The following is a 57,671-nucleotide window of genomic DNA, read 5'->3' as shown; positions in this document are numbered from 1 at the left end:
ACCTAGTTTGGTAACAGAACTTGGTTGATTGCACAGTCTTAATTATCTAAACCTCATTGTGGCGGCAGCTCCCGGATTTCGATTTTTCATCGAAATCAATCGGGACTACAGCGGAAAGGAGGGCTACCATATCCAATTAGCAGAACAGTACCTTTCCAAAATCCTTTTAATTTGCTTTCTGCTTTAGTCTTTCAGCTTTCCGCTTTAATACCTATTTTTGCGACATGAATTTTATTATTACCGCAACGCTTAAGGCTGTTAAAGAACTTTACAACGAAGAAGTAGCCGAAAGTGTCATCAATATACAAGAAACCAGAAAAGAATTTGAGGGGCAGGTTACGATTGTGGTTTTCCCGATTACGAAAATATCTAAAAAATCGCCTGAGCAAACTGCAAATGAGATTGGTGAATATTTGGTTGCCAACGTTGCTGATGTAACTGCATTTAACGTGGTTAAAGGTTTTTTGAACTTAAGCATTGCAGAAAGTTATTTTCTAAACCAATTTAATAATGAAATACTAGCCGATGATTTTGGTTCTTATCCATCGAACGGTAAAAAGGTGATGGTTGAATATTCTTCACCAAATACCAATAAGCCGCTTCATTTGGGTCACGTTCGTAATAATTTATTGGGCTATTCGGTTTCCGAATTGCTTAAGGCTTATGGCTACGATGTTGTTAAGGTGAATTTGGTCAACGATAGAGGAATTCATATTTGTAAATCGATGTTGGCCTGGCAAAAATGGGGCAATGGCGAAACGCCTGAAAGTTCTGGCCTAAAAGGCGACCATTTGGTTGGAAAATACTATGTGATTTTTGATAAGGAATATAAAAAGGAAATTGATGCTTTAAAAGCTGAGGGACAAACCGAAGAAGAAGCCAAAAAAAATGCGCCATTAATTAAAGAAGCGCAGCAAATGCTTTTGAAGTGGGAGCAAGGTGATGAGGAGGTTGTTTCGCTTTGGAAAACCATGAACGAATGGGTTTATGCCGGTTTTAACGTGACTTATAAAAACCTGGGTGTAGATTTTGATAAATTTTACTACGAAAGCAACACCTATTTATTAGGAAAGGATACGGTTGATGAGGGTTTGGCGAAAGGTGTTTTCTTTAAAAAGGAAGATGGCTCGGTTTGGATAGATTTAACTGCTGATGGCTTAGACCAGAAACTGGTTTTACGTGCTGATGGTACTTCCGTGTACATTACACAGGATTTAGGCACCGCTGAAATGAAGTATGACGATTTCCACATGGATGAATCGATTTATGTAGTGGGCAACGAGCAGGATTATCACTTCAAAGTGTTGTTTCTAATCCTGGATAAATTGGGGAAAAGCTGGGCAAAAGGTTTATATCACCTTTCTTATGGCATGGTTGATTTGCCAAACGGGAAAATGAAAAGCCGTGAAGGAACGGTTGTAGATGCGGATGAACTCATTGAGAGCATGGTTGCCACTGCCCGTGAAAAAACTGAAGAGCTAGGTAAAACGAACGATTTTAGTGAGGCCGATAAAGCCGAATTATACCAAAACATCGGTTTAGGCGCTTTAAAATATTTTCTTTTGAAGGTTGAACCGAAAAAACGCTTATTATTTAATCCAGCTGAAAGCATTGACTTTCAGGGTAATACCGGACCGTTTATTCAATATACACATGCAAGAATAAAATCTTTGCTGAGCAAAGCTGAATATGAACCGGCAGTCGGTAGTCCAAATGCCGGGGAAATGTTGCCTGTGGAGTTGGAGATGATTTTACAATTGGCTAAATATCCTTCGGAAATTGCTATTGCAGCTAAAGCTTACAGTCCGGCGAGTTTGGCAAATTATTTATACGAACTAGCGAAATTGTTCAACAAGTTTTACCATGAGGTTCCGCCAATTGTGAAAACTGAAGCCGGGGAGACCAAGCAATTTCGTTTAAACCTTTGTAAGAAAACGGCTGATATTATTTATTCAGGCATGCTGATTTTAGGAATCACTTCTCCGGAGAGGATGTAAGGGGATTGAAGATTTTAGAATAACGATTTTAGATTTATTGAATAAGGAATTAACACATTCAATAACCAATTACCAGGTTTTAATTACTATTGATAAATATTTGCATCTTGGTATATCCTAAAAATTCATTAATCGCGGTTAATGATTAATGAGCTGATTTTGCTTTGCCTTGCCGCTTTTGCAGCAGGTTTTATAGATGCTATTGTAGGTGGCGGTGGGTTATTACAAACTCCTGCCACCTTGTTAGTTTTACCCCATTACCCGGTAGCTACCTTATTAGGAACTACTAAAATTCCTTCTCTTGCCGGTACTACATTAGCGGCGTTTAAATATTCTAAACAAGTTAAATTTAACCTAAAAGTATTGTCTGCTTGCGCCAGTTCGGCATTTTGTGCTGCACTGCTTGGTGCGTTCCTGGTGAGCCGTATAGATAATTCGGTGATCAAGCCCATCATTTTAGTAGTGCTGATTCTGGTGGCACTTTATACTTATTTTAATAAACAATTTGGGATCCATCAGGAGAAAAATCATTCGGTAAAAAAGCAGATTTTGATGTCAGCTATTTTTGGATTACTGATCGGCTTTTACGATGGATTGATTGGTCCTGGAACGGGGTCTTTTCTCATTCTGGTTTTTATCGCAGTGCTGGGCTTCGATTTTATCGGTGCCAGTGCTCACGCTAAAATCGTTAATATTGCTACCAATCTGGCGGCAATCATTTATTTCAGCTCTACCGGACATATTCTATTTCAATATGCCATTCCAATGGCCGGGTTTAATTTAAGTGGCGCTTATTTTGGAACCCGATTGGCCTTGCTTAAAGGAAATAAATTTGTGCGGGTATTTTTTTTAATCGTTGTTTTTGGAACGATATTGCGGTTTGCGTATGATATCCTATTTAAATAGCCATGTTTCCTGTCTTCAGTGCCGATAACTTTCATCAACTCTGCAACCTTCTTGCAGAAAAAGACGATGATCTGGCGTTCGTTCTTGAGCGGTATGGATATCCCCCTTTCTGGAGCAGGCCAAATAATTTTGAGTCTTTGGTTCATATTATTCTGGAACAGCAAGTATCGCTCGCTTCAGCTTTAGCAGCTTTAAACAAACTTAAATCAAAAATTGGCGAGATCACGGCAACGAAATTTCTGGGACTTAGTAACGATGAATTGCGGGCCTGTTATTTCAGTCGCCAGAAAACCGTTTATGTTAGAGATCTTGCTGAAAAATTGGTCAGTGGTCATCTGGATCTATCTTCATTGGAAAGTTTTTCTGATCGTGAAATTCGAACTCAACTTAAGCAAGTTAAAGGTATAGGAGATTGGACGGTAGACATTTACCTGATTGTTATTTTGCATCATACAGACGTTTTTTCCACCGGAGATTTGGCTGCTGTTAATGCTTTGAAAAGCTTAAAAAAACTTCCAAAGGGAACTACTAAAGAGGAATTGTTAACTACAATTTTGCATTGGGAACCTTATCGAACGATTGGCTTAATGATATTGTGGCATTACTATCTGGAAGAAAGGAAGCCTTTAAAACGCAGAAATAATTCCTAAAATCGTTAAACCATCGATGCTTGACGCGTTCCGTCCTAGCGACTATTGTCTAGAACTTTGCGTCTTTCAATATCTATATTGAGATCAAGTCGGATTTTATCTCTGCTCGCGGCTTGCCTGGGCTGGCCGCCGAAGGGATTTTACCTTTTTCTTGATAAAAGGTAACTAAAAATCTGCTAGGCCGGATAGCATGGTGTAGATAGCGAAGCAGAAATAGCGAGTTCTAAATAATGAAGGTTTGCAATTTAGAAGTTTGATGGCAAGCATATTTTTCATAAAAAAAGCATCGCTGGTTTAACCAACGATGCTTTAAGCATTTTGTCCTAACGACTAAATACCCAAATCGTCTTTAGCGTATTCGGCTCTTTGAGCGAAATCATTCTTATAGCCTTTTGCTTTATCGATCCATTCAGGAGCCTGATCTTTGATATCATCAATGATAGATTTTCCAGTGATTGGATCTTTTTTGGTTACATATTTAAAGCCTGCATAAACTGCGGCACCTAATATTGCTGTTTTTAATAGTCCCATTTTCTTATCAATTTAATTTAATAATATAACATTAGATCAAGCCAAACAGTTTTAATTACAAAACTTTTAATATTAATTTTCCACTTTGATTTTTAAACTATCTGGTACTACTATCCCACTTACATTTGTAGCGTTGTATTTAATGGTATAAATACCGGCTTTACCAATGGCGTATCCATCCATCAAGTTAAAATTGACGCTGGTGCTATCTCCCTTTTTTAAGCTGGTGTAACTATCAGCAGGTGGCGGCATTACCCGTTTCGCCATTGCACCCTGATAGGGTACTTCTGTATAGTCTTCCAAAGCAACATCCAGGTATTTGCTTGATAATCTTTCAAAAGGGGTATGCCACTTACAAAATTTGGCTACAGTATCTGAATTATTATAAACAGAAAATTTAATGTTGATGGGTTGTCCGAGTTTTGCCACACCAACCAAAGCAAGTTTTCCAATGATTGGATCTGGCATTTTTTCTGTTGCTGCCTCAGGCATGAGGGTGGTGTCATTTTCTCCGCCAGCTTCTTTTTTATCGTCTGATGAGCCGCAAGCAGAAAGCATCGCTGCAAAAAGCATCATTATAGTGGTTATTTTTTTCATCTGTTGCTAAATCTTTATTTACCCTTTTTCAATCCCTGTTTTAGTGGCCACATTCTTTCTTTTTCTGAAAGTAGGGAAGGTCATCGGGCTTTTAGCCGGACGTTCATCTCCCAATAAAACTCCCCATTGTTTAAAAATTTCAGTACGATCGAAGATGATTTTTAGTACCGCAACAATTGGTAATGCCAGGAACATGCCCGAAATACCAGCGATACTTCCGCCAATGAAAACGCCAAGGATAGAAAACAGCGCATTAATTTTTACCTTAGATCCAACAATACGTGGCATCAAAATATTATTATCTAAAAACTGTACCCCAGCAATTACGCCTAATACTGTAATTACAGGCCACAGCTCCTGCGATGAAGCAAGGGTTAACAACACCCCGATTACATTTCCAATCAGTGCTCCCACATAAGGGATTAAATTTAAGATGGCGAAAATTACACCGATTAATAAAGCATGTTCAATACCAATTAACATTAAAATTCCACCTAATAGTATTGTCATATAGGTAATCTGGATCAGCAAGCCAATCAGGTAACTTTTAATAATCGATTCAGTTTCATAAATCGCCTCTTTCACCTTTGGGTGATGATCTGGTTTAAACCACATGAAAATGAAACGTAGCAAGATATCTTTGTAAAAAAGCATTAGGTAAATGTAAATTGGCAACAAACCAATAAATACAAAAATACCGCTTAATGTTACAGCTGCGCCACCCGCCATTGATGTTCCCATATTCATCAGGTCATCACTTTTATCCTGAATAAAAGCCTTTTGTTCTGCAGAATCGTATCTGGTAATCCTGCTGATCCAATCGCTTAGGGAGTTGATATGTTGGGTAACATTGGCTTTAATTTGAGGAAAATCCTTTACAAGAACACCTATTTGGTTAGAGAAAAACCAAACAATTAGCCCAACAAATATGGCGACTAATAAAATGGGCAGAATAATGGAAAATGATTCAGGAACTTTTTTTCTTTTTAAAAAACGGTAGATTGGTAGCAGCATAATGCTGATAAAAAAAGCCATCAATATTGGCATAATGATATCGCGGCCAATCACCAATACGGCAGCGAGTGCAATGAGACCAAGCAGTTCAATTGATCGCTTTACAGTTAGTGGTATAGTATTTATCATAAATGTTGTATTCGAATTTGTGAGATAAACAGCATGTGTTTGAAAATGTTTTAAATTCCCGATTTATACGGGAGTGGGTAAAAATTTCTCGGCTATCTTACCTAAACTGGTATTTAACGTTTTGTAGCTTGGCAAATCATGGTATTATTAAAAATGATATGTCCGTTGTTTAAACAGGTACCGCTTTTTTACTCACTTATTATTGAATTTAGGGATAGTGTGAACTATAGCATTGTAACAATGAAGTAACTTTCAGGCCAATTTTTGAAACTCAAATAAATATATATAACTTGGAATAACCCAAAATTTCAAACCTAGCGTTCGGTTTTCAGAGTATTGATGATACTTGAGTTTCACGAAATGAAACCGTAAAACGGAGTTTACACTATCATCTAGAAACGGACAGTTTCTTCCATGCTGATTTCAAACAACGGTTGCCTAAGCAATTCAGAAACTGGTGGAAAAAACGAATAGCGATTGCTCTTCATGATAGTATGAAACTTAGGTTAAGAAAATTCGCGGGATTACTGCAAATGCAAGGTAAATAAGGTATCAATAAATTTAATTACAACTGTTATTCTTCAAGCTAAAATCTGCCATTCCATTATACCAATATCGACACATGAAGTTTTATATTTTGATCGTATCCGTACTGCTTTTAGTTTCAATTAACACGAATGCACAGTATTTGAAACCGAAACCTGGTTTAATAGAAACACCATTCCAAGAATTACCCCTTGGCGCTATTCAAGCTAAAGGTTGGCTAGAAGAAATGCTCGTGCGTCAAAAAAATGGAGCTACAGGTAACCTAGATAAACTCTATCCATTGATGAACCAACGAAATGGATGGTTAGGAGGGGATGGCGACCAGTGGGAACGTGGTCCATACTGGATTGATGGGCTTTTGCCGCTCGCTTATATTTTGAATGATAAAAAGCTTATCGATAAAGTTAAACCATGGGTAGAATGGTCGCTTAAAAGTCAAACACCCGATGGTTATTTTGGTCCTTCAAAAGATTATCCTGAAGAAACTGGTTTACAACGTGATAACAGCCGTGACTGGTGGCCAAAAATGGTTATGCTGAAGGTGCTTAAACAATATTATTCAGCCACAGGCGATAAACGAGTGATCAAACTGATGACGAATTACTTCAGGTATCAGTTAAACGAACTACCTAAGAAGCCGCTGGATCATTGGACTTATTGGGCAAAGTATAGGGGAGCGGATAATTTGATGGTGGTGTATTGGCTATATAATATTACCGGCGATAAATTTCTTCTGGATTTGGGGGAAATCATCCACAAACAAAGTTTTGATTTTACAAATGCTTTTCTACACACGGATTTATTGCAGAAAATGGGCAGCATCCATACCGTAAACCTGGCTCAGGGAATGAAAGAACCCCTGGTTTATTATCAGGCACATCCAGAAAGTTTGTATGTAGAGGCTGCGAAAAAAGGTTTTAATGATCTTCGTACTTTTAATGGTACAGCCAATGGTTTATATGGTGGCGATGAAGCTTTGCATGGAAACAACCCAACTCAGGGCAACGAATTTTGTGCAGCAGTTGAAATGATGTTTACTTTAGAAAGCTCCCTGCAAATTACCGGAGCAGTAAATTATGCTGATCAGTTAGAAAAGATTGCCTTTAACGCATTACCCACCCAAGCATCAGATGATTATCTAACTCATCAATACTTTCAGCAGGCTAATCAGGTGATGCTTACCCGGCAGATGCGCAATTTTGGTGATAATCATGGCGGTACCGATGTTTGTTTCGGACTATTAACCGGATACCCATGCTGCACTTCGAACATGCACCAAGGCTGGCCGAAGTTTACCCAAAATTTATGGTATGTAACACCTGACGATGGAATTGCAGCATTGGTTTATGCACCAAGTCAGGTAAGCACAAAAGTGGCTGGGAACATTCCAGTAACGATAACCGAAGAAACCTCATATCCTTTTGAGGAGTCTGTTAGGTTTTTGATTAAAACCAAAAGTTCTGTAAAATTTCCCTTTCGTTTAAGGATACCGACGTGGTGCCCTTCGGCCACTATAAAGGTAAATGGTAAAGTTCTGGCAAATTATAAGGCCGATCAGGTAGTAAAAATAGAACAGGAATGGAAGACGGGTGATGTTGTGGAATTGCTTCTGCCGATGCATATTTTTAAAACTAAATGGGCTGAAAACGCTATGGCCGTTGAACGAGGCCCAATCACCTATGCGCTAAAAATTGAGGAGGAATTTAAAAAAATCAAAAATACAGCAGACGCCGACATATTTGGTGATTATACGGAAGTCCACCCAGCATCACCATGGAATTATGGTTTATATGATGTAAATGAAGCTAAAATCAATGATTATTTTAAAGCAGAATTTACCGGGAAAAAAACGCTTTATCCTTGGAATCTGGAAAACGCCCCAATAGTGATTAAAACAAAAGGCAGGAAAATACCATCTTGGAAAATTTATAATGATATGGCAGGCCCGATACCCTACAGTCACATTTATGGTTTAGAAAGTGATAAGCTTGAGGAAACGATTACATTGGTTCCTTATGGTTGCACAACGCTTAGAATTTCGCAATTTCCTCAGGTTGGAAGAAAATAATTAAGTTAGCATAGTTTTTAGTGATTGTAAATATGCTCACTAGAAACAAAGCGTTCATCAATTACTAAGTTTGACATCAGTGCCTGACTTTTTAGTTGAATCTGCAGTGGAGTCAGTTTTAGATGAATGCTTGGCATGACTGGTGTCACCAGTGCTGACATTCGGTGTACCATCCGCATTTTTGCCGGAGCATGCCGAAAATAAGAATATCATAACAATCAAGGAGAAGAATATATGTTTCATCGTTTAGGCTTTAAAGTTTGAATACCAACCACATTTAATAGGAGCGTATAAATTAAATAACAGCGGTTTAATAATAAAGGTTTTATGCTAGGAGGTTTTTGCTGCGATTCATTCAATCGTACGGGAAAGGGTAATTTCAAAAGTTACGTCTCAGCCATAAAAGACAAACCGATGAAAACATTTTATAAGGATTTGATATTTAAGTATAAAGGAGTAGCGAAACCTAATATTTACTCGAAAAGACCATGCTAAAAATTATAGGGATCAATTTGTTTTTGTTCGTTTTATACGGTTTCCTGATCGTTATGAATACTGCCGTGAGCGAGAGGGGATTCAGGATAGCCATCGGCATGGGTTTATGTATTTTTATACAAGTGGTATTGAATATTATTGCCGGGATCGTTTTTTTAATTATGGGCAGGCAAGAATGGGTCAAATCCTTTTTTATAAGCGCAGCAATATTGGCACCGGTAGGTTTTGTTACCTGGCTGATACTCTTAAGCATTTATGGTTAATCACAATCTGTTTTGTCAGGTTCGAGTTGTGAGAAAGGACCCTAAAGCTACCGCATCATGTATAAAGATGATTTAAGAAACAACACAGTCACGAAAAGGCGTTGATGCTGGATGATTTCCAGTTTAATTCGCCGAAAAATGCGTATTGAATGCTTCAGTTATCTCCTTTAATTTTTTTATGCTGAAAGAATGTTTGCCCATTAACCATCTCGAAATTTCATCAGGATTAATATCTACAATCCTGGCAAAATCATTAGCAAGAAGATTTTTTTCTGCCAGTAGGTTTGAGGTTTGATGCGCTACTTCAAGATTTTTGTTTGTTAATTCTTCAATTGCCGGATTTCCACTTTCTTCCAGCCAAATCGACACAAAGTCATTCTCTTCCATTATTTGTTTTTTTATTGAGTTATCCCGGGCATTCCCAAAGATTCGGCAAATTTAGAAAAAGTATCAAATTTTAGTTGATGTTTTGCCATGTTTTAAAATGCAGAAATGATTCAACGTTGCATGGATCATAGCATATTGTTATTACTAATTAATTTTAAAAATCTGATAATCAATATGTTATTTTTAATTGTGGTTTTAAGAAAACCAGTGTTTGGTACTTATGCGTAAATGAGGACATAACAAAAACAAAAACCATGAAAAAAATTTTCTTATCTGCGGTAGCTATAGTAGCTATTGCTTTCGCAACAAATACAACAGTTCAGGCACAATCAACTGAAAAAACCAAAATGGTAGGCGGAGCAGCGATGTATCCATCAAAAGATATTGTGGATAACGCAGTAAATTCTAAAGATCATACCACTTTAGTTGCCGCTGTTAAAGCTGCAGGTTTGGTAGAAACCCTTAAAGGAGCCGGACCATTTACCGTATTCGCTCCAACCAATAGTGCTTTTGATAAATTACCTCAAGGTACAGTGGATAACTTGGTGAAACCAGAAAATAAAGCAACCTTAACTAAAATATTAACCTATCATGTAGTGGCTGGCAATATGGACAGTAAGGCAATTGCTGCGGCAATTAAAGCGGGAAATGGAAAGGCAGAGTTAACAACCGTAGAGGGTGGTAAACTTTGGGCTTCAATGGATGGCAAGAAATTGGTATTAAAAGATGCAAAAGGCGGAATGAGCACCGTAACGATTGCTGATGTAAATCAAAAAAATGGTGTGATCCATGTAATTGATACCGTATTAATGCCTAACTAGTTTGCTATTAGGCATAAAAAACCGCTTTGAACATTCAAAGCGGTTTTTTTATGCAATAATTTTCGGTAGTCTATCCATAAAGCATTTCTAAATGCGGTATCCCGTCTTCCATAAATTCGATTTTGGTATCTTCAAAACCAAGCCCACTATAAAAGGCTTTGGCATAAGTTTGTGCGCCAATACGAATCGGAACATCTCCGAAAAGCGTTTTGCATTCTGCGATTGCTGATTTCATTAATATTTTCCCGGTCCCCGTTCCTCTAACATCAGCATTGGTAATTACCCTGCCAATCGATACTTCGGTAAAGGAAAGTCCGGCAGGAACCAACCTGGCGTATGCCACCAAATTTTCTCCATTCCAAAGCATCAGGTGGTGGCAGTGCTGATCTTTATCATCGGCATCCTGATAAAAACACTCCTGTTCAATGATAAAAACCTCGATGCGAAGTTTCATGATCTGGTAAAGCTCTTCAGGGCTCAGCTGTGTGAAAGATTTGATACTACTCGTGTATTCCATGGATGGGTAATTCTGATAAAATAATTCAGCCAAAGATAGTCATCGAAATGAATGCTGAAAATTACGGGTTCATCATATTGAAATAATCCTGAATGATCTCGTTATTTGCCTTTGCCCGGTCGGCACTTGTACCAAAGGTAAGTTCGGTTTTTCCTTCTTTCAATTGTTCAAAGATGGAGGTTACGAAATCGCTTACCGGCGGGAATTCGTTATGCAGGCCAGCTGCACCTAAATCAGTATTCAAAGCAGGCGGAATCATTTCGATCACTTCAATAGCTGATGATTTTAAACTGTGCCTTAACGATAAGGTAAAGGAACGCATAAAGGCTTTTGTAGCACAATAAACCGGTACCTTTGATAATGGAACAAACGCTAAACCTGAAGTAACATTAATGATGGTTGTGAGAGCACTCAGTTGCGTAAACAATTTTGTTAAATGAACTGGCGCCAAAACGTTTGTAGTCATTTCATCACTTGCCCGATCATAAAAGTCATCATCAGTGATGCTCATCCAGTTTTGAATGCCTGCATTGTTGATCAAAACATTTAAATCGCTGTGATTTTGCGAAACCCAATTAAAAAGTGATAGGCGTTCCTCTTCCTTCGATAAATCACAAGTTTTTGCAATTACTGAAGGATACTGTTCAACAATCTGATTTAACAGTTCTTCGCGTCTGCCACAAATAATCACTTCATTTCCCTCTTTCAAAAATCGTTCGGTAAGTCCTAAACCTATGCCACTGGCACCACCTGTAATTAAAATTTTATTGTTTGATAATTTCATCTTCTGTTATTTTATTTCAATTACAAAATTAAGGATGAATCGTTTTTTATAATGGTGAGTAGTACAGTTTCTAACGCCCGTTGGTAATACTTCACAATTTTTTAATGATTTGATAACCAGACGGAACTTAAATTCATCGTTGTTCAGCTCTACTTTTGCGATTCAGATATTAATGTAAACCATGAACCGTAAAAAACTTTTTGTTGCCTTGCTAATGGGTGCAATGGCCATCAGCGCTTGTAAAAAAACTACAGAACCAATTGACGAATCCGAGCCAATTGTGGCAGAAGATATTGCCAGCTTCAAGGAAACTGCTTCTATTGATTTAGGTGGCGAAACTTCAGCTGAAATTTCGGCCTATGACCCTAGTACAAAGAAACTTTTTGTTGTAAGTAATGAAGGCGGCGCAAAGGTAGAGGTATTAGATTTGACTAATTATCCAACGATTACAAAAGCAAAAACCCTTAGCTATTCAGGAAATGCAGGTATCAATAGTGTTGCGGTAAACAACGGACTTCTGGCAATCGCTTTAGACGGCGCAGATAAACAAGGTAACGGTGATGTGGTGGTTTTAAAAACTTCTGATCTCTCTGAAGTAAAAAAGATTACAGTCGGTGCCATGCCTGATATGGTTACTTTCAGTCCGGATGGCAATTACATTCTTTCGGCGAACGAAGGCGAACCAAATGATGATTATACGATTGATCCGATCGGTACGGTTTCGATCATCAATGTAAAATCTAATTACAGCGTTAAAACCTTGGATTTTTCAGGATTTGAATCTCAGAAAGCTGCCCTGGTAGCTGGCGGTTTCAGAATTTATGGGCCTAAAGCCAGCTTTGCACAAGATATCGAACCAGAATACATCGCGGTAAGCAACGATTCGAAAAAAGCCTATGTTACTTTACAGGAAAACAATGCTGTGGCAGAAGTTGATATTGTTTCAGGTACCATCACCAAAATTAACCCTTTAGGAACGAGAGACATCAGCCTTGCTGAAAATGCTTTCGATGTAAGTGATAAGGATAACAAAATTGCATTGAGTACCTGGCCAATTAAAGCCTTTTATCTTCCTGATGCGATTTCATATTTCACCACGGGCGGCACTTCATATTTAGCTTTGGCAAATGAAGGCGATACCAGGGCCTGGAAAGGTTATGATGAAGAAGCACGTGTAAAGAGTTTAAAATTAGACCCAGCTAAATTTCCAACTGCTGCTAGCTTACAGCTTGATGCAAACCTGGGTAGATTAACCGTTAGCAAGGCTTTCGGCGATACAGATGGTGATGGAGATTACGATGAACTTTTTGCAACCGGAGGAAGAAGTTTGAGTATTCTTAATGCCAACACAGGCGCTTTAGTTGCCAATATCGGAAAAGATTTAGAACAACGTGTTATTGATGCTGGTAAGTATGATGATGAACGATCGGACAATAAGGGTGTGGAAGTAGAAGGCGTAACCGTTGCAGAAGTGAACGGTAGAGCCTTGGCATTTATAGGTTTAGAACGTGTAGATATAATTGCTGTTTATGATGTGACCAATCCGGCTTCTGCAAGGTTTGTACAATTATTTGCCACCGGCGATGCGCCAGAAGGCGTGTTGTTTGTTAAGCCCAAGGATAGTCCGAATGGCAGAAGCCTTTTGGTTGTGGCCAGCGAGGGCGATGGAACAGTAAAGTTCTTTCAACCGAATAGAATATAGAAATAAAGCCTCAGGGTATACTGAGGCTTTATTATTGCAAAACTAATTCAAGCTTCTGTACTCATTTGGTGATACGCCAACATACTGTTTAAATGATCTTGAAAAGTGCTGCGGATATTTAAAACCTAATTCATAAGCGATCTCACTTACTGATTTTCGGGTATCATATATTTTTTCTTTAGCAATATCCATCAGCTTTAACTGAATGTACTCCTGTGCCGATTTGCCGGTGTCTTTTTTAATTAAATCACCAAAATAATTTGCCGATAAGTTGAGCTGTTCAGCACAATAGCCTACACTAGGTAGGCCTATTAATTTCGGTTTATCTGATAGAAGATATGAATCAATCAGGTTTTCAAAACGCTCTAATATGCCCTGGTTTGCCGATTCCCTTGTGATGAATTGCCTGTCGTAAAACCTGATACAGTAATTCAATAATAATTCGATATTGGTTGTAATTAATGTTTTGCTGTGTTTATCAATAGATTGATTTAACTCATACTGAATTTTTAAAAAGCAATCGATCACCAATTGCCTTTCTTTTTCTGAAAGATGCAGCGCTTCATTTACATCGTAAGAAAAAAAAGAATAGTCATGGATATGCTTGCCCAAAGAAGTTCCCTTAATCAATTCCGGATCGAACAATAGTGCCCAGCCTTTCGGCTCGAAAATTTTAACCTTTGGCTGTACACCCAATACTTGCCCGGGCCCAACAAATACTAAAGTTCCTTCCTGGTAATCGTAATGATTTCGGCCGTATTTAAGCTCTCCACAATTGAGCGCTTTCAGGTAGATTGCATATAAACCAAAATTGAATGTTTGTGCCGGCATGGCTTTCGCCTTCGCTAAGTCAATAACCGTAATTAAAGGATGTTGGGTCTCCATACCCCTTATTTTATTGTATTGATCTACACTTTCAATATGTACAATGCTTTCCATAATCATAAACTCTTTTGTCAAACAAAAATAACGATTCCACAGCAGCTCAATATGCAATGTGGTCGAAATCAGTAATAATGGTATGAGATGCAGTAATTGGTATAAACATTTGCTCACCAATCATCACGAACTTTGTTTTATCAATTATCGCACTTCATCACAGGTATGGTCAAGGATGCATATTGAAGGATAAGATCGAGGATGTTAGGTTTATCTAAGTATTAGTAAATAGTTTTTAAAACATAGAAATGAGAAATATCACACTGAATAACGGAATTGAAATGCCAGTTTTAGGATTTGGCGTTTACCAGATTAATGATGCTGCAGCATGCGAAAAAGCTGTGGTCGATGCGATTGAAGCGGGTTACAGGTTAATTGATACGGCATCAGCTTACGGCAATGAAGAAGCTGTTGGTAATGCCATTAAAAAAAGTGGTGTTGCCCGGGAAGAATTATTTATCACCACCAAACTTTGGATCTCGGGTGCGGGCTATGATCAGGCTAAAAAAGCTTTTGAAGTTTCCTTGAATAAGCTACAGCTTGATTATCTCGATTTATACTTAATTCACCAGCCTTATGGCGATGTGTATGGAAGCTGGAGAGCCATGGAAGAGTTATACAAAGATGATAGAATAAAAGCCATTGGTGTGAGCAATTTTCATCCAGACAGAATCATGGATTTGATTGTGCATAATGAAATTATACCCGCCATTAATCAAATAGAAACACATCCATTTAACCAGCAAATAGAAACACAAAAATTCCTGAAGGAAAACAATGTCCAGATTGAAAGCTGGGGGCCATTTGCGGAAGGTAAAAATAATATGTTCAGCAATGAACTTCTAACTTCCATTGGTGCAAAATATAATAAAAGTGTTGCTCAAATTATTCTCCGCTGGTTAGTACAAAGAGGGGTAGTGGTTATTCCAAAATCAGTAAAAAAAGAACGGATTGTGGAGAATATCGATGTTTTCGATTTTGAGTTGGCTACCGAAGATATGGATGCAATTATTGCATTAGATACAAAAGAAAGCGTATTTTTTGATCATCGCGATCCTGCAATTGTGAAATGGCTAGGAACAAGATAATCAGTTTAAATAAATAAAAAAGATGGAAAAAAGAATATTAGGAAACCAAGGCTTAGCGGTTTCGGCATTGGGATTAGGTTGTATGGGCTTAACATTTGGTTACGGACCAGCAACGGATGAAACAGAAGCCGTGAGTTTAATCAGAAATGCCTTTGATTTAGGCATTACATTTTTTGATACCGCTGAAGCCTACAGTCAGGGTGGTAATGAAATTGTTTTAGGAAAAGCAGTGCAGCCATTTAGAGATCAGGTGGTAATTGCCACCAAATTTGGTTTCCAAGATGGCGACGCCACCAAGGGTTTGGATAGTCGCCCGGAAAGGATTCGTCAGGTGGTAGAAAACTCATTAACGCATTTGCAAACCGATTATATCGACTTACTTTATCAACACAGGGTTGATCCGAATATACCGATTGAAGAGGTTGCAGGAACCATCCAGGAATTAATTAACGAAGGAAAAATTAAACATTGGGGCCTTTCAGAAGCTGGAGCAGAAACCATTCGAAAAGCACATGCCGTGCAGCCAGTTGCTGCTTTACAAAGTGAATATTCTATGTTTTTTCGTGATGCTGAAAAAGAGATTATTCCAACCCTGGAAGAATTAGGAATCGGTTTTGTGCCTTTTAGTCCATTGGGAAAAGGATTTTTAACCGGTGCAATCAATGAAACCACACAGTTTGATAAAGACGATTTCAGAAATATCGTGCCTCGTTTTTCAGAAGAAAATAGAAAAGCTAATCAAACATTGGTTAATTTATTAAAAAACATTGCTAATGAAAAAGAGGCTACGCCAGCACAAATTGCACTGGCCTGGTTACTCGCTCAAAAATCATTTATAGCACCCATTCCAGGAACGACTAAACTACACCGATTGAAAGAAAATGTTGGCGGCGCAACTGTGCAGCTTTCTGAGAATGATTTAGCTAAAATCAAGCAATCGCTAACGGAAATCGAAATTGTGGGCGAAAGATATCCTCAGCATTTGCAAAACAGGGTGGGGAAATAATCAGCAAAAAAACGTTATATAAATTAGATGAAGGCAATAAACATCATAACTACAATACTTCTATGTTGCATTTTATCTTCTTGCTCAAATGCACAAAATAAATCTGTTCAGAAAACACCAATGGGCAAGAAAGTTTTAATTGTTTATTTGTCAAGAACGAACAATACTAAAGCCATAGCAGAGATTATTCATCACCAGGTAGGAGGAGATTTGGTAGCCATTGAAATGCAGAAACCTTATCCGGCGGATTATAAAACTACTGTAGCACAGGTTGCAAATGAAAATGAATCAGGCTTTCTTCCTCTACTGAAAACCAACATTGAAAATATCGATCAGTACGATACAGTTTTTGTAGGTTTTCCAACCTGGGGAATGGCGCTTCCACCACCAATTAAAAGTTTTCTCCGCAAGTATAACTTCAAGGGGAAAACCATAGTCCCTTTTAATACCAATGCAGGTTATGGCATTGGAAGTACTTTCGATACCGTAAAATCACTTTGTGCGGGAAGTAAAGTGTTGGAGGGTTTTAGCACGAAAGGTGGAATTGAAAAAGAAGGTGTTTTACTGGCTATTAAAGATGGTGTAAGGAAACAAGCAGAGATGAAAGTGATCGCGTGGCTCCGAAAAATTGGATTAAACAAAAAAGATAATGGATAATAAAGAATTTAAATCAGCACCGGCATCATATTTTACTGGAAAAGCATTTTTGAAAACACTTGTTGCAGCAGATGAAATTACGAATTGCAACATTAGTGAGGTGGTTTTTGAGCAAGGTTGCCGAAACAATTGGCACACACATCCGTCCAACCAGATACTGATTGTTAAAGAGGGTACCTGCTGGTATCAGGAAGAAGGAAAGCCGATACAAAAATTTTCGGCAGGTGAAGCCATTAATATTCTGCCGGGAATAAAACATTGGCATGGGGCATCACCAGATGCACCAATGGTCCACTTTGCCATCAATATCAACACTGAAAATGGCATGGTAAACTGGCTGGAGCCTGTAACCGATGCGCAATATAACGCTGGTTAATTCAGCTAATTTATTTGCTGGGAAAAGCCTTCAATAATGCTTTGGCTTCGGCAGCTGATAATCTGGAAACACTTCCATGCCGGGCATCGTCTGGCATAGAAGTGTTTTTTTCTAATTTCCAGTTAAATAAATCTGTTGATGAAGAAATGCCGTATTGGTCTACCATCGGGTAATCATACAGCAATAGCCAGCCTTTCTTTAAAGGATCTTTCATCACACTTGGTCCTTCGGTAATGGTCGGGGCGATTTGTCCTTTATTCAATGGCCCTTCGTAAATTTTGTAAGGTCCTTCGATATTTTTCGCCGTTGCTACACGAATACCTCGTCTTTCACCAGTTTTTGCACCAAACTCCTCTTCTTTGTGGAAAAGATAGTAAGTACCCTGGTGCGTAATCATTGTTCCATCAATAACCGAGTAGGGCGGGTCGAACATTAATTTGGCAGGGCTGAAAGTTTCCCAGTCCTTAGTTTGGCAATACCATAATCTACTTTCTTTCCAGCCTGCATCTTTAAAAGTAGATGACCAAAAAATGGTGTATTCTTTTGTGTTTTGATCGTAATAAAATTCTGGTGCCCAGATGTTTCCAACAAAATTTCCTGCTTCGTCTTTTACATCTTTCATTAAGTGGATGTATTTTTCAAATTTCCAGTTAATTAAATTCTTTGAGGTGGCATAGGTAACGCTCGGCCCGAAGTTTTTTCTGTTTTCAGGCCCACCACCGCCTCCTGTTGCGATCAATCGCCAGGTTCCATCTGCTCCGCGGTGGATATATTGATCACGCATGAAACGATCCCAAATTGGTTTATTATTATTTAAGGCATCCCAATGGCGTCCATCCTTTGATAGCGCAATATGGAGATTTGCGCTTAACATAGGGTTCGGTAACGGAACTTCTACGGTTTCACCTTTTTCATTAATCTCTATCCTGGTAGGATATCGCTGACGGAAATAGGTTAACATCCATACACTATCAGTTTTAGCGGCTGTTCTTTTTGTAGCAGGTTTTCTGTCTTGTGCGATTGAAAGTTGAATAAACGTAACGAGCAGTAGGGTTAAGGCAAATATTTTTTTCATGGGTAGGAGTCTGATTGGTTAAAATTCAACTTTATAAGCAATGACCGAGTTGGCATTAAATGTAGGTACATAAAGCATCTTGCTTCGTTGATCGTAACAAATATCTGCTGTATTCATCTTGCCCTGAACATCTAAAAGTTTATGTTTGGTGCCATCTTTCTGAATATGATAAACAATTCCGGCCCAACAGGTTACAAGAAAGTCGCCGTTGCCAAGTGGTTCCAAACCATCGCCCGATTTTTCCAATCCTTCTGTTATTATCGTTTTGCTTTTATTTTTATCAAATTTCAGGAGTTGAAAACCTGATAAAACATGAAGTTCATTGTTGATAAATTTCAGTCCATTGGCTGCAGTTACCTGATCGATATAAACGCGGCTCTCTCCCTGCGAAATTTGATGAATTTTATTTGTCCGGGTATCAGAAACGTAAACAATTCCTTTTTTCTCAATGGCAATATCATTGAGGAAAACAGCATCCGGCACTTTCACGGTTTCTGCTATTTTTGCCGTTTTTAGATCAATAGCATGTACCACATCCAAATCGGCAACATACAGTTTGCCGTTATACACCGCCATTCCTTTTGGCGCATTCAGGCCGCTGATCCAGGTAGCATTTTTAATTGTTCCATCTAAATTTAAAATGGCAACACCGCCTTTGCCATCTTTCGCATTTCCCTCTCCGTCGATAAGAGAAACGTAGAGTTCTTTTCTATTTGCCATGTAAACTACCGATTCTGGTACCGGAAGCTGCTCGGTTGATGCCCATTCTTTTTTCAAAGTGATGGTTTGTGCATCAATCCGATTTGAAAGAATCAGACAAATAAATAAAAAAAAATTTTTCATAAGGACTTAGTTAAAGGATGATTAAGCAAATTAGCCAATTTAATAAAGGGATACAAATTGTTGTCGAAATCGACTTGAAGTAAACAAAGGATTTGGTGATAGTTGTGAAAAAGCCAAATGTAGAGATCGGTTAAAGCACTTTAGTATATCGGTATTGCAGCATCATCCAAAAATCCTTTGGATTAAAAACTTGGGGTTACTAAACTCAATATGCTTTTAATTGCACAAATGTTTAAGCTATCTTTGTTTTCCTTAGAGGATTATCTTAGATAAATTGATGAACGAGATTGGAAAATTGCTAAGCAAAATAATTGCTGAAGATCGTGTGAAAACGAGATTGATAGATTTGGTGTCTTATGCCTCTGATGCAGGCTTTTATTACCTCAGGCCAAAAGCAGTTGTGCAACCAATCTCTATTAATGAAGTGATCTCACTGTTTTCGTTTTCACAGCAACATCAAATCCCAATTACGTTTCGAACAGCGGGTACCAGTCTCTCAGGGCAATCTATTTCTGATGGTATTTTGGTGGATTTAAGTCAGTACTGGAATTTGGTTAGGGTAGAAAGCAATGGTGCACAGGTACGGGTACATCCGGGCGTTACGGGTTCGGTAGTCAATTCCGAGCTTAAAAAATTTGGAAAAAAAATTGGCCCTGATCCTGCAAGCATTAACTCAGCCATGATGGGAGGAATTCTGTCAAATAATGCCAGTGGGATGTGCTGTGGTGTGAGTAAGAACTCCTATCATACCTTAAAATTCATCAGGTTTGTGCTTCCTAACGGTAAGCAATATAGCACAGAACAGGCTGTAGATTATCAACGCTTCGAGGATGAATGTCCAGTAATTTTTAGGGGCATCCAATCCTTGAAAAAAGAAATTGCCAATAATAAGGAAATCTTCGAACTGATCAGGCATAAATACAAGACTAAAAATACAGTTGGTTACTCGATAAATGCATTCATAGATTATGAACATCCTCTGGATATTTTAGCGCATGTACTTGTTGGTGCCGAAGGAACGCTGGGTTTTATTGCTGAAGCTGTACTGAATACAGTTGACGATTATCCGCTCAAAACTACAGCGCTGTTGTATTTTCCTAACATTTTTGCGGCTTGCAATGCGATTGTACCTTTAACCATTTCAGGTGCAGAGGCAGTAGAGTTGATGGATCGTGCTTCATTGCGTTCGGTGGAAGACATTAAAGGAGTGCCAGCAATATTGAAATCGTTGCCAGATGAAGCAGCTGTGCTTCTGGTCGAGTATCAGGATCATACCCAGGCCCAGCTGGATGCAAAATCAGCGCAATTTCTCTCTGTTGTTGATCAGCTTGAACTGATGTTTGCACCAGAGTTTACGAATGATCCGGTGGAGCAGGCTTTTTTATGGAAGATCAGGAAAGGAATGTTTCCTTCAGTAGGATCGGTAAGGGCAAGTGGAACCACCGTTATTTTGGAGGATATCGCCGTGCCAGTTGCCGAGTTAGGCAATTCAATTTTAGATTTACACGGTTTATTCGCTAAATACCATTATGATAATGCCATTATTTTTGGTCACGCGAAAGATGGAAACATCCACTTTGTGGTTACCCAGGCATTTGATACTGCTGCGGAAATCAGCAGGTATAATAACTTTTTAAAAGAAGTTGTTGTTTTGGTTACTGAAAAATATAAAGGGGCTTTAAAGGCAGAACACGGAACCGGACGGAATATGGCGCCCTTCGTGGCCACTGAATGGGGCGAGGGAATTTATGAGGTGATGAAATCGCTAAAAAACTTAATCGATCCGCATTATCTTTTAAATCCAGGGGTGATTATAAATGAAGATCAAGGTGCACATATCAAAAACTTAAAAGACTTACCTCAAGTTGAAGAGGAAGTTGATAAATGTATGGAATGTGGCTTTTGTGAATATAAATGCCCAAGTAGAAATATCACTCTAACGCCACGCCGGAGAATCGTTGTGAGAAGAGAACTGCTTAAGTTAAAGCGGAACAACGAAAACGGGAGCTACAAAGAATTGCTTGATGAATATCAATACGACGGCCTGGATACTTGTGCTGTTGACGGCTTATGTGCAACTGCCTGTCCGGTTGATATTAATACAGGGTCTTTGGTGAAACGATTAAGACGAGAAAACCACAGCAAGTTTGCAAACGGACTGGCCTTAACAGTTGCTAAAAACTTTAAGCCGGTTACATCAGTAGTTAAGTTTGGCATTACCGTGGCCTCAGGCATTAATAATGTATTTGGAGCCAATGCAATGACTAACCTTACCAAAGGTTTTAAGAAAGTAATTCCCGGCGTGCCTTTATGGTCAAACCAAATTAAACCCACCAAATCATTTAGCCAGTACCAGCATAAATTAACTGCAGCAAATGCGCCTTCAGTGGTTTATTATCCGACTTGCATCAGCAGAACAATGGGTGGAACGTTGGAAGGACAAAAAAATATCATTGAAACATTTATTGAAGTTTCAAAGAAAGCTGGTATTGATTTTAGAATTCCTGATAATATCTCAGGTACCTGTTGCGGGCAGATTTTTTCTTCAAAAGGTTTTAATGATGCATTTCGCTTTACCGTGAATGATACCATCAGCAAGTTATGGGAATGGAGCGGCAACGGAAAAAGTCCGGTTGTACTGGATATTACCTCATGCACCTATACTTTACAGGAGTGCAGGCCATCGTTAACAGATGAGAATAAAAAGAAATTCGATGCGCTAACCATTATTGACAGTGTGGATTATATTTTGGATTATGTGCTTCCTCATGCTAAAATTCTAAAGAAGAAAGATAAAATTGCACTCCATCCGGTTTGCTCGTTACAAAAAATGGGACTCGAGGGCAAGTTTGTAAAAATTGCGAATCAGTTGGCCAATGAAGTGATGATGCCCCTCCATGCAGGTTGCTGCGGAATGGCTGGCGACCGAGGATTTTTATTTCCCGAATTAACCGCTTCGGCAACGTTACCAGAAGCTAATGAAGTTAAAAAAGAAGACTACGACGGCTACTATTCTTCGGGTAAAACTTGCGAAATCGCCATGTCTGAAGCGGTAGGTAAGAATTATGAATCTATCGTTTACATGCTGGATGAATGTATATAACTACATTTTAGATCTTAATTTGGTGGGTGGATAACCGAATGTTTTCTTAAAAGCAATACTGAAGTTGGATATATTTTGGTAACCCACCATATAACTTATTTCCTGCACCGAAAGGTTTTTATCCAAAAGATAATGCCTGGCTTTATTCATTCTGATTTCTTGTAAATACCCAAAAACAGTATTTCCAAATACAGATTTGAATCCCTCTTTAAGTTTAGTTTGATTGATGCTTGCCTTGCGTGCCAACTCTACGATGGTGAATGGTTTGTTAAGATTTTCTCTAATTAATTGAGCGGCAAATTCAATTCTTTCCGTATCTGAATGAGTTAATTTAAAATTTTCTTTTTCTTCAGCTAATCCATTAAAGCTTAATGCGATCAGTTCGTAAACTTTCGATTCCAGGTAGATCCTTCTTGTAAGTCCTACATAAGGACAGTTCTTTATATCCTGTATCACACAAAACTCTTTCGCACCAATCTTTATTTCATTAGGTGCTAAAACCGTACTGATGTCTTTATGGCATTTGTTCAAGAATCGATCTAGTATTTTGGATTCACCTTCGTACTGTGCCAGTGTCACAAAAGGTAAATGAATATCGAATGTGTTATATTCTATATTCTCTTTAAAACCGATTTTAGCCTGATTATCCTCCGCTGTAAGGAATGTAATGTTTCCAGCCATTGCCGAAACACTATCCCGGGCTGTAGCCTTATTTTTATAATAAATGTGTTGATCGGAAAGGTTGAAGTGCATCTCTAAAAGAGATGAATCCCCTTTTCCATTAACGCTAATGTTATCTCCAAAAAGATAATTGCCATGTAAAATGGATAAATCCTCCCGCACGATGAACTGGTCATAAGTAATTTCCCCCTTTGGAGTAACAAATTTTAAGTGTTCAACAATTCCGTTAGCGGGTTTAGTAACCTCATTTTCTACCTTTTGATCGTATAAAAGGAAATCATCAAAATCGCTACCATCCAGTTTATAGCTCATCTATTAATTTCTAAATTCATAACAAAAAATTCCATTCTCATAAATTCCGGCTAGGCAAATCTACTACTTTTGCGGTTATAATTTATAATCAGTTTAAATAAAGATAAATTGACTAAGAGATACTTATCATTAATTTTCCTTTTTAGTGCGTTTTTTGTTTCAGCAAAAGCTGCTTGTCCTGTTAGCATCTATGTTGATGATTCAAATAAAAATCCACTTTCTGCTATTACCATCATCATTGATCATAAATCGGTTGGAGTAACTAATGCCACTGGGTTAGCAAATATTTTACTAGATGAAGGCGTTTATCAAATTGAGCTAAAAAAAGGCAACTCATCAATTAACCGTACAATTAGGGTAAGCTGTAGTGCCGAAAATTATTTTGCTTTCACTTTGAGCAATCTGGAAATGAAAAGTTTTGAGCTTAAAGAAGTCCAAATCGTTTCTAAAACTACTAAACGCCAGATAGAGACTTCCCCATTTTCGGTTCAGGCAATTGACCTGAGAAAATCGTACGATAAAGGCGGCGATGTGAGTGAGGTTTTGAATAGGGCTTCTGGTGTAAAATTAAGAAGTGACGGGAATCTTGGCGCTCCGGTTCAAATTAACTTAGGCGGCTTGCAAGGTAAAGCTGTAAGGTTATTTAAAGATGGTATCCCGATTGAGTTGTTCGGGCATGGATTCAGCTTAGGCACAATCCCGGTAAACATGCTCGATCGGGTAGAAATTTATAAAGGCGTAATGCCCATATATCTGGCGAGTGATGCTTTAGGTGGTGGAGTAAACCTCGTTACCAGAACTGGTCTAGATCAATACGCTGAAGTATCATATGAAGGGGGCTCTTTTAATACCCATCGGGTAACACTAAATGCATTGTGGCAAGATCGATCTAAAAAGTGGTATCTGGGAACGAATAGTTCATTCAATTATTCGGATAATGATTATAAAGTGAATGCGCCTTTTTACGATTCCCAAACTTCCGTAACCGAATACCGCGATGCCAGAAGATTTCATGATGCAACAAAAAGTTATTACGCAGAAGCTTACGCAGGTTTGCAAAATCGATCCTGGGTTGATGATTTACGTTTAACGTTGATCAATTCAAGCTTTGATAAAGAGCTGCAGCACGATGCAGAAATGAACAAGGTTTACGGGCAGGCGTTTTCGAAAGAACTTAATAATACCGCTTTATTGAACTATAAGAAACGTTTTTTTAACGATAAACTGAATATTAATCTGTTAAGTAGCTTTAGTAGTTTCAAAACAAAATTTGTGGATACGGCTACGGTGCGTTATGGCTGGGATGGACAGATCATTGGCAGTAATCTTCGCCCTGGAGAAATTAATTTGGGAAACAATCAGCAAATCGATTATCAGTTTTTCTTCTCCAGATTGATAGCATCCTATCAACTGTCGGCTAAACATACTATTGACTTCAGCCAAATGCATTATGAGCAACATAGAAAAGGAAGCGACCCACTTGGTGCCATTTCTGCTATTGAAAGGATAGATGTACTTGGCGTACCAGCAGTTTACCAAAAAAATAACCTTGGCCTTGGGCTTCGTTCAAGCTGGCTTGGTGATCACCTGGAAAGTATCGTTGCCTTAAAATATTATCACTTCAATACCAAAGGATACACAACTGATAATTTTGGCTTGGGATGGCAGTCTTCCAGTAGTGGAGAGCAATTGGGTTACCTTGGGGGTTTGCGCTGGAACACTGGTCGCTATATGTTAAAGGTTTCATATGAATATGCGAATCGATTGCCAGATGAATATGAAATTTTTGGTGATGCCAGATTGATTAAGGAGAATATGGACCTTAAGCCTGAAAAAAGTCACAACGTTAATTTAAACGGTCAATACAGCTTTCAGGAAGGTGACCATAGCCTAACGCTTTCAACAGGATTATTCTACAGAAAAGTTAAGGATATTATCTTTCTACAATTGGATATCCCATTTAGCCGCTATATTAATTACGAGCGGGCAGAGGTTAAAGGGTTTGAAGTAGAAGCCAGTTATGCGCCATCTAAACGTTTTGATTTTGGCGCTAATTTAACCTACCAGGATATCCGAAGAGTTGAAATTGAGGAAACGATGTTTAAAAATCTGGAAGGTTCACGCATCCCCAACGTACCATTCTTATTTGGAAATATCTGGTTTAGCACATATTTTAATGAGGTTTTCAAAGCCAACGATAGGTTGGAAGTGAACTGGAACGCAAATTATACGCACCGTTTCTTCCTTAAAGCAATTCCTAAGAATCAAGAACCTGGATTATTTGAGAAGGTGCAGGATTTTCAAACTTCATTGGTAATCCCAAATGATGATCGTTTAGCACAATTTGCCAATAATGTTGGAGTTTACTACCACTTTTCCAAACCAAAAATTACTTTATCTGCCGAGTGCAGGAACATTGGAAATGAGAAGCTTTACGACAACTTTAATGTTCAAAAACCAGGAAGGTCATTATATCTAAAACTAGTTTATCAATTTTTATAATCATATTTTATCTAATCGAAATGAAACGAATCAAATTTCTAAGTACAATGTTTGGTTTATCTGCGCTAATGTTTTTAGGCGCTTGTAGCAAAACCAATGAGCCTGAACCCAATCAGCCAGATACAGATATTCCAGCAAATGAAACCTGGATTATTTATAATGCAAACGCAAATTGGAGTGGTGGTATTTATGCACTAAAAAACAATAAATCTCGTGAGATTAATTTATCTGGTCTACCATTTTTTCAAGTTAGTAGCTCACTAGGTGGCCGTGTATTAGGGAAAACCCTTTACAAAGTAAACAGCGCATCGAATGCACAAGGCATCCTTAAATTAAATTTAAACACCGCAGGTCAGGTTGTGCAGGATAAGTTTTTAGCCTCACTGTCTAACGCGTATATTTCAAATTATTTAGTAGTGAGTGCAACTGAAGGTTATTACTGGGATGATGTAAGAGGTGGACTAAAAGTTCAGAAATTCAACCCCACTACAATGGAGCGTACTGGGGAAATCGATTTTAGCTCATTATCCGAAGGCTTACCAAATGAATCAGCTGGTCAGTTAATTTTGGCCAAAAGAGATGATAAACTTTATGTTGATTTATTATTGGGTACCAAATTAACAGGCAACTGGCAGGTATCACCTCCTAAACAAGAGGTGGCCATTGCAGTTTACGATTTAACCAATAACAAGATTTTGAATGTGACCAAATTTGCGGGTACAACTAATTTAGGTGTATTTATCGACCACGTTTTATACAGCTATGATGAAGTGACCAAAGACTTATATTTTGTTGCAGTAGCAGATATGAAAACACAGCCTACAGCGGCTTCTTCAAAAATCCTACGTATCAAAAACGGCGAAACTCAATTCGATCAGAACTTTTCTATTGATATCAAAAACTATCAGTTTCCAGCTGAATTTAATAGATTATTCGTTCACAACAGTAAAATTTACACCACTATTCCTTCAAGACCAACCTCATATTATGGCGGTGGGCAACATGGCGTAACGTATAGAAGTGACGTATGGTACTGGAATGAAATCGACGCGACAACAAAAAAAGCAACCCGTTTAAATATTCCTGCTGATAGTTTCTACGGAACCTCAAATCCTTTTATGCACAATGGCGAAATCTACTTTTTATCGAACAATACAACTGAAGGTTTCTCTGGCGTTAATCAGTATAATCCAACCACCGGAAAAATCAAAGAAACATTCCGTTTAAAAGAAAGTGGTAGATTAAATGGTTTTAATATCATTGTTGATTAAAAAATCTTCTGCTAATTTTAAAAGGGAGCTTATTTATTTAATAGGCTCCCTTTTTTATATTTATTATGCAGATAATCATTAAAAAAATACATTTGCTATATGTTATTCTTTTTTTATGAGATCTCTTAAATACTTATTGCTCCCATTTATATTATTTTATGGTGTTAAAGTTGCAGCTCAGGTCGAGCAAGATGGGCCTTACATCGTTCGCTCAGGAAAGAACATTATTGCTCATTATGTTCTGAATGATCTAAGCAAAACAGATACTTTAAATGAAAAAAATCCTGTTCAGGTTCGGTTTGCAAAGCATAAAGAATGGGATTTTAGTTTTAAGCTACGTGCTAAAAATGTTATCCAGCCCTCTTCATATAAGGCTGTAGAGAAAATGCTTGTCCTTTCTGATATTGAAGGTGAATTTGAGGCGTTCCGGGCGTTAATGATTGCGAATAAAGTAATAGATGAGAAATATAACTGGATTTTTGGTAAAGGACATTTAGTGATTTGTGGCGATTTATTCGATCGTGGAAAAGATGTTGTTCCTTATTTGTGGTTGCTTTATAAATTGGAAGAAGATGCCATTAAAAAAGGAGGCTTTGTGCATGTGCTCTTGGGTAATCACGACGTGATGAATATGGCGGGAGATTTACGATACTTAGCACCAAAATATCCTGCATCAGCTAAATTGATTGGGATAACATATGAAAAATTAATTGCAGAGGATACTGAAATTGGCAAATGGCTAAGAAGTAAAAATGCAATAGAAAAAATCGGCGATAAGCTTTTTCTCCACGCAGGTATTTCTCCTGAAATTAATGCCACTAACTTATCGTTGAAGGAAATTAATGATAAATGCCGAAGCTATTATGGAATCTCTACCAAAAAACTTGATGCAGAAGGCAAAAAATGGATGAGCAGTGGTGGTCCATTTTGGTATAGAGGTTACTTCGGCGATGATAGAACTCCCATCACTACAGTAGATTCTACTTTGGCAAAATTTGATGTCAGGCAAATTGTAGTTGGCCATACCATTACCGAAGAAAATATTGCTGCTTATTATGGAGATAAAGTTATTGGTGTAGATGTCAACCAACACAAAGGCAACCGTAAGGCGATTATTTTTAATAGTGAAAAGGCATTTGTAGTTGATGATAAAGGAAATCGTACACCGCTTGCTAATTCCGATAAAAAATAATTTGGCATCATAATGCTATTCTAACTAACCAAGCCCCCGCCCAAAAAGCGAGGGCTTTTATTTTATACCAAATTTTCATATCTTGTGATTCAATTAACCTCAAATTATGACCTACATCATCACTATTACTTTATGCATTGCATTTCTCGTTCAGAAAATATTTTCTGCTAAAGCTGCACACGATAGAAAAGACTTGAGAAAGTACAAAGCTGATTTGGTTGTTTTAACTATCGCATTGGTAGGTGGTACAGTATTAATTGTTTTGATGAGACATATGCTTAATAAATAATCAGCCATAATTTTATGATATCAACGTTAGTTCAATGGTATTTCCGGGAGTGATTAATTATCTCTTTTAACTGCACTTTGATTTCGATAGACCACAATTACATTAATCCACAAGTCCTATTTTTGATTACACCAATTGCGAACTGAACGAGATTTTCTGCATTGAAAAGCTTTACAACGCTCAGAGTATGGTTTCAGACTGGTTTTGTACGATTGAAACCAGTAAATATAAAAAAAGCAGGTCCGAGGGCCTGCTTTCCATTAGTTTCTAAATCGTCCCGTTGATTTAATTCTAACTGCACTAAAACTAGCGTTTTACAATTTACATAAAAAGGGTAAAAACACCTTAATTTATATCGATTCTTGTAGAATAATTCATACCTGGATGCTGCCTTGAAATTTGGTTTTTAAAGGCCTCTACATAAATTTATTATCAGCAGCGATGCGAAATTTTGAAAGCAGTTAACCTTAATACACCCTGCTGACTGAAAATATCAACTGATGTCTTACCTTTGCCGCACTAACTGAAATAAATTATTCCATCTTGATCAAACGCGGCAAAAAAGCATTCGCATTAAATATTACTTACTTTTTTCTTGGAGAATACTTCTCCGATGCGCTGCGTACCACTTTAACTGTCCTTTTTCCAATTATATTGTTTTTCTACTTAGGTAACCCGGAAGCTGCGACTGGAATTGGTGTCGGTGCCTTGCTTATTAGCTTAACCGACTTGCCTGATAACCGATTAAACAAACTTAAAAATGCGCTGATTAGCATTGTTGTCTTTTTTCTAACAACATTTTTAGTTTCACAGATTTTGAATTACAAAATCTGGTCTGCACTGATTATTACTTCTCTTGCTTTTCTCTTTTCCATGTTTGCGGTATATGGTCAAAAAATGAGCTTGATTGGAACCATGGCTTTAATCGTTTGCACTTTCGTGATGGGGCTGCATCCGGCCCGGCCGCTTTATTTTAGTGCATACATGTTAATCGGCGGTGTTTGGTATTATTTAGTTAGCGTTATTCAAACACTCATCCGTCCATATCGTTCGTTGAATCATGCCATTTTTGAATGTTTGCTGGCCAGTGCAGCCTTTTTAAAGGCAAAGGCCAAAAATTATGATCCGGAGATTCTATTAGATCATCAGCAAAGAGAGATTATCAAATTACACATTCGGGTAAATCAAAAACATGAATTAATCCGAAGTTTATTGTTAACAGATCGCTATGCCATGAACCCTGACAATAAGAAGGGTCGGGTTTTATTGGAACGGGCTGGCTTATTAATCGACCTATACGAACAACTTAACGCAGTTCATTTCGATTACGAATCCATCCGACAGTCTTTATCTGGAGGTAAAAGTTTAACGCTCATTGCTGATTTGATCCGAATACTAGCCGAAGAAATTGAAGATCTTGGCAGGCATGTTCGAACCATTAAAAATATTGAGTCAAGGTCGAAAATTAATTCATCATTCATTGCTGATCAAAAAAAATTGATTGCAGAGATGAATCACTTAAACACTGAACAACGAGAGTTTATCAGAAGTGTAATTTCTAATATTGATGAAATTGCTCAGATCATTATGGCCATAAGAAAGAGCGAAATTAATGATCAACACCATTTACAGCCCAATGAAACTATTGAATATCCACTGTTTGTGAGTTCAGATCGACTTTCGCTCAAAGATCATTTAGGTTTAAAATCCCCAATATTCAGGTTTTCGCTTCGCATGGCAATTTGCTTCCTGTTCGGTTTCCTGCTCATTAATCAATTAGAAACCAGCAAATATAGCTACTGGCTTTTTTTAACTTTAGTAATCGTAGCGAGACCAAAATTTTCAATCACATGGAAAAGGAATTTTCAGCGGTTAAAGGGAAGTTTAGGTGGAGTTGCCATCGGCCTATTGCTAATCTATCTGATAAAAAGCCCCACGATATTATTGAGCATTTCTGCTATTTGTTTACTTGGTTTTTATGCTTTTAATAGAATTAATTACACCATAAGTGTAATGTTTATTACCCCAGCTGTAATTCTTACTTTAGGTAGTTATCATGGCCATTTTGACCATATTGTTCATGATAGGATAATATTTACAATGATTGGCTGCGGAATTGCAATTCTTGCCACTTACCTTTTTCCGATCTGGGATAGCAAACAAATGCATCAAAAAATCAAGGAAGCTGCAAATGCAAGTTTGAAATATTTTCTGATCACTACAGATAAAAACAAAGAGCCCAATGAAAATATAAATAGGATGGCCAGAAAAAATGCCAATCTGAGCCTCTCTGCTTTATCAGAATCCATTGAATCTGCAAGTCAGGAGCCATGGCAATCGAGCCTGAATCTTCAATATTTGTATGAGGTACAAGTTATAATTTATAAAATCAATGCCATGATTACTTCCATTTATCTGGCAGGCGAAGGGCTTGATATCGATAACGAAAACAACTTAGTCATTCCTATTATAAGGAATCTGAAACTTGAAAAATCCATTCAGCCTGAAGAATCAGTGGATGATTCCCTTCTCAAATTAAATGATGGAAACAAATCTGATCTCCTTAGCCACAAATTAAGTGATATAAAAACACTGTCTGCAATACTTTCTGCCGAATATCATTTGCATCATTAGCCAATCATTCAAGTTAATTTTTACATCTGTATGCTTTTTCCGATAAACAGATCAATCAGGGATTTGTTATCATTACGTATCTAAAAGATAAAAGCTAAAATGGATTTACAAATAAAAAATAAAATTGCTTTCGTAAGCGGATCAACTGCTGGGATAGGATATGCAATTGCCGAAAGTTTATTGAAAGAAGGAGCACAAGTAATTATCAATGGACGATCGAAGGAAACTATAGATAATGCGATTGCAAAATTGAAAAAGGATACAGGAAATGATGCTGTGACTGGAATTGCAGCTGATTTTGCAAAGGCAGAGGAAGTAAACAAACTAATTGAAAGTTTGCCTGATGTAGATATTCTGATTAATAATGCCGGTATTTTCGAGCCGAAAGCCTTCGAAGAGATTAGTAATGAGGATTGGTTTCGTTTTTTTGAAGTTAATGTAATGAGTGGTATCCGCTTATCAAGATCGTTGTTTCCAAAAATGTTAGCTAAAAACTGGGGTAGGATCATTTTCATTTCCAGTGAATCGGCAGTTTTTATACCCGATGAAATGATTCATTACGGAATGACCAAAACTGCCCAACTCGGCGTAAGCAGGGGTTTAGCTGAGTTAAGCAAAGGCACAAATGTAACGGTAAATTCAATTTTGCCAGGACCAACAAAATCAAAAGGTGTTGGAGGTTTTATTGAAGATTTAGCCAAAAAAGGAAATATCAGCATTGCTGAGGTGGAAGAAGATTTCTTTAAAAATATGCGACCAACTTCACTGATTCAACGATTTTTAGATGTTAGCGAAATTGCCAACGCTGTAACTTATTACGTTAGTCCGCTGGCTTCGGGAACAAACGGCGCCGCCATTAGGGTAGAAGGCGGTTTAATTCGTTCAATATTGTAATATCTTAAATTCACAAAATAAAGCACATAAATATGAGTACTGAAAAAGCAATTTTAGCTGGCGGCTGCTTCTGGGGTGTTGAGGAATTGATCCGTCACCAGCCTGGTGTAATTTCAACTGTTGTAGGCTACACCGGTGGTGATGTTCCAAATGCAACTTATCGCAATCACGGCACACATGCTGAAGGAATTGAAATTGAGTTTAATCCTGAAGAATTATCGTATCGCAAACTATTGGAATATTTTTTCCAGATTCATGATCCTACAACAAAAAACCGCCAGGGAAATGACGTCGGGACATCTTACCGTTCAGCTATTTTTTACCTGAATGAGGAGCAGAAAAATACAGCACTTGAGTTAATTCAGGAACTGGAAAATTCTGGCAAGTGGCCGGGCAAATTTGTAACGGAAGTGGTTCCTGCTGGTGATTTTTGGAATGCGGAAGAAGACCATCAGGATTACCTGCAAAAAGTTCCCTATGGTTATACCTGCCATTTCGAACGTCCAGATTGGAAATTAAGTTAAAGTTAAAGGAGTTTGCATTGCAAACTCCTTTTTTTTTCAGCCATTTTTCTCAGCCAAAACGCAGCAGTTATAATCGATTCTTATTGTTAATTTTACGTTGATAAAACCAAATCACATGAAAACAATAAAATTATTAACCAGTTTATTGGTGCTAATGGCTGTATTTAATACAGCAAGGGCACAAACTACTCCTGCTGATGTAGTGAAAGAATGGGAGCGGGCAAAAGCTTACACTAAAGAGTATCTGGATGCTATGCCTGAAAAAGATTACGGGTTGAAACCTACTCCTGAAATGCGATCATTCGCAGAGCAAATGTTGCATTTGGGTGCAGATAATTATGTATTTACGGCTGCTGCCTTAGGAGCTAAATCTCCTGCGGGAATGGATCAGCTTGAGAAAACCAGCGAAAAAACAAAAGCGGTAGTTACTAAAAATGTCTTAGATAGTTATGATTTTGTTATTGCTGCCCTTCAAAAATTAAACGCCGCCCAGTTAAATGAAAAGGTAAAACTATTTGATCGTTTTGAACTTTCAAGAGAAGCTGCTTTCGAAAAAGGTTTCGAACATCAAACCCACCATCGTGGTCAAACCACTGTTTATCTGCGTTTGGCAGGAACTAAACCTCCGCAAGAAAAATTATTCTAATAAAAAACAAAGCCTTTCGAAAGTCGAAAGGCTTTGTTTTTAAGCTTGTGCTGGATTTATTTTTTCAACCTTTTTTTTGTACGACCAATAAAATACAATCGGGTAAACGAAAAGATTAAATAGTGTATTGGTAATCAATCCACCGATAACTACTATCGCTAATGGTTTTGATGCTTCTGATCCAATTCCAGTTGATAATGCTGCTGGCATTAAACCTATTGCAGCCATTAGTGCGGTCATTAAAACCGGCCTGAATCTGCTTGCAATTCCGTCACGCATGGCATCGGTAAATGTCCAGGTTGCATGGTGCTTCAATTCGGCAATATTTGTTTTGAATCTGGTAATCAGAATTACGCCATTTTGAACACAGATTCCAAACAAGGCAATAAAGCCGATCCCCGCCGAAATATTAAAGTTTACCCCGGCAATAAGTAAAGCCAAAATTCCACCAATCATCGCAAATGGCACATTGTTTAATACCAATAAAGCATCCCTGATATTTCCAAAAAGCACAAAAAGAATGAAGAAGATTAACAACAAACTCACTGGAACAGCTTGTGATAATCGGGAAATGGCTCGTTGTTGATTTTCGAAATCTCCTGCCCATTCTAATTTGTACTCTTTTGGAAGTTTTATTTGTGCATTTACTTTTTGTTGCGCTTCGGCAATTACGCTGCCCATATCTCTACCTCGTATGGAGAATTTAATGGCGCCATAACGTTTGTGTTTGTCGCGGTAAATCATACTTGGGCCAGTGATTTTTCTGATGCTCGAAATTTCGCCAAGCTGAACATTTGAACCTGATAAAGTGGGGATGCGAAGTTTGCTAATAGAACTTTCATCATTTCTAAAGTCTTCCGGATAACGGATGATGAGGTCGAATTTTCGCTCGCCTTCATAAATTTGAGTTGCTGCTTTACCACCAATAGCCATTTCAATTACAGCGTTGGCATCAGCTGTGCTGACACCGTAAAGCGCCATTTTTTTCTGATCAAGGTTAATTTGCAATTCTGGCTGACCAAGATTTCTTAGAATGCCTAAATCCTCAATACCATCAACAGTTTTTAAAATCTTCTCAATTTTTTCCTCTTCCTGTTCAATAAATTCGAAGTTTTCGCCGAACATTTTAACTACAATTGAACCTTTAACACCAGAAACAGCTTCTTCAACGTTGTCAGAAATGGGTTGAGAGAAATTTAGACTGATGCCAGGAAAACTTTTGAGCTTTTCCTGCATGCGTTCAATCAGTTGCTCTTTACTTTGTTTCCGTTTCCATTCTTTACGAGGGTAAATATCTACATGGAATTCCATATTATAAAAGCCTGTGGCATCCGTTCCATCATTTGGACGACCAGTTTGCGACATTACCTGCTTCACTTCTTCAAAACTTAAAAAAATCTTTCGCATGTCGTTTGAAAGCTTTTTAGTTTCATCAAGTGAAATACTCAACGGACCGGTTGCCCGCACATAAATCGACCCTTCATCCAGACTGGGTAAAAATTCAGTTCCTAAAAATTTAAAACTGAAAACACCCATTACCAATACGACAATCGATATGAAAAATACTAGCCTTTTTTTGCTGAAACAGCTATCATAGAATTTCAAAGTTGCTTTTGTCATCCATTCTAAAAAGACGTTATGTTTCTCTTTTACATTCTTTTTTAACAACACACTTGCCATTGCCGGTACCAGTGTAAAAGTTAAAATTAAGGCACCGAGAAGCGCAAAACTTAATGTCCAGGCCAGGGGAGAGAACATTTTTCCTTCCACTTTTTCGAAGGTAAATATGGGTAACAAGCCGGTGATGATAATCAGTTTGGCAAAAAGAATTCCTTTCCCGTTTTCCATGGAAGCCTTTTTGATAAAACCCAGCTTGCTCATTTTATTGAAACGATCCATGCCCAGTTTCCTGGCTTTCATATCCAGGGTTACGAAGATTCCTTCCACCATCACGACCGCACCATCTATGATAATTCCGAAATCTATCGCACCCATGGATAACAAATTCGCAGGCATTCCTTTTAGTTTTAAACAGATAAAGGCAAACAAAAGTGCTAATGGAATGATGATCGATACAATTAACGTGGTGCGCCAATCAGCCATGAAAAGGAAAACAATGAGAGTAACGAATAAAATCCCTTCAAGCATATTTCCCATAACCGTGTGAACGGAGTAATTCACTAAATCTTCGCGGTCGTAAAAGGCTTTAATCTTTACATCATCCGGTAAGATGCTGCTATTGATGATAGTTATTTTTTCTTTTAATCGGCTTATTACTTCACTCGGGTTGCCACCTTTCCGCATCACCACAATCCCTTCCACTACATCAGGATCATGATCCCGGCCTACCTGTCCTAGTCTTGGCAATGCTGATTCAGCAACTTCGGCAATGGTTTTAACATATATGGGAGTACCATTTACATTATCTACCACTACATTTCTAATCTCATCAATGTTGTTGAGCACACCAATTCCACGCACTACGTAAGCCTGACCACTTTGAACAATTACATCGCCCCCCACGTTAATATTGCTTTTTGAAACCGCTTCGAAAAGCTCTGTAGCTGTTACGCCATATTGAATGGATTTCTGTGGATCAACGGTAATTTGATAAGTTTTCACTTCGCCACCGAAACTCACGACATCGGCAATACCCGATACCGAAAGTAATTCCCGCTGGATGACCCAGTCCTGTAAGGTTTTAAGTTCACGTACAGATTTTTGATCACTGGTTAAAGTATAGCGGAAAATTTCTCCTGTCGGGCCATATGGTGGCTGTACTTCCGGTTGAATGCCTTCGGGTAAATCGGCTTCATCAAGGTGGTTATTCACCTGAACCCGTGCTTCCGCGTAATCAACATCATCCTCAAAACTTACTTTAACAATAGAAAGTCCGAATAGGGAAGAGGAACGAATGCTGGTGCGTTTTTCTGTTGGGTTCATGGCAATTTCCAGCGGACGGCTAACGAACTTTTCTACCTCTTCAGCACTTCTCCCTGGCCATTGCGTAATAATGGTAATATTGGTATTGGTCACATCAGGAAATGCATCAATGGTGGTATTTTTGAAACTTAAATAACCTGCTAAAATGAGGATGAAAGTGGCGAAAAAAATAAAATATTTGTTCTTCAGCGCAAAGCCGATGATGCTTTTGATAAAATTATTCATGGGTTAAAAATCTAATGAGTGAAAGGAATTTTACTGCGTTTTTAAGTTTTCAAACAAGAAAACCTGTTTAGATGCAATCACCCGATCACCAGCTTGAACCCCCTTGCTAATGAAAATTCTGTTGGCAGTTTTACGGCCAATCTCTATTTCCTGAATGCGAACCTTATTGTCGCTGTTTAATACAAGCACATAGTTTTTGTTTTCATCAAAAATTACAGCTCTGGCATTTACAACCGGTAAATTAACGCCTGAACTTGCTGAAACTTTAACTGTGCCTAACATGCCTGGTTTTAGCAGGAAGTTAGGGTTTGCAATGACAACTCTTGCATTCATCACTTTACTATCCTGATCAATCAGATTATAAATTTTATCTATTTTTCCTTTAAATACCTGCTCTGGATAAGACAGTGTAGATAAATTAACTTCATCGCCAGGCTTAACACGAGAAATATCCGATTCATAGATATTGATCATCGCCCAAACATTCGAAAGATCAGCAACCGTAAATAAGCTTTTATCATTATCGCTACGCAATTGCATGTTATCATTTACATTTTTTTCAATTACAAAACCATTCAATGGTGATTTTATAGCATATAACCCTGTACTGCTGCCACCGTTTATTTTTAATACAGCGTTTGCTCTCTTTAGCTCTGCCTTTTTCGTTTGGTAATCATTTTTAGCTTCTTCCAATTCCTTTTCAGATGATAAACCGCTTTCGTAAAGTTGTTCAGCTTGCTTTAAAATTCTATCAGCAGTTTTTAGTTCAGCATTTGCCGCAATTACTTCTTTGTCAAATCCAGCCATTTCTGCACTATTTACTGTTGCCAGGGTTTGTCCGGCATTTACCTGATCACCTAAACGCACATTCACCCGATTTACAGATCCGCTTACCATCGGGAAAAGTTCCGATTTCCGATCTTCATTTGCCGTAATTTTAGCAGAGAAAATAATGTCAGCCTTCCCGTTAGCTTGCTGTACCGTATCAATAATCAACCTGCTTAATAACGAATCTGTAATGGCAAATTTTTCAGTTGGGGTTTCTACCTTGTTTTCGCTACAGCCAAAACCAAGGCCTATTGAGGTGAAAATTAATCCTTTTATGATGTTTTGATGGATGGTTTGCATAATGCTTATTTGAATATGTTTGTGCCGGTTACATAATTGAGTTCTTCTCTCGAGCTCATTCTTTCGAATTTGAGACTGTTGATTTGGAGGATATTTTCTTTGTATGATTCATACAAATCAAGGAATTCGATCAAGCTGATGTTCCGCTCTCTAAAGTTTTTAATCAGTCCGTTGATAATCTTATTAAAATCTCCATTAAAGGATGGATCAATCTCCATTAATAGCTTTTCGTTCCTTATCGCAGTGCGATAACTGTTGAAAACCTCATTTGATAATATTAATTCCTGCTTTTTGATGTTGGAGGTAGCGGCATCGATTCCAACCTTTGCCTTTTTAATTTCGCCTTGATTTCTGTTAAAAAGTGGAATTGGAATTTTCAGACCGATACCGGTATATTTTTCGGGATAATTTCCTTTTAAATCGTATGCCAGGGAGACCTCAACATCGGGGATAGCCATTGCCTTTTGCAATTTTAAGTTAAGCTCGTTGTACTCCAAATCAGTTTTTGCCAGCTTTAAGTCTGCCCGGTTGGTTCTGGCAGAATCAAGCAGCCTTGCGTAAGGAATTTGATCTATAGCAGTTACTCTACTTTCTGCAACCGTTAACTTCAGGTTTGCAGAAGGTTCCAGGCCACATAATAATCTTAAATCCTTATAGTGATCTTCTAGCTCATTCAAAAGATTTGCCTGTTCTGCCTTTAAATTAATTATTAAAGATTTGATTCTGATCACATCTTTTAAGGCAATATTCCCGGCTTTCAACTGGATTTCATAAGCCTTCAACAAACTTTCGGTTGATTTGACCTGGTCTTCGTAAACGTGAATAGATTGAGTGGCGAAGTAGGCTTTGTAAAAAGTGTTGCGCAGTTCAAATTTTAGTGTGCGCATCAAATCGAAATATTCCAGTTCAGCCAATTTTACACCTGTTTGTGCCAATTTTATATTCTTATTTCGCTTTCCGGCCAGCTTGACAAGCTGAGAAATAGAACCTGCGTACTGACCATAGGCATAAGATGTTTGCAGAATTTTTTTGGTTTCGTGGTTATAGAAAAGGTTTTCATACTCCAATTCCGGATTATCAAAAAGCTTCGCTGTAATCACTTCTGCCTTTGCCTGATCAATCTGATAGTTACTGGCCAGTAAATCGAAATTATTCTTTAAAAAAAGAATTTCAGCTTGTTTTAAATCTAGTTTTAGGGAATCACTTTGAGCAAAGCTTGCATTGATCGAAATAGCCAATACGAAAAGCAAAAATGAACTTAATCTCATCATACGGCAAAACTATTCTTGCCGAGTTAAACGCGAATTAAATCGAAATTAAAAGCGGATTAAAGTTGAGGTATCGATATGATAAACACACTTTTATACTCGTTAGACGCAAATATTTCTATTTTTCCTTTAAACAACGTGATGATTTTTTGAGCCATATACAAACCCATTCCTTCACCTTTTTGTCCAACTGCTGCAGATCGGGTATAGAAGGGTTTAAAAACCTCTTCCTGTTCCATCAGTGGAATACCAGGACCCTGATCAATTATTTCGATCACGAAATTTTCATCAGACTGCGTCAATTTACATCCCACATTTTGTTGGTTAGAAAACTTAAAAGCGTTCGAAAAAATGTTATCGAGTACAATTTGCAGGAGAATTTCGTTGGCTAAAACCTGCGGATGGGCTTCCGATAAGTCATTTACAAATTCTATAGTAAGGTTTTTACGCTGTTTCCATTCTGCCTGAATTTTGAATAACAATTGATCTAATCGGATAGGAGAGAGCTGAGCATTGAGCAATTCCATATCCATCCTCGCCAGGGTCAGTAAACCGGTAATAATATGATCCATTTTCTCGGCGTCGTCTAATATGGAATAGATCACCTTTTGATAAGCTTCCGCATCACGATTTTTTGACAAAGCCAATTCGGTAGCCATCATTATTCTCGTAACCGGTGTTCTTAGTTCGTGAGAGGCATTTGCCACAAATGTTTTTTGAAGGATAAACGCCTGTTCCAGTTCATTCATTAAGTGATTAAAACTTTTGGCGATGAGGTTAATTTCATCTTTGGTATCAGTTTCCTCCACCCTGAATTCCATATTTTCAGAGCCAATCTGCTTTACCTCCAGCATGAATTTTTTGAGCGGCTTTAACATTTTTTCGGCTATCCACCTGCTCAAAATTAACACAACCAACGAGATGATGATGAACACGAAAATCATGATCCTAAGCAGCTTCGTTAATCTATTGTGTGATCCCTGATCGGATGCTGAAGCCAGAATGACGAAATCGCCCTGGTTATCTTTGTAATAAATACCCACAACCTGTCGTTCCCCATCCGTATATTTAATTTGTTTGCGTTTTCTAACCTGATCTATTGTTGCCTTCGTCCAGTATTGGGTGGTATCTCCGATAAAAGTTGCCCGGTTTTTATAATCGTAAATTCGTGTTACCTCGCCGTTAAGCTTCTGCAAATATTTGTGGCGAACATCGTTCAAGGCATCTCTGCTAATTTCATCGGCTTCAAGATAAAGCTTAGCCGTAACCATTGTTCTGTCGGTTAGTCGCTCAAAGAAATCAGCCTCCAGAAATTTCATGAAAGTAAAATAAACAACACAAAGCACAGCGAAAAGCATTGATGTGCTTATCAGCGTAAAATAAAGTGCAATGCGATCTTTTATTTTCATTATTTGAGGATGTAACCCATATTGATTTTGGTATGGATAAGTTTTCTGTCAAAGCCTTTATCTATTTTTTTACGCAGAAAGTTGATGTAAACATCAATTACATTGGTACCGGTATCGAAATGAATATCCCAGGCTTGCTCTGCAATATATTGGCGAGATAATAAACGATTGGGGTTACGCAGAAAAAGCTCCAGTAAAATAAACTCTTTTGCACTAAGTTCAATAGTTTTACCCGCTCTGAATACTTCTTTGCTATGTGTATCCAGCACCAGATCTTCAAAACAAAGTTGATGACTGGACATGCTTACTAAAGGAGATTGTCTTCGTAGCAGTGCTGAAACACGGGCAAGTAATTCTTTTAAGTGGAAAGGTTTTACCAGATAGTCATCAGCCCCTGCGTCCAGGCCTGTTACCTTATCGTCTACTGTTCCCAATGCGGTAAGCATCAGGATAGGTGTCTGACTATCAATTTCGCGAAGCCGTTTACATAACTGGATGCCATTTAATCCGGGCATCATGATGTCAATAATCAGTAAATTGAATTGCTTATTGGCAAATTGTTCCAGTGCGTCTATTCCATTAAATACCGTAGATATTTGATAGCCGTTTTCTTCCAGCGCCGATTTTAAAAGATCAGCAATTTTGATATCATCTTCAGCTATTCCGATTCGTAGCATCTAACAAAAATAGGAATCTCATCTTAAATTGAGATTAAAATTGCGCCGCTTTAGTTAAAGTTTTAAGTTGGGAATAAGGTTCAGAAAGGCCTGAAAGTTAGCATTGTACTTCTTTTTATCAACTTTGAAATAAAATGCACCTTTCTTCGAGCCTGATTTATCTTTTTCTGCCAGTTTGATCAATAAGCCCGTTGAACCAATTTTTCTGCTAAAATTACGGGTGTCAATTTTGGTATCGTTTACTTCTTCAAACAGAATTTGCAACTGGGGGATGGTGAATTTTTTGGGCAACATTTCAAATAAAATAGGATGTAACGCTGCTTTGTATCTAAGTTTTTTTCTGGCATCACTAACCATTTGATCATGATCAAAGATGAGTTTTGGACGGTCGTTGATCAGAAACCATTCAGCATGATAATCATCATTAATCTGTGCCTGATATTTATGAATGTCGATCAACGCAAAATAACCAACAGATAAAGTCCTTTCAATCGGATCGCGGTTGGGTTCGCCGTAAATCTGTAATTGTTCAAGGTAAATGCCTTCTAAACCCGTGTTCTTTTTTAAAACCCGGTTTGCAGCATCATCCGGACTCTCATTAGCGCCTACAAAACCACCAATTAAACTCCACTTGTTTATTTCTGGCTCCAAACCTCTTTTAACCAGCAAAATTTTTAAATGTTCTCCGTCAAAACCAAACACAATGCAATCTACAGCAAGGAGATAATGCGGCTGACCAGAATATGCTATCATTTTTTGTTCGATTTGGGATTTGAAGATCTCTAATTTTCTACGAAAATAGAAATTATTATATAAATTATTAATTGTCATTTTGACAATTAATAATTTATATATAGTTTTGCCCAAACATTTAATACCATATTAATGAGCAATACTTTCGATTTAGATTCAAACCCGCACACCCGATTAAATATTCTGACCGGTGAGTGGGTACTAGTTTCACCCCACAGAACTAAACGCCCGTGGCAGGGAAAGGTTGAAGAACTTAGTCCCGACAATAGGCCGGAATACGAGCCGAAATGTTATTTGTGTCCAGGTAACGATCGGGCAGATGGCGATGTAAACCCAGCTTATACCGAAAGTTTCGTTTTTAAAAATGATTTTTCAGCTTTGTTGGATGATACACCTTTAGCCAGCTTTAATGAAGCTGACTTATTGGTTGCAAATAATCAAAAGGGGTTGTGTAAAGTCATCAGTTTTAGCCCTAAACATAATATAACTCTCCCTGAAATGGAAGTTGCAGAGATTGCAACTGTTGTGGCTTTATGGCAAAAAGAGTTTAATAGCTTATCAGAAAACCAGTGGATTAAATACATTCAAATTTTTGAAAATAAAGGTGAAATCATGGGTTGCAGTAATCCACATCCGCATGGGCAAATCTGGTCGTTAAGTGATATTCCGGCAGAACTGCTGAAAGAAACTGAACATCAGAAAAATTATTATGCCGTGCACCGAAAAAGTTTGCTTTCAGCATATCTGCAATTGGAGCAAGAAAAACAGGAAAGAGTAGTTTACGAAAATGATCATTTCGTTGTTTTGGTTCCCTTCTGGGCAGTTTGGCCTTATGAAACAATCATTATTTCAAAAAGGCATTTAACGAGCATAAAATATTTTACTGAGGCTGAAATAAAATCACTCGCAGATGCCATTAAGATTTTGACCGTTAAGTACGATAACTTGTTTGAAACATCTTTTCCTTATTCTGCAGGCATGCACCAGGCTCCGGTAAATAGTGGTGATTATCCGGAATGGCATTGGCACATGCATTTTTATCCGCCTTTGTTACGTTCGGCAACAGTAAAGAAATTTATGGTAGGTTATGAAATGTTGGCAAGTCCGCAACGAGATATAACTGCTGAATTTGCCGCTAAAAAATTAAGAGAAATGCCACAGGTACATTATAAGGTTAAATAATTATGGATATACAAGCGTTAAAATCTTCGTTCAGAAAAATTTTTCAAACAGAGCCTGTTTTAATAAAATCACCGGGAAGAATTAACATTATTGGTGAGCATACCGATTACAATGATGGATTTGTAATGCCTGCTGCCATTAATAAGGCTATTTATGTGGCAGTTTCGCAACGCGATGATCAGGAAATACATCTTTACTCTGAAAGTTATCAGCAAAAACATATTGCATCTATTGATCAGATTGAAAAAACGGATAAAAGCTGGGCCAACTATATTTTAGGTGTTGCTGACCAAATCAAAAAAAGAGGTTTACAGTTTTCGGGTTTCAATTTGTACCTGGATGGTAACGTGCCTTTGGGCGCTGGTTTATCATCATCGGCAGCATTAGAATGTGCAACCGCTTTTGCCATCAAACACTTAAACAATCTTGATATTTCACAAATGGATTTAGCGCTGATTTCGCAAAAAGCAGAGCATGAATTTGCGGGTGTAAATTGTGGAATTATGGATCAGTTTGCTTCCGTTTTTGGTAAAAAAGATCAGGCAGTGATGTTAGACTGCCGATCAATGAAATATGAATATATTCCATTGAAGCTGGATGGATACAAGCTTGTGCTACTAAATACAAATGTAAAACACTCGCTTGCAGATTCGGCTTATAATGAAAGGAGATCACAATGTGAACAAGGAGTGGCATGGATTAAAGAACATGAGCCAGCAGTTAATAGCTTGCGTGATGTGAACCTGGAATTGCTTGAAAAACATGTCAAACCAAAAGATAGCCAGGTTTATCAAAAATGTGCTTTTATTGTGAAGGAGATTGATAGGGTAGTGAAAGCTGCTGATCAACTTGCAAATGGTAACCTAAATGCTTTAGGAAATCTAATGTTTGCCACGCATGAAGGCTTGAGTAAAGATTATGAAGTAAGTTGCAAAGAGCTCGATTTTTTAGTTGATTTTGTGAAAGATTTTGATGGCGTACTTGGAGCCAGGATGATGGGTGGCGGATTTGGTGGCTGTACCATTAATATTGTAAAAGATGATCGAATAGACAGTTTAATCGATCAGATCAAAATAGCCTACAGTAATTCATTCGATCTAAATTTGGAAGCTTACGTAGTAGAAACCGGTGATGGCTCGTCGCTGGTTGATTAAACAACAAGACGTAAAAAAGGGGATGGAAAATAATTTTCATCCCCTTTTATTTTGTAATACACTTATAGTAAGGTAATTAAAGGTAGGTAAAAATTGTTCCTGAAAAAATTGATTATGAAGCTAATGATTCAAAGTATCAACGGCAACTAAAATCACCAGCGATCGTTGATTGCGAACTATATAAATGATAAGTTATAGCTAATGATGAATTGCTATGAACAAACTAACGTTGTACTCTAGGGCGTTTGCTTTTTGGCGGTTGCCCTCCTGAAGGTTTTGGTTTGAACACTTTTTTAGGTGCTTCTTCTGCACTTTGTTTAACTGTAATGACGTTCCCTTTAAACGTTTCACCATTTAACATCGAAATGATGTTACTGGCATCAGATTGGTTGATCACTTCTATAAAAGCATAACCTTTACATTTTCCGGTTGCCCGATCTCTAACAACCTTAATGGTTTCTATCTTTCCATGTAAACTGACAAAAATTGCCAAATCCATTTCCTGGATATTATCTGCAAGGCCACCAATAAAAAGCTTAATCATAAGGAGATTGTTAACTTTAATATGAAGCATTTTTTAACTTCACGCAATAAAAAATGCTATTTAGATTAATAAAGCTGCAAAATAACGATAAACAATGCATAAAGCAATGTTTTTTTTAAAAATATAGTAGATTATGAAGTTTATTTTTTCTTTTAACCGTTTATTTTCCTTATTGCAGATAATCTGCTGGTAACATTAACTTATTTAATTCAATTCCAGTCAGCCATAACAAGCTTGATCTAAAACTGTACGCCATAAATTATTCGCTTGTTTAACTCCAGCTTTCCTTAAATCCTGATCCTCGATGAATCTTAACAGGCTTTAATAGCCCGTAGAGGGCGTTTGAAACATTACGGCAAGGAATTTGTTAAACGTTTAATCTAAAAAATAATATTATGAAATTATACAAATCATTTCCAATAGTACTCCTGGCGATTGTATTAGTTTCTGGTTGTGTAAGCAATAAGAAATATGCAGAACTTCAGGATACCTACGCTAAGTTGAGAGAGAGGAACCAGGAGTTGAGTAATAAATATCAGGATAGCCAGCGTGAACTTACCGGCGCAACAAGTCGTGTTAAAAGTTTAGAAGAACAAATTGCATCAGAAAAAGCAAATGTTACGGCATTGCAAGATGCGTTGAACAAATGTTTAAGTTCTAGTAACCAAGGTAATGTTAACATTTCCAAACTAGTTGATGAGATTAACAGTTCAAACAAATACATTAAACAACTGGTAAACGCAAAAAACAAAAGTGATTCACTTAATATGGTGTTAACAAATAACTTAACCCGCTCATTAAGCAGAGAAGAACTTAGCGATGTTGATGTTCAGGTTTTAAAAGGAGTGGTTTATATTTCTTTGGCTGATAATATGTTATATAAATCAGGTGGATTTGAGGTAAGCGATAAAGCTGGTCAGACTTTAAGCAAAATCGCAAAAATTATTCAGGATTACAGTACTTACGATGTATTGATTGAAGGTAATACCGATAATGTGCCTATTTCTCAACCTAATATTAGAAATAACTGGGATTTAAGTGCACTACGTGCTTCATCAGTTGTACAAGTGTTGCAAAACAAATATGCTGTTGATCCAAAACGTTTAACTGCTGGAGGTAGAGGAGAGTATAATCCAGTTGCCGACAATTCAACACCCGCTGGAAAAGCTAAAAACAGACGTACGCAGATCATCATTACGCCTAAGTTGGATCAATTTATGGATCTGATTGGTAAGGCGCCAGAGGCATCTCAAAAATAAATCGATTAAATATTTTGTAAGGCAGCTTTTTAAGCTGCCTTTTTTTATGCTTAAGAATGGCATGATTGCTTTTGAATTTAAGCAAACTATCTTACCAAACGATCAACTTTAAAAATCTTCCAAACTTTTTTTACCATTTATCGCTTATTCATAGTAAATATCACATTATGGAAGAGCTGATCAATCAATTAAAATCTTTTTTAGGAAATAGAGTAGAAGCGGTTAGGGCAAAAGGCCCTGCAGAACTAGAAATAGTTATCGGTGAAATGGAAGATGTTGAAAGGTTATCTTCCGAACTAAAAGCGCATATTGTAGAGTTAGTCGACGAGAATACTCTTGCTAAAATAGATTTTGTAACCGCCGAAGGAAAAGAGATAGACAGTTTTTCGCTGACTCAATAAGCCTAAATCAGAGATGGAGATAAACATCCAGGAGCGAAAGATTGGTTTGAACTTCTCGAGTGCGGGAAAAGCCGAAGTTTGGCTTTGGGCGCCATATGCTGCAACGGTATCAGTATTCCTTGTAGATAAGGAATTGAAATTCCCGATGTTAAAACAGCATTTCGGGTATTGGTTTCTATGCACTAATGAGATTGCCGAAGGAGATGAGTATGATTTTGAAGTATCAAAATTTTCTGACAACGGTCAAATTCTTGTGCAAAATGAACCCCTCCATCGGGCCGATCCAGCCGCGGCATATCAGAAACAAGGTATAACGGGACATTCAACTGCGATAAATTTAAAATCATTCGCGTGGACAGACGAAAGCTGGAAAGGAATTCCGATAGAAAACTATATCATTTATGAACTTCATACCGGAACATTTTCACCATCTGGCAATTTCAAATCGATAGAAGAAAAGCTGGATTATCTACTTGATTTAGGAATTACGGCAATAGAATTAATGCCGGTTGCGCAATTTCCTGGCCATAGAAACTGGGGCTACGATGGTGTTTTTCCTTTCGCGATACAAAATACTTATGGCGGACCAATAGCTTTGCAACATTTGGTAAATGCTTGTCATAAGAAAGGGTTAGCGGTTATTTTAGACGTTGTATATAATCATATGGGGCCTGAAGGAAATTACTTTAATGATTTTGGCCCTTATTTCACCGATCAGTATCACACGCCCTGGGGCAATGCTATTAATTTCGATGATGCTGATTGCGATCCGGTGAGACAATATTTTATTGAAAACGTACTAATGTGGTTCCGGGATTTTCATATCGATGCCTTGCGACTTGACGCTGTTCATGCGGTCAAAGATTTGAGTGCCACGCATATTTTAAAAGAAATCAAAGAATACGTTAATAAGCTTTCAGAATTTACAGGAAGAACGCATCACCTGATTGTTGAACTCGATTTGAATGACAATAAATTCATTAACCCAGTTGAACAAGGCGGTTATGCCATGGATGCGCAATGGATTGACGAGTTTCATCATGCTTTAAGAGTAACATCTGGTCAGGCTAAAACAGGTTATTATGCTGATTTCAATGGTATCGAACACCTGGCAAAAGCTTTTACTGATGCTTATGTGTACGATGGGCAATACTCTCCGCATCGTAAAAAAAAGTTTGGAATTGAAGCAAAAGGCAATGCAGGCAAGCAGTTTACCGTGTTTTCTCAAAACCATGATCAGGTTGGCAACAGAATGCTCGGCGAACGAACCAGTAAGCTGGTTAGTTTCGAAATGCTCAAACTCTTGGCTGGAGCTGTATTCTGTAGTCCATATCTGCCATTAATTTTTATGGGTGAAGAATATGGCGAGATCAATCCATTTCAGTTTTTTATTTCCCATGGTGATGAAAAATTGATAGCAGCTGTAAGAGAAGGTCGTAAGAAAGAATTCGAAGCTTTTCATCATGAAGAAGATACACCTGATCCGCAAGCTGAAACTACCTATAATCGTTCAAAACTGAACTGGAATAGCTTAAATGAAAATAAGCACCAGCTGATGCTTAACTTTTATACCGCTTTGATTAAACTTCGTAAGTCATTACCAGCACTTGCAACACTTAATCGAAATCAATTAAAAGTTGATGTTTTTAAAGAACAAAATTGTCTGATACTCCAACGATGGGAAGGCAGGCAGGAGGTAAGATGTGTGATGAATTTTTCGTCTCAGCAACAAGTGTTACCAATGCCAAATGGATTGGAGTACGAACTGCAATTAAATTCTGCCGCAATAGAATGGGGTGGAACAAATAATCATCCTTTGGTTTTTACCGAAAATAATATCACTATTTCTCCCGAATCGATTCTAATTTTTACAAGCTCAAATGTTTAAACCGACCTCAACCTATAGAATTCAATTTCATAAAGATTTCAATTTCAAATCATTCAAAAAGATAATTCCTTATTTGAAAAACCTTGGCGTAGATACCATTTATGCATCGCCAATATTTGAAGCAGTTGAAGGCAGTATGCATGGCTACGATACAATAAATCCACACCGCATAAATCCTGAAATTGGTACAGAGGCGGAATTATTTGAAATGTCAAAAGAACTAACATCGTTTGGCATAAACTGGTTGCAGGATATTGTTCCAAACCATATGGCCTTTTCGCCAAAGAATGAATGGCTCATGGATGTGTTGAAAAAAGGTGCAAAATCCAAGTATTCATCGTTTTTTGATATCAATATTCAGGATGATACAAAATTAATGGTTCCATTTTTAGGCGATGACCTCGATCAAGTGATTGAAAATACCGAATTAAAAATAGTGGCTGTTGACAATGAATATTATTTAAACTATGGTGATTCGAACTGGCCTTTAAAATCATCATCCAATCGGAAATTAAAAAATAAAAGCTTAAAGGAAATAAACGAAAAGCGATTTATTCAAGAAATTGCCAACGAACAATGTTATCGTCTTTGTAACTGGAAAGAAACCGATCAGGCAATCAACTACCGCAGATTTTTTACCGTAAATAGTCTCATTTGCCTGTCTATCCAGGAAGAAGCGAATTTCAATCTTTATCATCAATACATATTAAACTTAGTTAATAGAGGTATTTTTCAAGGCTTGCGGATTGATCATATCGACGGCCTTTATGATCCAAAAGCTTATTTAAATCGGTTGAGGAAAGCTGTTGGCGAAAACGTATATATCGTAGTAGAAAAAATATTGGAGAAAAATGAGCAAATGCCTGCAGACTGGCCAGCTCAGGGAAACACAGGTTATGATTTTTTGGCGATGGTAAACAATTTGTTTACCAATCAGGCCAACCAGGAAAAGTTCAATCAGATTTATAGTGGAGTAACAGGCAAGGCTCTCGATCTTAGTGAATTAATAGACGCTAAAAAGCGCTCGATTCTTTTTGAGCACATGCAGGGAGAACTAAATAATTTATTTCAATTATTCCTCTCACAGCAGCTTGTTCCGGCTACTGAATTAGATTTAATTGGCGGGGAGCAGTTTAAACGAGGCATCGCCGAAATGTTAATTCAAATGCCGGTATACCGATATTATAATTACTCTTTTCCGTTGCCTGAAGTTGATGCACAAAATCTAACAACGATACTGAATAAGGTTGGTGAAAAACAAAATTTAAAAGAGGTTGCTTCTATATTGATACGCATTTTTATCAAAATGCCGATAAAAGGAAATGTTCGTCAAAATCAGGCATTAAGTATTTTTTATCAGCGATTAATGCAGTTTACAGGACCATTGATGGCGAAAGGAGTGGAGGATACGGTAATGTTCACTTACAACCGCTTTATTGGTCATTCAGAAGTTGGTGATTCGCCAGATGCCTTTGGTTTAAGTTTAGACGAATTTCATAGTAAGATGAAAGATCGGCAGCAAAATTGGCCACTTTCTCTTAACGGTAGTGCGACACATGATACCAAGAGGGGGGAAGATTTTAGGGCAAGGATTAATGTGCTTACTGATCTGCCGGAAAAATGGAAAACAGCAGTTGATGATTTCATTAAAGCTATTAAACAATCAAAACCATTGCATCATATTTTCGAGTCCGTTCATAATAATGATGCTTATTTAATTTTACAGACTATTTTAGGAGCCATGCCAATGCCGGGAGAACCCGATGATGATCTTCAAAATAGACTGGCAATGTATATTGAGAAGGCGCTTAGAGAGGCAAAGAAAAGATCGGACTGGGCAGAGCCAAACGAGGAATATGAGCAGTTGGTTAAAAAATTCGCGAACCAGCTGATCAATGAAAAAGAAGAAACTTATCAGATAATAACTAAAATTTTATTTGATATAGCCGATTTTGGAATTATAAACAGCTTGTCGCAGCTAATACTTAAATTCACTTGTCCAGGTATTCCTGATTTGTACCAGGGCTCCGAGTTGTGGGATTTTAGCCTGGTAGATCCAGATAATAGAAGGCCTGTTGATTATAAACGGCGGAATAATTTGCTGAAGGCAGATTCCGCTATCAATCAGCTATGGAACGAAAGATATTCTGGCGAAATCAAATTGTGGCTTACTGAAAAGCTACTGAAGTTCAGAAAAGAAAACGAGGATGTTTTTGCATCAGGTGAATATATTCCGCTGAAAGTAATTGGAGATTATCAAACGAACATTTTGGCTTTCGCCCGCAAGAAGCAGCAAAAAACTGTAATTGTTGTGGTTCCGGTGGGCCTAGCATCAATCACGTCTAAAGAAAACAGCCAGGATTTTGATTGGTTGAAAACCCAGATTGTTCTTCCTGAAACCTGGCCTACCTACTGGAAAAATATCCTTGACGATAAGGATGCTGTAAAAGATATCTTGAACGAAGGAATTTTGATCAATCAAATCTTTACGGATGTTCAACTCGGAATCATAGAACTAAGCGAGAAAAAAAATAAAAGAAGCGCAGGCATTTTGATGCACATTACTTCACTACCCTCTGCTTATGGAATAGGCGACTTCGGTAAAGAAGCAAAGGCGTTTATCGATTTTTTAACCGAAACGGATCAAAAATACTGGCAATTGTTGCCGCTCAACCCAACAAAAAAGGGGAATGGTCATAGTCCTTATTCGAGCAATTCTTCAAAAGCAGGAAATATTTTATTGATTGATTTGGAACAACTTGTAGCAGAAGAGTTGATCACAAGTGCCCATTTAGAATCTGCTAAAATCTCTCCCGACGGAAAAGTTTCCTTCGCAGACGTAGAGGTTTTAAAACTTAAAACATTACACAAAGCATATCAAACATTCAAAAAGCGTTTGCCTGTTAATTTAGTGAAGGCTTTCGAAACCTTTTGTGAAATAGAAAAAGAATGGCTCGAAGATTTTTCACGCTATACTGCAATCAAGAATCATCACCAGCAAACGGAATGGTATAACTGGCCCGACGATTTCAAATTCCGCGATTCAAAAACAATTTCTGCTTTTGAAAATAAATATCAGGATGAGATTAACGAGGTTAAATGGCAACAGTATGTATTTTTTAAACAGTGGCATAATCTAAAAGACTATGCAAACCTAAACGATATAAGTATCATTGGTGACCTGCCTTTTTATCTCGACTATGATTCTGTAGAGGTTTGGTCACAGCCCGAACTTTTTAAACTTGATGATCAACTTAAGCCAACTCATGTTGCAGGTGTTCCGCCAGATTATTTTAATGAAAAAGGCCAGCTTTGGGGCATGCCAGTTTTCAACTGGGATATATTAAAGCAAAACGATTACGATTGGTGGATTGGAAGGCTAAAGAAAAATATGGAAATGTATGATCTATTGCGGTTAGATCACTTTCGGGCGTTTTCATCTTTTTGGGAGGTGCCAGCGGCAGACAGCGATGCAATTAATGGAGTTTGGCAAAATGGACCTGGAGCAGGTTTTTTCAGGAAAATTGATTCTAACTTTCCCGACATGCCTTTCATTGCTGAAGATTTGGGAGAAATAAGTGACGACGTAGAATTATTAAGAGATAAGTTTAATTTACCAGGGATGAAAGTTTTACAATTTGGTTTCGGAGCCGATATGGTTATCTCCCCGCACATTCCTCACAACTTTGAAACAAGTAATTGCATTGCATATTCTGGAACTCATGATAACAATACATCAATAGGGTGGTTTAAAAATGAAATAGATGAGCAAACCCGGGAAAGGGCAATAACGTACCTAGGCCATGCTTTTGAAGATTATGACTTTCATAACGAGATAATCAAATTAACATTAGCTTCTTCTGCAAAAACAGCCATTCTTCCTATTCAGGATGTATTAGGTTTAGGTGAGGAATCACGAATGAATATTCCAGGTAAGGCAGATGGAAACTGGACATGGCGATTGGACATGGCACAGCTTGAGCCAATCAAAAAATGGTTAAAATCACTGACTGAAATATACGGAAGAAAAAAATGATCAACTATGGGTGGTCAGATGTTTAATATTATTTTGATCAAAATAAACTGAAATATCTTTTAATGTGACACATCTGGTTGCCCTGATAGCTGATTTTAAGACTTCGATCTTCACGCCGAGTCGACTTGTCCAATATCTGCACTCTTTTTCCTCTGAAATATCTATAATTTCAGATTGCTCATCCATTTTTAGGTTTGTATTGTTCATAATAATTTATTTTAAGGGTTTATTATAACAACTAATTTAAAAGCCGATGCTTTCCAGGAAATATACTGTTCAATTTAACGATAATTATTAAAAAAAAAGATAATAATTTGGATATTTTTCGTTCAATGTTTTGTGTTCGAATAATCTCAATACGTTAACATTACCATTCAATTTTCGGTTTGAATATTTACTCTCAAATATTTTATAGCTTAAAGTTGTTCAAAAATTTGGTTATTTGTAGTTTTAATTATACTTATATCGGTATTATTGCAAAAAATTTTTTGTTTATTCTAAATGGGTCAAAATAGAGTGGGCGTAGTATCTCACATCGATATCGAAAATAAGTGTGGTACCATTCTCGATGAGAATCATCAGGATATAGGCTTTAATTTAGAAGGACTTTCAGAAACTGTGAATCTTGACGCCAGGGTGTCATTCGAAATTGAGTTAAGTGATAAAGGCCTGATTGCAACGAACGTTGCTTTAATTGCCTAACTATATTCACTTATAGCAAAGCCAGTCTATCTAAAAATAATAATCTGCTAACAATACGTGGTAGAAAAAAGAAATACTATCTTTTCGTTAACAACGTGTTCTCGTATCAATTAACTTAACAGCTCAATTTAATATTCCAATTAAATATGTCTCCTCTTTTCTTGGTGTGCCTTTCGAAACACTTTGTAGAATCAGATCAAATTGGATTTAAATAAACATAATTGATTTATAAAGTAAGATTAATCTTACTTTTTAGCATATGATTTATTCAGGATTTCAAGGTATTTACACGCCATTTGCTATAAAATTCCGTGTAAGATCTGCCACGGGCCAGATCACATTTCCAATTGGCAGGCTCATTTTTATCTATTACTCAATTAAATTATATTTTTATTTGACTTTAAGTAATTGAATTTCAGGTTTTTAAATTTGTTCTTTAAGAAAATAAATTGATTTAACGGATTTAACACTTCTGCATTATCTTTTTTTAAAAATTTATATATATTTGTTCTTACCCTTTCGGGGGTATGTTTTTCATAGGTAGATGTAGGGTCAGGACTTTTGTTCTGGCCCTTTTTTGTTTTTAATAATGCTACTAATAAAACTTACTTTTGTTAGATGAAAAAGAAGGTTGTCGTTGCCGTTACTGGTGCAAGCGGATCAATTTATGCGAAGGTATTGTTCGATCAATTGGAAAAATTAAAAGATCAGATTAGTGCTGTTGGGGTGGTAATGAGCGATAATGCCAAAGAAGTTTGGCAATTTGAACTCGGCAATGAAAATTATAACCATTATGATCAGTTCACTTTTTACAGTAAGAACGATTTCAACGCTCCATTCGCATCTGGTTCCGCAAAATACGATACCATGATTATTGTTCCATGCTCAATGGGAACATTAGGGCGAATAGCACATGGTATTTCGAATGACCTGATTTCCAGGGCTGCGGATGTAATATTAAAAGAGCGAAGAAAACTTATTGCAGTTGTTCGGGATACGCCTTTCAGTTTAATACACATTAATAACATGAAGGCCGTTACAGAAGCAGGTGGCATTATTTGTCCTGCCAATCCATCATTTTACAGTTTACCAAAATCTGTTGAAGAGGTAGCTGGAACTGTGATTAGCAGAGTGCTGGATTTAGCAGGCTTTGAACAAGATAGTTATCGTTGGAATGAAAAGTAGATATACTTATGTCCATTTTTCTTCTTGCGGTTGTTTCAATATGAGAAAATTTACAAATTACAAACTGACTAAAATCTGAAAACAGCTAACTGAAAACTAATTTTGCTATCTTTGCAGGCTCAATGAAAAAGGTCGCATTTTATACATTAGGTTGTAAGTTAAACTTCTCTGAAACTTCCACAATTGGTAGATTATTTACTGATGCAGGTTATGCTGTAGTAGAGTTTCAGGATCAGGCTGATGTTTATGTGATTAATACTTGTTCGGTTACTGATCATGCTGATAAAAAATGCAGAAAGGTAGTTAAGGAAGCGTTAAAATATTCTCCGAATGCATTTGTAACCATTGTTGGTTGTTACGCTCAGCTTAAGCCTCAGGAAATTGCCGATATCGAAGGTGTTGATATGGTTCTTGGGGCTGCGGAAAAATTCCGAATTGTAGAATATATCACTGACTTAACTAAAAAACCTAAAGCAGTTGTTCACCAGCAAAATATCGAAAAAGTAAACCATAACTTTATTGCTTCTTACTCTATCGGAGATAGGACACGTACCTTTTTAAAAGTTCAGGATGGTTGTGATTATCCCTGCACTTATTGTACTATCCCTTTAGCTCGTGGTGCAAGCCGCAGTGATACTATTGAAAATGTAGTTAACCGGGCTAAAATGATTGCAGAAAGCGGTGTTAAAGAAATCGTTCTTACAGGGGTAAACCTTGGCGATTTTGGGATCCGTAATGGCGAACGTGAAGACAAGTTTTTTGATTTGGTAAAAGCATTAGACGAGGTTGAAGGAATTGAACGCATCCGAATTTCATCTATTGAGCCGAACCTGTTGAGTAATGAAATTATTGAGTTTGTTTCTACCTCAAAACGTTTTGTTCCTCATTTCCACATTCCTTTACAATCAGGTTCTGATAAAATTCTAGGGTTAATGCGCCGCCGCTACCGTAGAGACCTTTACGTAGAACGCGTAGCGAAAATTAAGGAAGTTATGCCGCATTGCTGCATAGGAGTAGATGTGATTGTAGGTTTTCCCGGAGAAACACAGGAAGATTTTCTGGATACTTACCAGTTCTTAAATCAATTAGATATTTCATACCTGCACGTTTTTACCTATTCTGAGCGTGAATTGACAGTAGCTGCAGAAATGAAAGGCGTAGTGCCAGGAAGCCAACGCAATGAACGGAGTAAAATGCTGCACATCCTTTCAGACAAAAAGAGAAGGGCCTTTTACGAGTCACAGATTGGAAGCGAGGCCGAGGTACTTTTTGAAGCTGATCAAAAAATGGGATACATGCATGGTTTTACCAAAAACTACGTAAAAGTACGAGCCAAGTATGATCCGATAATGGTTAACGAGTTAAAAGCAGTGAAGTTATTGGAAATGACAGCCGATGGCGAAGTCGAGGTGGCAGAACTCGAAACTGCTTACGTCCACCATTAGAGGTGCATTTAGTCAGCGCTTTTTCGTAATTATATACTAATCTAAAATTCCTAGGCAATGGTTTGCTTAATCCTATTTTAGTATTTCCGCTTAAAGTATTTTCGTCGTTAATCTTAGTGCTTTCAGCTTTAACCTTTGTTTCCTATCTTCGCAACAAATAATTTTTATGTTTCCTACCGTTTCGCATTTCTTAGAATATTTGTTTGGCATTAATCTGCCGTTGCCCTTTAACACTTTTGGTGTATTTGTAGCCATTGCATTTGTTGCTGGTTACTGGGCATTTACAAAAGAGCTTAAACGTAAAGAAGCATTAGGTGTTCTTCATCCGATAAAGAAAACCATTGTTATCGGCAAACCGGCAACTACTTCTGAGATAATTATGAATGCGCTTTTTGGCTTCATCATTGGCTATAAGTTGGTTTACGCATTGCTAAATTATTCTCTTTTTGTAAGCGATGCACAATCCATCTTAATGTCAACCAAAGGGAATTTATTAGGCGGATTATTTTTTGCAGGTTTGTTTGCCTATTGGGATTATAAGGAGAAAGATAAAAATAAGCTAGATAAACCAAAAGAAACACAAGTTACTGTACATCCGTACCAGATTATGAGTAATTTGATTGTTTGGGCAGCAATTTGGGGCTTTTTAGGAGCCAAGTTTTTCGATAATTTAGAATACTGGGATGATTTTGTTCAGAATCCAATAGAGCGACTGCTATCTTTTAGTGGCTTAACCTTTTATGGTGGTTTAATCTGTGGTGGTGCAGCAGTGCTGATCATTGCCAAACGAAACGGAATTAAGCCTTTACACATGCTTGATGTTGGTGGACCGGGAATGATGTTGGCTTATGCAGTGGGCCGTATCGGTTGTCATTTATCTGGCGATGGAGATTGGGGAATCGTAAATAGTAATCCAAAACCTTTTTCATGGTTGCCAGATTGGTTGTGGTCTTATAAATATCCAAATAACGTAGTAGGCGAGGGTATTCCCATTCCCGGCTGTACAGGCAAATTTTGTAATGAACTGGCTCAAGGTGTTTACCCAACGCCAATTTATGAAGTAATTATTTGTTTACTGCTTTTTGCTTTTTTATGGAGCATTCGCGATAAAATAAAAGCGCCAGGTTTAATGTTCGGCATTTATATGATCTTAAATGGCATCGAACGTTTCTGTATTGAATTGATTCGTGTGAATTCAAAATACCATGTCTTCGGTTTACCACCATTTACACAAGCTGAAATGATCTCAACTTTTTTGGTGATTGGTGGTATTGGCTTAAGTGCTTATGCCTTAAGAAACAAGAATACTTTGGCATCCTGAGATCATCTCTAAAATCATATTAATTCCAACAACATCCCTGGGTTTTTGTTAAATAGCTATGAATTACGAATTACTATGCAACAAGGTAATCTCAATTGTGAAACTTACCGGAAATTTTATCCGTAAAGAATCAATGCAATTCGATGCCAGTAAAATAGAGTATAAAGGTTTGAATGATATGGTTTCGTATGTTGATAAAACAGCAGAGCAGAAACTTGTTCAGAACCTGGAAAAGCTAATCCCAGATGCTGGATTTATTACCGAAGAGAAAACAATTAGCCGGGAAGGCAAAAATTTTACCTGGATTATCGATCCATTAGATGGGACGACAAATTTCATTCATGGCATCCCTGCCTACGGAATTAGCGTTGCTTTATATGAGAATGGTTTGCCAGTAATTGGTGTTGTTTATGAGCTTAACCGGGGCGAAATGTTTTACAGTTACCGGGGTGGTAAAGCTTTTCTCAATAAAAAAGAAATACAAGTGTCAGTGAATCCTGATTTGAAGTCGAGTTTATTGGCCACGGGATTTCCTTATTATCAATTTGATAAACAAGCGCAGTATTTGAAGTTGCTCGAAGAAATGATGAAGAAGAGCCATGGTGTACGCCGCATTGGTGCTGCTGCGATTGATTTAGTTTATACAGCCTGTGGTCGTTTCGATGCATTTTTTGAATATAATTTGCAACAATGGGATTTTGCTGCCGGCTGT

48 protein-coding genes (1 of these 48 only partly in view) are annotated in these 57,671 nt (G+C 37.6%); 30 read left to right on the top strand and 18 right to left on the bottom strand.

From position 1 onward, the window contains the following. Positions 1-224 precede the first annotated feature (224 nt). The 3 genes from argS to EA772_RS19650 all read left to right on the top strand — a co-directional run bounded on the left by argS (position 225) and on the right by EA772_RS19650 (position 3,553). Positions 225-1,997, top strand: a complete 1,773-nt coding sequence (argS, locus tag EA772_RS19660) for an arginine--tRNA ligase (RefSeq protein WP_124914639.1) — start codon at positions 225-227, stop codon at positions 1,995-1,997. Positions 1,998-2,138: 141 nt separating this feature from the next. Then, complete coding sequence (locus EA772_RS19655) at positions 2,139-2,903, top strand: TSUP family transporter (protein WP_124914638.1); 765 nt, start codon at positions 2,139-2,141, stop codon at positions 2,901-2,903. 2 nt (positions 2,904-2,905) lie between these two features. Next, entirely contained in the window at positions 2,906-3,553 is a 648-nt protein-coding gene (locus EA772_RS19650; RefSeq protein ID WP_124914637.1) for a DNA-3-methyladenine glycosylase, read from the top strand. A 330-nt stretch (positions 3,554-3,883) separates the two neighbouring features. On the opposite strand, the gene EA772_RS19645 is transcribed toward EA772_RS19650, so the two are convergent. The 3 genes from EA772_RS19645 to EA772_RS19635 all read right to left on the bottom strand — a co-directional run bounded on the left by EA772_RS19645 (position 3,884) and on the right by EA772_RS19635 (position 5,824). Then, positions 3,884-4,084 carry a YtxH domain-containing protein gene (locus tag EA772_RS19645; RefSeq protein WP_116167931.1) on the bottom strand — a complete coding sequence of 67 codons (201 nt, stop codon included), beginning with the start codon at positions 4,082-4,084 and terminating at the stop codon, positions 3,884-3,886. 72 nt (positions 4,085-4,156) lie between these two features. Next, positions 4,157-4,681, bottom strand: coding sequence for a protease (locus EA772_RS19640; protein ID WP_124914636.1), 525 nt, complete (start codon positions 4,679-4,681; stop codon positions 4,157-4,159). An 18-nt stretch (positions 4,682-4,699) separates the two neighbouring features. After that, complete coding sequence (locus EA772_RS19635) at positions 4,700-5,824, bottom strand: AI-2E family transporter (protein ID WP_010601195.1); 1,125 nt, start codon at positions 5,822-5,824, stop codon at positions 4,700-4,702. Between the two features lie 622 nt (positions 5,825-6,446). On the opposite strand from EA772_RS19635, the gene EA772_RS19630 reads away from it, so the two are divergent. Beyond that, the gene (locus EA772_RS19630; RefSeq protein WP_124914635.1) at positions 6,447-8,438 is read left to right on the top strand and encodes a beta-L-arabinofuranosidase domain-containing protein; all 1,992 of its coding nucleotides are present in this window, start codon (positions 6,447-6,449) and stop codon (positions 8,436-8,438) included. Between the two features lie 881 nt (positions 8,439-9,319). Here the strand turns inward: EA772_RS19630 and EA772_RS19625 are convergent. Continuing rightward, a complete protein-coding gene (locus tag EA772_RS19625; RefSeq protein WP_124914634.1) occupies positions 9,320-9,583 on the bottom strand; it encodes a helix-turn-helix transcriptional regulator in 264 nt (87 codons plus the stop codon). Positions 9,584-9,837: 254 nt separating this feature from the next. Here EA772_RS19625 and EA772_RS19620 point away from each other — a divergent pair, with 254 nt between their 5' ends. After that, complete coding sequence (locus EA772_RS19620) at positions 9,838-10,404, top strand: fasciclin domain-containing protein (protein WP_124914633.1); 567 nt, start codon at positions 9,838-9,840, stop codon at positions 10,402-10,404. Between the two features lie 70 nt (positions 10,405-10,474). Here the strand turns inward: EA772_RS19620 and EA772_RS19615 are convergent, their stop codons facing one another. Together EA772_RS19615 and EA772_RS19610 are read right to left on the bottom strand one after the other, a co-directional pair. Further along, positions 10,475-10,921 (bottom strand): GNAT family N-acetyltransferase, encoded by a 447-nt coding sequence (locus EA772_RS19615; protein ID WP_124914632.1) that lies wholly within the window; start codon positions 10,919-10,921, stop codon positions 10,475-10,477. 61 nt (positions 10,922-10,982) lie between these two features. Further along, positions 10,983-11,705: an SDR family oxidoreductase gene (locus EA772_RS19610; RefSeq protein ID WP_124914631.1), complete on the bottom strand. Its 723-nt coding sequence runs from the start codon at positions 11,703-11,705 to the stop codon at positions 10,983-10,985. A gap of 181 nt (positions 11,706-11,886) precedes the next feature. Here EA772_RS19610 and EA772_RS19605 point away from each other — a divergent pair, with 181 nt between their 5' ends. Then, entirely contained in the window at positions 11,887-13,407 is a 1,521-nt protein-coding gene (locus tag EA772_RS19605) for a choice-of-anchor I family protein (RefSeq protein ID WP_124914630.1), read from the top strand. Between the two features lie 42 nt (positions 13,408-13,449). On the opposite strand, the gene EA772_RS19600 is transcribed toward EA772_RS19605, so the two are convergent. Then, a complete protein-coding gene (locus EA772_RS19600; protein ID WP_124914629.1) occupies positions 13,450-14,346 on the bottom strand; it encodes an AraC family transcriptional regulator in 897 nt (298 codons plus the stop codon). Positions 14,347-14,594: 248 nt separating this feature from the next. Between EA772_RS19600 and EA772_RS19595 the strand changes: the two genes are divergently transcribed. The 4 genes from EA772_RS19595 to EA772_RS19580 are packed head-to-tail and all read left to right on the top strand — an operon-like array spanning position 14,595 to position 17,473. Then, positions 14,595-15,434 carry an aldo/keto reductase gene (locus EA772_RS19595; protein ID WP_124914628.1) on the top strand — a complete coding sequence of 280 codons (840 nt, stop codon included), beginning with the start codon at positions 14,595-14,597 and terminating at the stop codon, positions 15,432-15,434. A 22-nt stretch (positions 15,435-15,456) separates the two neighbouring features. After that, entirely contained in the window at positions 15,457-16,440 is a 984-nt protein-coding gene (locus EA772_RS19590) for an aldo/keto reductase (RefSeq protein WP_124914627.1), read from the top strand. Positions 16,441-16,467: 27 nt separating this feature from the next. After that, the gene (locus EA772_RS19585; RefSeq protein ID WP_168187608.1) at positions 16,468-17,097 is read left to right on the top strand and encodes a flavodoxin; all 630 of its coding nucleotides are present in this window, start codon (positions 16,468-16,470) and stop codon (positions 17,095-17,097) included. Further along, positions 17,090-17,473 (top strand): cupin domain-containing protein, encoded by a 384-nt coding sequence (locus EA772_RS19580; RefSeq protein ID WP_124914626.1) that lies wholly within the window; start codon positions 17,090-17,092, stop codon positions 17,471-17,473. The genes EA772_RS19585 and EA772_RS19580 overlap by 8 nt, the downstream gene beginning before the upstream one ends. A gap of 10 nt (positions 17,474-17,483) precedes the next feature. On the opposite strand, the gene EA772_RS19575 is transcribed toward EA772_RS19580, so the two are convergent. Next, a complete protein-coding gene (locus tag EA772_RS19575; protein WP_246833997.1) occupies positions 17,484-18,548 on the bottom strand; it encodes a glycoside hydrolase family 43 protein in 1,065 nt (354 codons plus the stop codon). An 18-nt stretch (positions 18,549-18,566) separates the two neighbouring features. Then, positions 18,567-19,391 carry an ATP-binding protein gene (locus EA772_RS19570; RefSeq protein WP_124914625.1) on the bottom strand — a complete coding sequence of 275 codons (825 nt, stop codon included), beginning with the start codon at positions 19,389-19,391 and terminating at the stop codon, positions 18,567-18,569. Between the two features lie 277 nt (positions 19,392-19,668). Between EA772_RS19570 and EA772_RS19565 the strand changes: the two genes are divergently transcribed. Then, positions 19,669-22,494 (top strand): FAD-binding and (Fe-S)-binding domain-containing protein, encoded by a 2,826-nt coding sequence (locus tag EA772_RS19565; protein ID WP_124914624.1) that lies wholly within the window; start codon positions 19,669-19,671, stop codon positions 22,492-22,494. On the opposite strand, the gene EA772_RS19560 is transcribed toward EA772_RS19565, so the two are convergent. Continuing rightward, positions 22,495-23,487, bottom strand: a complete 993-nt coding sequence (locus EA772_RS19560; protein WP_124914623.1) for an AraC family transcriptional regulator — start codon at positions 23,485-23,487, stop codon at positions 22,495-22,497. It lies immediately after the preceding gene. A gap of 108 nt (positions 23,488-23,595) precedes the next feature. On the opposite strand from EA772_RS19560, the gene EA772_RS19555 reads away from it, so the two are divergent. From EA772_RS19555 to EA772_RS19520, 8 genes are all read left to right on the top strand, one after another. Further along, positions 23,596-25,989 carry a TonB-dependent receptor plug domain-containing protein gene (locus EA772_RS19555; protein WP_210405056.1) on the top strand — a complete coding sequence of 798 codons (2,394 nt, stop codon included), beginning with the start codon at positions 23,596-23,598 and terminating at the stop codon, positions 25,987-25,989. 20 nt (positions 25,990-26,009) lie between these two features. After that, a complete protein-coding gene (locus tag EA772_RS19550) occupies positions 26,010-27,260 on the top strand; it encodes a hypothetical protein (RefSeq protein WP_116167945.1) in 1,251 nt (416 codons plus the stop codon). Positions 27,261-27,375: 115 nt separating this feature from the next. Further along, positions 27,376-28,452, top strand: a complete 1,077-nt coding sequence (locus tag EA772_RS19545) for a metallophosphoesterase (RefSeq protein WP_124914622.1) — start codon at positions 27,376-27,378, stop codon at positions 28,450-28,452. Between the two features lie 106 nt (positions 28,453-28,558). Beyond that, the gene (locus EA772_RS19540; RefSeq protein ID WP_124914621.1) at positions 28,559-28,741 is read left to right on the top strand and encodes a hypothetical protein; all 183 of its coding nucleotides are present in this window, start codon (positions 28,559-28,561) and stop codon (positions 28,739-28,741) included. A gap of 543 nt (positions 28,742-29,284) precedes the next feature. Beyond that, positions 29,285-31,375: an FUSC family membrane protein gene (locus EA772_RS19535; RefSeq protein ID WP_124914620.1), complete on the top strand. Its 2,091-nt coding sequence runs from the start codon at positions 29,285-29,287 to the stop codon at positions 31,373-31,375. Between the two features lie 99 nt (positions 31,376-31,474). Continuing rightward, positions 31,475-32,269: an SDR family NAD(P)-dependent oxidoreductase gene (locus tag EA772_RS19530; protein WP_124914619.1), complete on the top strand. Its 795-nt coding sequence runs from the start codon at positions 31,475-31,477 to the stop codon at positions 32,267-32,269. Between the two features lie 32 nt (positions 32,270-32,301). Further along, positions 32,302-32,793: a peptide-methionine (S)-S-oxide reductase MsrA gene (gene msrA, locus EA772_RS19525; protein ID WP_124914618.1), complete on the top strand. Its 492-nt coding sequence runs from the start codon at positions 32,302-32,304 to the stop codon at positions 32,791-32,793. Positions 32,794-32,908: 115 nt separating this feature from the next. Next, positions 32,909-33,439, top strand: coding sequence for a DinB family protein (locus tag EA772_RS19520; protein ID WP_124914617.1), 531 nt, complete (start codon positions 32,909-32,911; stop codon positions 33,437-33,439). Positions 33,440-33,478: 39 nt separating this feature from the next. Here the strand turns inward: EA772_RS19520 and EA772_RS19515 are convergent, their stop codons facing one another. From EA772_RS19515 to EA772_RS19490, 6 genes are read right to left on the bottom strand one after another with little or no spacing between them, the layout of a single operon-like run. Beyond that, a complete protein-coding gene (locus EA772_RS19515; RefSeq protein WP_124914616.1) occupies positions 33,479-36,607 on the bottom strand; it encodes an efflux RND transporter permease subunit in 3,129 nt (1,042 codons plus the stop codon). A gap of 30 nt (positions 36,608-36,637) precedes the next feature. After that, on the bottom strand, positions 36,638-37,735 hold the full coding sequence (locus EA772_RS19510; protein ID WP_124914615.1) for an efflux RND transporter periplasmic adaptor subunit: 1,098 nt from the start codon (positions 37,733-37,735) through the stop codon (positions 36,638-36,640). 5 nt (positions 37,736-37,740) lie between these two features. Then, positions 37,741-39,006: a TolC family protein gene (locus EA772_RS19505; RefSeq protein ID WP_246833996.1), complete on the bottom strand. Its 1,266-nt coding sequence runs from the start codon at positions 39,004-39,006 to the stop codon at positions 37,741-37,743. Between the two features lie 56 nt (positions 39,007-39,062). Next, positions 39,063-40,412: an ATP-binding protein gene (locus EA772_RS19500; RefSeq protein ID WP_124914614.1), complete on the bottom strand. Its 1,350-nt coding sequence runs from the start codon at positions 40,410-40,412 to the stop codon at positions 39,063-39,065. Next, positions 40,412-41,089 (bottom strand): response regulator transcription factor, encoded by a 678-nt coding sequence (locus EA772_RS19495; protein WP_124914613.1) that lies wholly within the window; start codon positions 41,087-41,089, stop codon positions 40,412-40,414. The genes EA772_RS19500 and EA772_RS19495 overlap by 1 nt, the downstream gene beginning before the upstream one ends. A gap of 54 nt (positions 41,090-41,143) precedes the next feature. Further along, entirely contained in the window at positions 41,144-41,842 is a 699-nt protein-coding gene (locus EA772_RS19490) for an NUDIX hydrolase (protein ID WP_124914612.1), read from the bottom strand. 132 nt (positions 41,843-41,974) lie between these two features. On the opposite strand from EA772_RS19490, the gene EA772_RS19485 reads away from it, so the two are divergent. Further along, positions 41,975-43,024: a UDP-glucose--hexose-1-phosphate uridylyltransferase gene (locus EA772_RS19485; RefSeq protein ID WP_124914611.1), complete on the top strand. Its 1,050-nt coding sequence runs from the start codon at positions 41,975-41,977 to the stop codon at positions 43,022-43,024. A 2-nt stretch (positions 43,025-43,026) separates the two neighbouring features. Next, positions 43,027-44,178 carry a galactokinase gene (locus EA772_RS19480; RefSeq protein ID WP_124914610.1) on the top strand — a complete coding sequence of 384 codons (1,152 nt, stop codon included), beginning with the start codon at positions 43,027-43,029 and terminating at the stop codon, positions 44,176-44,178. Between the two features lie 223 nt (positions 44,179-44,401). Here the strand turns inward: EA772_RS19480 and EA772_RS19475 are convergent, their stop codons facing one another. Then, positions 44,402-44,722, bottom strand: coding sequence for an RNA-binding protein (locus tag EA772_RS19475; protein WP_116168493.1), 321 nt, complete (start codon positions 44,720-44,722; stop codon positions 44,402-44,404). A 395-nt stretch (positions 44,723-45,117) separates the two neighbouring features. Between EA772_RS19475 and EA772_RS19470 the strand changes: the two genes are divergently transcribed. The 4 genes from EA772_RS19470 (at position 45,118) to treY (ending at position 52,306) form a co-directional block, all read left to right on the top strand. Further along, on the top strand, positions 45,118-45,981 hold the full coding sequence (locus EA772_RS19470; RefSeq protein ID WP_010601937.1) for an OmpA family protein: 864 nt from the start codon (positions 45,118-45,120) through the stop codon (positions 45,979-45,981). A gap of 167 nt (positions 45,982-46,148) precedes the next feature. Further along, a complete protein-coding gene (locus EA772_RS19465; RefSeq protein WP_124914609.1) occupies positions 46,149-46,382 on the top strand; it encodes a hypothetical protein in 234 nt (77 codons plus the stop codon). A gap of 13 nt (positions 46,383-46,395) precedes the next feature. Then, positions 46,396-48,270 (top strand): malto-oligosyltrehalose trehalohydrolase, encoded by a 1,875-nt coding sequence (treZ, locus tag EA772_RS19460; protein WP_124914608.1) that lies wholly within the window; start codon positions 46,396-46,398, stop codon positions 48,268-48,270. Next, positions 48,263-52,306: a malto-oligosyltrehalose synthase gene (treY, locus tag EA772_RS19455; protein ID WP_124914607.1), complete on the top strand. Its 4,044-nt coding sequence runs from the start codon at positions 48,263-48,265 to the stop codon at positions 52,304-52,306. The genes treZ and treY overlap by 8 nt, the downstream gene beginning before the upstream one ends. On the opposite strand, the gene EA772_RS19450 is transcribed toward treY, so the two are convergent. After that, positions 52,307-52,513 (bottom strand): DUF3606 domain-containing protein, encoded by a 207-nt coding sequence (locus tag EA772_RS19450; protein ID WP_010601940.1) that lies wholly within the window; start codon positions 52,511-52,513, stop codon positions 52,307-52,309. Between the two features lie 294 nt (positions 52,514-52,807). On the opposite strand from EA772_RS19450, the gene EA772_RS19445 reads away from it, so the two are divergent. The 5 genes from EA772_RS19445 to EA772_RS19425 form a co-directional block, all read left to right on the top strand. Further along, positions 52,808-53,008 (top strand): hypothetical protein, encoded by a 201-nt coding sequence (locus tag EA772_RS19445; RefSeq protein ID WP_124914606.1) that lies wholly within the window; start codon positions 52,808-52,810, stop codon positions 53,006-53,008. 618 nt (positions 53,009-53,626) lie between these two features. Continuing rightward, complete coding sequence (locus tag EA772_RS19440) at positions 53,627-54,193, top strand: UbiX family flavin prenyltransferase (protein WP_124914605.1); 567 nt, start codon at positions 53,627-53,629, stop codon at positions 54,191-54,193. A gap of 122 nt (positions 54,194-54,315) precedes the next feature. Further along, positions 54,316-55,638 carry a tRNA (N(6)-L-threonylcarbamoyladenosine(37)-C(2))-methylthiotransferase MtaB gene (mtaB, locus tag EA772_RS19435; protein WP_124914604.1) on the top strand — a complete coding sequence of 441 codons (1,323 nt, stop codon included), beginning with the start codon at positions 54,316-54,318 and terminating at the stop codon, positions 55,636-55,638. 166 nt (positions 55,639-55,804) lie between these two features. After that, the gene (locus tag EA772_RS19430) at positions 55,805-56,959 is read left to right on the top strand and encodes a prolipoprotein diacylglyceryl transferase (protein WP_124914603.1); all 1,155 of its coding nucleotides are present in this window, start codon (positions 55,805-55,807) and stop codon (positions 56,957-56,959) included. 58 nt (positions 56,960-57,017) lie between these two features. Further along, positions 57,018-57,671, top strand: partial view of an inositol monophosphatase family protein gene (locus tag EA772_RS19425; RefSeq protein ID WP_124914602.1) — the 5' portion only. The gene runs 135 nt beyond the window's last position; the window shows 654 of its 789 coding nt (coding positions 1-654); its start codon is at positions 57,018-57,020; the stop codon falls past the right edge of the window.

It is taken from the genome of Pedobacter sp. G11 (genome assembly GCF_003860265.1).
GTDB lineage: Bacteria > Bacteroidota > Bacteroidia > Sphingobacteriales > Sphingobacteriaceae > Pedobacter > Pedobacter agri.
Note: the sequence above shows the minus strand (reverse complement) of the source record. Positions and strands in the feature narration are given on the sequence as shown.

Coding starts and splice junctions, on each gene's coding strand:
- argS (WP_124914639.1), top strand. CDS start 225: ATGAATTTTATTATTACCGCAACGCTTAAGGCTGTTAAAGAACTTTAC.
- EA772_RS19655 (WP_124914638.1), top strand. CDS start 2,139: ATGATTAATGAGCTGATTTTGCTTTGCCTTGCCGCTTTTGCAGCAGGT.
- EA772_RS19650 (WP_124914637.1), top strand. CDS start 2,906: ATGTTTCCTGTCTTCAGTGCCGATAACTTTCATCAACTCTGCAACCTT.
- EA772_RS19645 (WP_116167931.1), bottom strand. CDS start 4,084: ATGGGACTATTAAAAACAGCAATATTAGGTGCCGCAGTTTATGCAGGC.
- EA772_RS19640 (WP_124914636.1), bottom strand. CDS start 4,681: ATGAAAAAAATAACCACTATAATGATGCTTTTTGCAGCGATGCTTTCT.
- EA772_RS19635 (WP_010601195.1), bottom strand. CDS start 5,824: ATGATAAATACTATACCACTAACTGTAAAGCGATCAATTGAACTGCTT.
- EA772_RS19630 (WP_124914635.1), top strand. CDS start 6,447: ATGAAGTTTTATATTTTGATCGTATCCGTACTGCTTTTAGTTTCAATT.
- EA772_RS19625 (WP_124914634.1), bottom strand. CDS start 9,583: ATGGAAGAGAATGACTTTGTGTCGATTTGGCTGGAAGAAAGTGGAAAT.
- EA772_RS19620 (WP_124914633.1), top strand. CDS start 9,838: ATGAAAAAAATTTTCTTATCTGCGGTAGCTATAGTAGCTATTGCTTTC.
- EA772_RS19615 (WP_124914632.1), bottom strand. CDS start 10,921: ATGGAATACACGAGTAGTATCAAATCTTTCACACAGCTGAGCCCTGAA.
- EA772_RS19610 (WP_124914631.1), bottom strand. CDS start 11,705: ATGAAATTATCAAACAATAAAATTTTAATTACAGGTGGTGCCAGTGGC.
- EA772_RS19605 (WP_124914630.1), top strand. CDS start 11,887: ATGAACCGTAAAAAACTTTTTGTTGCCTTGCTAATGGGTGCAATGGCC.
- EA772_RS19600 (WP_124914629.1), bottom strand. CDS start 14,346: ATGGAAAGCATTGTACATATTGAAAGTGTAGATCAATACAATAAAATA.
- EA772_RS19595 (WP_124914628.1), top strand. CDS start 14,595: ATGAGAAATATCACACTGAATAACGGAATTGAAATGCCAGTTTTAGGA.
- EA772_RS19590 (WP_124914627.1), top strand. CDS start 15,457: ATGGAAAAAAGAATATTAGGAAACCAAGGCTTAGCGGTTTCGGCATTG.
- EA772_RS19585 (WP_168187608.1), top strand. CDS start 16,468: ATGAAGGCAATAAACATCATAACTACAATACTTCTATGTTGCATTTTA.
- EA772_RS19580 (WP_124914626.1), top strand. CDS start 17,090: ATGGATAATAAAGAATTTAAATCAGCACCGGCATCATATTTTACTGGA.
- EA772_RS19575 (WP_246833997.1), bottom strand. CDS start 18,548: ATGAAAAAAATATTTGCCTTAACCCTACTGCTCGTTACGTTTATTCAA.
- EA772_RS19570 (WP_124914625.1), bottom strand. CDS start 19,391: ATGAAAAATTTTTTTTTATTTATTTGTCTGATTCTTTCAAATCGGATT.
- EA772_RS19565 (WP_124914624.1), top strand. CDS start 19,669: ATGAACGAGATTGGAAAATTGCTAAGCAAAATAATTGCTGAAGATCGT.
- EA772_RS19560 (WP_124914623.1), bottom strand. CDS start 23,487: ATGAGCTATAAACTGGATGGTAGCGATTTTGATGATTTCCTTTTATAC.
- EA772_RS19550 (WP_116167945.1), top strand. CDS start 26,010: ATGAAACGAATCAAATTTCTAAGTACAATGTTTGGTTTATCTGCGCTA.
- EA772_RS19545 (WP_124914622.1), top strand. CDS start 27,376: ATGAGATCTCTTAAATACTTATTGCTCCCATTTATATTATTTTATGGT.
- EA772_RS19540 (WP_124914621.1), top strand. CDS start 28,559: ATGACCTACATCATCACTATTACTTTATGCATTGCATTTCTCGTTCAG.
- EA772_RS19530 (WP_124914619.1), top strand. CDS start 31,475: ATGGATTTACAAATAAAAAATAAAATTGCTTTCGTAAGCGGATCAACT.
- msrA (WP_124914618.1), top strand. CDS start 32,302: ATGAGTACTGAAAAAGCAATTTTAGCTGGCGGCTGCTTCTGGGGTGTT.
- EA772_RS19520 (WP_124914617.1), top strand. CDS start 32,909: ATGAAAACAATAAAATTATTAACCAGTTTATTGGTGCTAATGGCTGTA.
- EA772_RS19515 (WP_124914616.1), bottom strand. CDS start 36,607: ATGAATAATTTTATCAAAAGCATCATCGGCTTTGCGCTGAAGAACAAA.
- EA772_RS19510 (WP_124914615.1), bottom strand. CDS start 37,735: ATGCAAACCATCCATCAAAACATCATAAAAGGATTAATTTTCACCTCA.
- EA772_RS19505 (WP_246833996.1), bottom strand. CDS start 39,006: ATGATGAGATTAAGTTCATTTTTGCTTTTCGTATTGGCTATTTCGATC.
- EA772_RS19500 (WP_124914614.1), bottom strand. CDS start 40,412: ATGAAAATAAAAGATCGCATTGCACTTTATTTTACGCTGATAAGCACA.
- EA772_RS19495 (WP_124914613.1), bottom strand. CDS start 41,089: ATGCTACGAATCGGAATAGCTGAAGATGATATCAAAATTGCTGATCTT.
- EA772_RS19490 (WP_124914612.1), bottom strand. CDS start 41,842: ATGATAGCATATTCTGGTCAGCCGCATTATCTCCTTGCTGTAGATTGC.
- EA772_RS19485 (WP_124914611.1), top strand. CDS start 41,975: ATGAGCAATACTTTCGATTTAGATTCAAACCCGCACACCCGATTAAAT.
- EA772_RS19480 (WP_124914610.1), top strand. CDS start 43,027: ATGGATATACAAGCGTTAAAATCTTCGTTCAGAAAAATTTTTCAAACA.
- EA772_RS19475 (WP_116168493.1), bottom strand. CDS start 44,722: ATGATTAAGCTTTTTATTGGTGGCCTTGCAGATAATATCCAGGAAATG.
- EA772_RS19470 (WP_010601937.1), top strand. CDS start 45,118: ATGAAATTATACAAATCATTTCCAATAGTACTCCTGGCGATTGTATTA.
- EA772_RS19465 (WP_124914609.1), top strand. CDS start 46,149: ATGGAAGAGCTGATCAATCAATTAAAATCTTTTTTAGGAAATAGAGTA.
- treZ (WP_124914608.1), top strand. CDS start 46,396: ATGGAGATAAACATCCAGGAGCGAAAGATTGGTTTGAACTTCTCGAGT.
- treY (WP_124914607.1), top strand. CDS start 48,263: ATGTTTAAACCGACCTCAACCTATAGAATTCAATTTCATAAAGATTTC.
- EA772_RS19450 (WP_010601940.1), bottom strand. CDS start 52,513: ATGAACAATACAAACCTAAAAATGGATGAGCAATCTGAAATTATAGAT.
- EA772_RS19445 (WP_124914606.1), top strand. CDS start 52,808: ATGGGTCAAAATAGAGTGGGCGTAGTATCTCACATCGATATCGAAAAT.
- EA772_RS19440 (WP_124914605.1), top strand. CDS start 53,627: ATGAAAAAGAAGGTTGTCGTTGCCGTTACTGGTGCAAGCGGATCAATT.
- mtaB (WP_124914604.1), top strand. CDS start 54,316: ATGAAAAAGGTCGCATTTTATACATTAGGTTGTAAGTTAAACTTCTCT.
- EA772_RS19430 (WP_124914603.1), top strand. CDS start 55,805: ATGTTTCCTACCGTTTCGCATTTCTTAGAATATTTGTTTGGCATTAAT.